At 66.5% G+C, this 57,671-nt stretch carries 50 protein-coding genes, 1 tRNA gene, 3 rRNA genes and 1 pseudogene (1 of these 55 running past the window's edge); 37 read left to right on the top strand and 18 right to left on the bottom strand.

The window, feature by feature from the left end; genetic code table 11:
• The first annotated feature begins 485 nt into the window (after positions 1-485).
• From OB895_RS00005 to rrf, 3 genes are all read left to right on the top strand, one after another.
• Positions 486-2,010: ribosomal RNA gene (locus tag OB895_RS00005) — 16S ribosomal RNA — on the top strand.
• A gap of 414 nt (positions 2,011-2,424) precedes the next feature.
• Positions 2,425-5,528: ribosomal RNA gene (locus OB895_RS00010) — 23S ribosomal RNA — on the top strand.
• 106 nt (positions 5,529-5,634) lie between these two features.
• Positions 5,635-5,751: ribosomal RNA gene (gene rrf, locus OB895_RS00015) — 5S ribosomal RNA — on the top strand.
• Together the 16S, 23S and 5S rRNA genes form the textbook arrangement of a ribosomal RNA operon.
• 45 nt (positions 5,752-5,796) lie before the next feature.
• On the opposite strand, the gene OB895_RS00020 is transcribed toward rrf, so the two are convergent.
• The gene (locus OB895_RS00020) at positions 5,797-7,245 is read right to left on the bottom strand and encodes a hypothetical protein (protein WP_311878566.1); all 1,449 of its coding nucleotides are present in this window, start codon (positions 7,243-7,245) and stop codon (positions 5,797-5,799) included.
• A gap of 6 nt (positions 7,246-7,251) precedes the next feature.
• Between OB895_RS00020 and OB895_RS00025 the strand changes: the two genes are divergently transcribed.
• From OB895_RS00025 to OB895_RS00105, 17 genes are all read left to right on the top strand, one after another.
• Positions 7,252-8,109 carry a tetratricopeptide repeat protein gene (locus OB895_RS00025; protein ID WP_311878568.1) on the top strand — a complete coding sequence of 286 codons (858 nt, stop codon included), beginning with the start codon at positions 7,252-7,254 and terminating at the stop codon, positions 8,107-8,109.
• A complete protein-coding gene (locus OB895_RS00030; protein WP_311878569.1) occupies positions 8,109-9,146 on the top strand; it encodes an HAD-IIA family hydrolase in 1,038 nt (345 codons plus the stop codon). The genes OB895_RS00025 and OB895_RS00030 overlap by 1 nt, the downstream gene beginning before the upstream one ends.
• Before the next feature lie 62 nt (positions 9,147-9,208).
• Positions 9,209-9,385, top strand: a complete 177-nt coding sequence (locus tag OB895_RS00035; RefSeq protein ID WP_164481691.1) for a hypothetical protein — start codon at positions 9,209-9,211, stop codon at positions 9,383-9,385.
• Positions 9,382-10,179 (top strand): TlyA family RNA methyltransferase, encoded by a 798-nt coding sequence (locus OB895_RS00040; protein ID WP_311878570.1) that lies wholly within the window; start codon positions 9,382-9,384, stop codon positions 10,177-10,179. Before OB895_RS00035 ends, OB895_RS00040 begins: the two co-directional genes overlap by 4 nt.
• Positions 10,176-11,090: an NAD kinase gene (locus tag OB895_RS00045; protein WP_042541651.1), complete on the top strand. Its 915-nt coding sequence runs from the start codon at positions 10,176-10,178 to the stop codon at positions 11,088-11,090. The genes OB895_RS00040 and OB895_RS00045 overlap by 4 nt, the downstream gene beginning before the upstream one ends.
• The gene (gene recN, locus OB895_RS00050; protein ID WP_376708824.1) at positions 11,063-12,778 is read left to right on the top strand and encodes a DNA repair protein RecN; all 1,716 of its coding nucleotides are present in this window, start codon (positions 11,063-11,065) and stop codon (positions 12,776-12,778) included. The genes OB895_RS00045 and recN overlap by 28 nt, the downstream gene beginning before the upstream one ends.
• A gap of 17 nt (positions 12,779-12,795) precedes the next feature.
• The gene (gene pyrG / locus OB895_RS00055) at positions 12,796-14,493 is read left to right on the top strand and encodes a CTP synthase (protein ID WP_042541649.1); all 1,698 of its coding nucleotides are present in this window, start codon (positions 12,796-12,798) and stop codon (positions 14,491-14,493) included.
• A 14-nt stretch (positions 14,494-14,507) separates the two neighbouring features.
• Complete coding sequence (locus tag OB895_RS00060; RefSeq protein ID WP_079113166.1) at positions 14,508-15,086, top strand: NUDIX domain-containing protein; 579 nt, start codon at positions 14,508-14,510, stop codon at positions 15,084-15,086.
• A gap of 2 nt (positions 15,087-15,088) precedes the next feature.
• Entirely contained in the window at positions 15,089-15,991 is a 903-nt protein-coding gene (xerD, locus tag OB895_RS00065; protein ID WP_079113165.1) for a site-specific tyrosine recombinase XerD, read from the top strand.
• 159 nt (positions 15,992-16,150) lie between these two features.
• On the top strand, positions 16,151-16,984 hold the full coding sequence (locus tag OB895_RS00070) for a ParA family protein (RefSeq protein WP_042541658.1): 834 nt from the start codon (positions 16,151-16,153) through the stop codon (positions 16,982-16,984).
• Positions 16,985-17,135: 151 nt separating this feature from the next.
• A complete protein-coding gene (locus OB895_RS00075) occupies positions 17,136-17,897 on the top strand; it encodes a segregation and condensation protein A (RefSeq protein WP_376708830.1) in 762 nt (253 codons plus the stop codon).
• On the top strand, positions 17,887-18,489 hold the full coding sequence (gene scpB, locus OB895_RS00080; protein WP_056377104.1) for an SMC-Scp complex subunit ScpB: 603 nt from the start codon (positions 17,887-17,889) through the stop codon (positions 18,487-18,489). Before OB895_RS00075 ends, scpB begins: the two co-directional genes overlap by 11 nt.
• A gap of 82 nt (positions 18,490-18,571) precedes the next feature.
• A complete protein-coding gene (locus OB895_RS00085) occupies positions 18,572-19,360 on the top strand; it encodes a pseudouridine synthase (RefSeq protein WP_311878571.1) in 789 nt (262 codons plus the stop codon).
• The gene (locus OB895_RS00090; RefSeq protein ID WP_079113164.1) at positions 19,357-20,502 is read left to right on the top strand and encodes a prephenate dehydrogenase; all 1,146 of its coding nucleotides are present in this window, start codon (positions 19,357-19,359) and stop codon (positions 20,500-20,502) included. Before OB895_RS00085 ends, OB895_RS00090 begins: the two co-directional genes overlap by 4 nt.
• The gene (gene cmk, locus OB895_RS00095; protein WP_079113163.1) at positions 20,495-21,169 is read left to right on the top strand and encodes a (d)CMP kinase; all 675 of its coding nucleotides are present in this window, start codon (positions 20,495-20,497) and stop codon (positions 21,167-21,169) included. Before OB895_RS00090 ends, cmk begins: the two co-directional genes overlap by 8 nt.
• Positions 21,162-22,682 carry a ribosome biogenesis GTPase Der gene (gene der, locus OB895_RS00100; protein WP_042541643.1) on the top strand — a complete coding sequence of 507 codons (1,521 nt, stop codon included), beginning with the start codon at positions 21,162-21,164 and terminating at the stop codon, positions 22,680-22,682. Before cmk ends, der begins: the two co-directional genes overlap by 8 nt.
• 88 nt (positions 22,683-22,770) lie before the next feature.
• Entirely contained in the window at positions 22,771-23,781 is a 1,011-nt protein-coding gene (locus tag OB895_RS00105; RefSeq protein WP_079113162.1) for an NUDIX domain-containing protein, read from the top strand.
• A gap of 22 nt (positions 23,782-23,803) precedes the next feature.
• On the opposite strand, the gene OB895_RS00110 is transcribed toward OB895_RS00105, so the two are convergent.
• From OB895_RS00110 to OB895_RS00135, 6 genes are read right to left on the bottom strand one after another with little or no spacing between them, the layout of a single operon-like run.
• Positions 23,804-25,261, bottom strand: a complete 1,458-nt coding sequence (locus OB895_RS00110; RefSeq protein ID WP_079113161.1) for an HNH endonuclease signature motif containing protein — start codon at positions 25,259-25,261, stop codon at positions 23,804-23,806.
• Positions 25,262-25,299: 38 nt separating this feature from the next.
• On the bottom strand, positions 25,300-25,686 hold the full coding sequence (locus tag OB895_RS00115; RefSeq protein ID WP_079113160.1) for an Hsp15 family ribosome-associated heat shock protein: 387 nt from the start codon (positions 25,684-25,686) through the stop codon (positions 25,300-25,302).
• Positions 25,686-26,354, bottom strand: coding sequence for a lysoplasmalogenase family protein (locus OB895_RS00120; protein ID WP_079113159.1), 669 nt, complete (start codon positions 26,352-26,354; stop codon positions 25,686-25,688). The genes OB895_RS00115 and OB895_RS00120 overlap by 1 nt, the downstream gene beginning before the upstream one ends.
• 40 nt (positions 26,355-26,394) lie before the next feature.
• Positions 26,395-26,850 carry a hypothetical protein gene (locus OB895_RS00125; RefSeq protein ID WP_079113158.1) on the bottom strand — a complete coding sequence of 152 codons (456 nt, stop codon included), beginning with the start codon at positions 26,848-26,850 and terminating at the stop codon, positions 26,395-26,397.
• Between the two features lie 21 nt (positions 26,851-26,871).
• Entirely contained in the window at positions 26,872-27,069 is a 198-nt protein-coding gene (locus OB895_RS00130) for a helix-hairpin-helix domain-containing protein (RefSeq protein WP_079113157.1), read from the bottom strand.
• Complete coding sequence (locus tag OB895_RS00135; RefSeq protein ID WP_079113156.1) at positions 27,066-27,650, bottom strand: GNAT family N-acetyltransferase; 585 nt, start codon at positions 27,648-27,650, stop codon at positions 27,066-27,068. Before OB895_RS00135 ends, OB895_RS00130 begins: the two co-directional genes overlap by 4 nt.
• A 118-nt stretch (positions 27,651-27,768) precedes the next feature.
• On the opposite strand from OB895_RS00135, the gene OB895_RS00140 reads away from it, so the two are divergent.
• Positions 27,769-27,845, top strand: a tRNA-Pro gene (locus tag OB895_RS00140).
• Between the two features lie 159 nt (positions 27,846-28,004).
• Positions 28,005-28,184, top strand: a complete 180-nt coding sequence (locus tag OB895_RS00145; protein ID WP_042538505.1) for a hypothetical protein — start codon at positions 28,005-28,007, stop codon at positions 28,182-28,184.
• Between the two features lie 83 nt (positions 28,185-28,267).
• Here the strand turns inward: OB895_RS00145 and OB895_RS00150 are convergent, their stop codons facing one another.
• The 4 genes from OB895_RS00150 to OB895_RS00165 all read right to left on the bottom strand — a co-directional run bounded on the left by OB895_RS00150 (position 28,268) and on the right by OB895_RS00165 (position 31,897).
• Positions 28,268-28,543 carry a hypothetical protein gene (locus OB895_RS00150; RefSeq protein WP_079113108.1) on the bottom strand — a complete coding sequence of 92 codons (276 nt, stop codon included), beginning with the start codon at positions 28,541-28,543 and terminating at the stop codon, positions 28,268-28,270.
• A gap of 56 nt (positions 28,544-28,599) precedes the next feature.
• Positions 28,600-28,884 (bottom strand): hypothetical protein, encoded by a 285-nt coding sequence (locus OB895_RS00155; RefSeq protein WP_228385531.1) that lies wholly within the window; start codon positions 28,882-28,884, stop codon positions 28,600-28,602.
• 188 nt (positions 28,885-29,072) lie between these two features.
• A complete protein-coding gene (locus OB895_RS00160) occupies positions 29,073-30,662 on the bottom strand; it encodes an amidohydrolase (protein ID WP_079113106.1) in 1,590 nt (529 codons plus the stop codon).
• The gene (locus OB895_RS00165; RefSeq protein WP_079113105.1) at positions 30,662-31,897 is read right to left on the bottom strand and encodes an MFS transporter; all 1,236 of its coding nucleotides are present in this window, start codon (positions 31,895-31,897) and stop codon (positions 30,662-30,664) included. The genes OB895_RS00160 and OB895_RS00165 overlap by 1 nt, the downstream gene beginning before the upstream one ends.
• Positions 31,898-32,077: 180 nt before the next feature.
• On the opposite strand from OB895_RS00165, the gene OB895_RS00170 reads away from it, so the two are divergent.
• Positions 32,078-32,680 (top strand): TetR/AcrR family transcriptional regulator C-terminal domain-containing protein, encoded by a 603-nt coding sequence (locus OB895_RS00170; RefSeq protein ID WP_194285936.1) that lies wholly within the window; start codon positions 32,078-32,080, stop codon positions 32,678-32,680.
• A 288-nt stretch (positions 32,681-32,968) separates the two neighbouring features.
• A complete protein-coding gene (locus tag OB895_RS00175) occupies positions 32,969-33,358 on the top strand; it encodes a hypothetical protein (RefSeq protein WP_079113103.1) in 390 nt (129 codons plus the stop codon).
• A 5-nt stretch (positions 33,359-33,363) separates the two neighbouring features.
• Here OB895_RS00175 and OB895_RS00180 read toward each other — a convergent pair whose 3' ends face one another.
• Genes OB895_RS00180 through imuA' form a run of 3 tightly spaced genes read right to left on the bottom strand, consistent with a single transcriptional unit; the run spans position 33,364 to position 39,160 of the window.
• Complete coding sequence (locus OB895_RS00180; protein WP_079113102.1) at positions 33,364-36,825, bottom strand: error-prone DNA polymerase; 3,462 nt, start codon at positions 36,823-36,825, stop codon at positions 33,364-33,366.
• Entirely contained in the window at positions 36,825-38,366 is a 1,542-nt protein-coding gene (locus tag OB895_RS00185; RefSeq protein WP_079113101.1) for a DNA polymerase Y family protein, read from the bottom strand. Before OB895_RS00185 ends, OB895_RS00180 begins: the two co-directional genes overlap by 1 nt.
• Positions 38,363-39,160 (bottom strand): DnaE2-dependent mutagenesis accessory factor ImuA', encoded by a 798-nt coding sequence (imuA', locus tag OB895_RS00190; RefSeq protein ID WP_042538487.1) that lies wholly within the window; start codon positions 39,158-39,160, stop codon positions 38,363-38,365. The genes OB895_RS00185 and imuA' overlap by 4 nt, the downstream gene beginning before the upstream one ends.
• 132 nt (positions 39,161-39,292) lie before the next feature.
• Between imuA' and OB895_RS00195 the strand changes: the two genes are divergently transcribed.
• The 5 genes from OB895_RS00195 to OB895_RS00215 are packed head-to-tail and all read left to right on the top strand — an operon-like array spanning position 39,293 to position 42,573.
• Entirely contained in the window at positions 39,293-39,763 is a 471-nt protein-coding gene (locus tag OB895_RS00195; RefSeq protein WP_079113100.1) for a prepilin peptidase, read from the top strand.
• A 35-nt stretch (positions 39,764-39,798) separates the two neighbouring features.
• The gene (locus tag OB895_RS00200) at positions 39,799-40,011 is read left to right on the top strand and encodes a hypothetical protein (RefSeq protein WP_042538484.1); all 213 of its coding nucleotides are present in this window, start codon (positions 39,799-39,801) and stop codon (positions 40,009-40,011) included.
• Complete coding sequence (locus OB895_RS00205) at positions 40,004-40,648, top strand: CYTH domain-containing protein (RefSeq protein WP_079113099.1); 645 nt, start codon at positions 40,004-40,006, stop codon at positions 40,646-40,648. Before OB895_RS00200 ends, OB895_RS00205 begins: the two co-directional genes overlap by 8 nt.
• 54 nt (positions 40,649-40,702) lie before the next feature.
• Entirely contained in the window at positions 40,703-41,857 is a 1,155-nt protein-coding gene (locus OB895_RS00210) for a type III polyketide synthase (protein WP_042538479.1), read from the top strand.
• Positions 41,854-42,573, top strand: a complete 720-nt coding sequence (locus OB895_RS00215; RefSeq protein WP_079113098.1) for a methyltransferase domain-containing protein — start codon at positions 41,854-41,856, stop codon at positions 42,571-42,573. Before OB895_RS00210 ends, OB895_RS00215 begins: the two co-directional genes overlap by 4 nt.
• Before the next feature lie 58 nt (positions 42,574-42,631).
• Here OB895_RS00215 and lpdA read toward each other — a convergent pair whose 3' ends face one another.
• Together lpdA and OB895_RS00225 are read right to left on the bottom strand one after the other, a co-directional pair.
• Positions 42,632-44,029 (bottom strand): dihydrolipoyl dehydrogenase, encoded by a 1,398-nt coding sequence (gene lpdA, locus OB895_RS00220; RefSeq protein WP_042538477.1) that lies wholly within the window; start codon positions 44,027-44,029, stop codon positions 42,632-42,634.
• Between the two features lie 9 nt (positions 44,030-44,038).
• Positions 44,039-44,698, bottom strand: a complete 660-nt coding sequence (locus OB895_RS00225; protein WP_079113097.1) for a copper resistance CopC family protein — start codon at positions 44,696-44,698, stop codon at positions 44,039-44,041.
• Between the two features lie 99 nt (positions 44,699-44,797).
• Between OB895_RS00225 and OB895_RS00230 the strand changes: the two genes are divergently transcribed.
• The 3 genes from OB895_RS00230 to OB895_RS00240 all read left to right on the top strand — a co-directional run bounded on the left by OB895_RS00230 (position 44,798) and on the right by OB895_RS00240 (position 46,614).
• Positions 44,798-45,283 (top strand): FHA domain-containing protein, encoded by a 486-nt coding sequence (locus tag OB895_RS00230; protein WP_153302217.1) that lies wholly within the window; start codon positions 44,798-44,800, stop codon positions 45,281-45,283.
• Positions 45,283-45,969 carry a transcriptional regulator FtsR gene (gene ftsR / locus OB895_RS00235; protein WP_042538473.1) on the top strand — a complete coding sequence of 229 codons (687 nt, stop codon included), beginning with the start codon at positions 45,283-45,285 and terminating at the stop codon, positions 45,967-45,969. Before OB895_RS00230 ends, ftsR begins: the two co-directional genes overlap by 1 nt.
• A gap of 99 nt (positions 45,970-46,068) precedes the next feature.
• Positions 46,069-46,614 carry a MerR family transcriptional regulator gene (locus OB895_RS00240; protein ID WP_079113096.1) on the top strand — a complete coding sequence of 182 codons (546 nt, stop codon included), beginning with the start codon at positions 46,069-46,071 and terminating at the stop codon, positions 46,612-46,614.
• Between the two features lie 82 nt (positions 46,615-46,696).
• Here the strand turns inward: OB895_RS00240 and OB895_RS00245 are convergent, their stop codons facing one another.
• The gene (locus OB895_RS00245; protein ID WP_042538598.1) at positions 46,697-47,509 is read right to left on the bottom strand and encodes a ParA family protein; all 813 of its coding nucleotides are present in this window, start codon (positions 47,507-47,509) and stop codon (positions 46,697-46,699) included.
• A 94-nt stretch (positions 47,510-47,603) separates the two neighbouring features.
• Here OB895_RS00245 and OB895_RS00250 point away from each other — a divergent pair, with 94 nt between their 5' ends.
• From OB895_RS00250 to def, 3 genes and pseudogenes are all read left to right on the top strand, one after another.
• On the top strand, positions 47,604-51,011 hold the full coding sequence (locus OB895_RS00250) for a pyruvate carboxylase (protein WP_079114004.1): 3,408 nt from the start codon (positions 47,604-47,606) through the stop codon (positions 51,009-51,011).
• A 1,188-nt stretch (positions 51,012-52,199) separates the two neighbouring features.
• A pseudogene (locus OB895_RS18250) lies at positions 52,200-53,177 on the top strand (MinD/ParA family ATP-binding protein); the annotation flags it as partial.
• A complete protein-coding gene (def, locus tag OB895_RS00260; protein ID WP_079113095.1) occupies positions 53,177-53,668 on the top strand; it encodes a peptide deformylase in 492 nt (163 codons plus the stop codon). The pseudogene OB895_RS18250 and the gene def, both read left to right, overlap by 1 nt.
• 67 nt (positions 53,669-53,735) lie before the next feature.
• Here def and OB895_RS00265 read toward each other — a convergent pair whose 3' ends face one another.
• Positions 53,736-55,568: an AMP-dependent synthetase/ligase gene (locus OB895_RS00265; protein WP_079113094.1), complete on the bottom strand. Its 1,833-nt coding sequence runs from the start codon at positions 55,566-55,568 to the stop codon at positions 53,736-53,738.
• 150 nt (positions 55,569-55,718) lie between these two features.
• On the opposite strand from OB895_RS00265, the gene OB895_RS00270 reads away from it, so the two are divergent.
• Positions 55,719-56,417 carry a lysophospholipid acyltransferase family protein gene (locus tag OB895_RS00270; RefSeq protein WP_042538590.1) on the top strand — a complete coding sequence of 233 codons (699 nt, stop codon included), beginning with the start codon at positions 55,719-55,721 and terminating at the stop codon, positions 56,415-56,417.
• 38 nt (positions 56,418-56,455) lie between these two features.
• A protein-coding gene (locus tag OB895_RS00275; protein ID WP_042538465.1) for a class II 3-deoxy-7-phosphoheptulonate synthase crosses the window boundary here: on the top strand, positions 56,456-57,671 show its 5' portion. Its footprint extends 125 nt past the window's final position; 1,216 of the gene's 1,341 nt are visible here — the first part of the coding sequence; the start codon lies at positions 56,456-56,458; the stop codon falls past the right edge of the window.

A 57,671-nucleotide genomic window follows, 5' to 3' on the forward strand; every position in this document is an offset into this window, starting at 1 on the left:
GACCCCGGAAACCCACGTAACTTATTACTTGTTCGCCCCACAGGGAAGCGGAGAGGCCGAGAGCCTCACCCCCCTCAAGCGGAGAACCACCTCCCGATCCACTCACTTGTGAGAACAGGCGCTTGCGCCTAGGATGGGAGATCCACCCCCTCTGCGGCTGTCATCGGCTGCGCATCGGATCCAAGATCCGCACGGCGCGCTGACTTGACAAGCGGGACGGGATGGCTAAGATAGAGAAGTTGCCCTTCGGGCCTGGTTGTGATGACTGGGTCGTGGGAGCATCCGATCCTTGAGAACTCAACAGCGTGCACTTGTCAAATGCCAAATTATCCTCGTCTAGCTTCGGCTGGGTGAGAATTCCTTTGGATCAAAGACCAACCTCCTTGTGGGGTTGGCATTCGGATGAAGTCAGCAATGAATTCGTCTCTTTGGTCAGCATCAAACTCGCTGCGTCACCGTTTTCCCGGTGTCGTATGCATTTCTTTTTTACGGAGAGTTTGATCCTGGCTCAGGATGAACGCTGGCGGCGTGCTTAACACATGCAAGTCGAACGGTGAACACGGAGCTTGCTCTGTGGGATCAGTGGCGAACGGGTGAGTAACACGTGAGCAACCTACCCCTGACTCTGGGATAAGCGCTGGAAACGGCGTCTAATACTGGATACGAGTGGCGACCGCATGGTCAGCTACTGGAAAGATTTATTGGTTGGGGATGGGCTCGCGGCCTATCAGCTTGTTGGTGAGGTAATGGCTCACCAAGGCGTCGACGGGTAGCCGGCCTGAGAGGGTGACCGGCCACACTGGGACTGAGACACGGCCCAGACTCCTACGGGAGGCAGCAGTGGGGAATATTGCACAATGGGCGCAAGCCTGATGCAGCAACGCCGCGTGAGGGATGACGGCCTTCGGGTTGTAAACCTCTTTTAGCAGGGAAGAAGCGAAAGTGACGGTACCTGCAGAAAAAGCGCCGGCTAACTACGTGCCAGCAGCCGCGGTAATACGTAGGGCGCAAGCGTTATCCGGAATTATTGGGCGTAAAGAGCTCGTAGGCGGTTTGTCGCGTCTGCTGTGAAATCCGGAGGCTCAACCTCCGGCCTGCAGTGGGTACGGGCAGACTAGAGTGCGGTAGGGGAGATTGGAATTCCTGGTGTAGCGGTGGAATGCGCAGATATCAGGAGGAACACCGATGGCGAAGGCAGATCTCTGGGCCGTAACTGACGCTGAGGAGCGAAAGGGTGGGGAGCAAACAGGCTTAGATACCCTGGTAGTCCACCCCGTAAACGTTGGGAACTAGTTGTGGGGTCCATTCCACGGATTCCGTGACGCAGCTAACGCATTAAGTTCCCCGCCTGGGGAGTACGGCCGCAAGGCTAAAACTCAAAGGAATTGACGGGGACCCGCACAAGCGGCGGAGCATGCGGATTAATTCGATGCAACGCGAAGAACCTTACCAAGGCTTGACATATACGAGAACGGGCCAGAAATGGTCAACTCTTTGGACACTCGTAAACAGGTGGTGCATGGTTGTCGTCAGCTCGTGTCGTGAGATGTTGGGTTAAGTCCCGCAACGAGCGCAACCCTCGTTCTATGTTGCCAGCACGTAATGGTGGGAACTCATGGGATACTGCCGGGGTCAACTCGGAGGAAGGTGGGGATGACGTCAAATCATCATGCCCCTTATGTCTTGGGCTTCACGCATGCTACAATGGCCGGTACAAAGGGCTGCAATACCGCGAGGTGGAGCGAATCCCAAAAAGCCGGTCCCAGTTCGGATTGAGGTCTGCAACTCGACCTCATGAAGTCGGAGTCGCTAGTAATCGCAGATCAGCAACGCTGCGGTGAATACGTTCCCGGGTCTTGTACACACCGCCCGTCAAGTCATGAAAGTCGGTAACACCTGAAGCCGGTGGCCTAACCCTTGTGGAGGGAGCCGTCGAAGGTGGGATCGGTAATTAGGACTAAGTCGTAACAAGGTAGCCGTACCGGAAGGTGCGGCTGGATCACCTCCTTTCTAAGGAGCATCTGACTCTTCGGAGTCCAGAACCCAGATCGAGGACGTTCGTTTCTCGCTGGGAGCTCATGGGTGGAACATTTGACATGACATCAGCGCAGCTGAGTCTCGTGAGTACGCTGACCTTCGGGTTGGTTGGAAAGTGGGGCTTCGTGAGCGGGGTGTCTGCACGCTGTTGGGTCCTGAGGGACCGGATGCGATCTTCGGATCGTTTCTGTACCTCTGGGCCTCTTGTTGTTTCCCCTGTGGGGGAGGCGGGAAGGGGTACCGCCCGTACTTTGAGAACTACACAGTGGACGCGAGCATCTTGCAACTGATCTTTGATCGGTTGCACAAGATGATCTTAAAGATCATTAGTCAATTTCAAGCCAGGCCCTGTGCCTGGTGTCGATTCTGATTCAAACTCATGTGATTTATCAAGTCTTTAAGAGCAAACGGTGAATGCCTTGGCATCTGGAGCCGAAGAAGGACGTAGCAATCTGCGATAAGCCTCGGGGAACTGATAAGCAAGTTTTGATCCGAGGGTGTCCGAATGGGGAAACCCCGCTGGGCGGCGTGCCGACCTAGTGACTCCCGCCTGAATATATAGGGCGGGTAGAGGGAACGTGGGGAAGTGAAACATCTCAGTACCCACAGGAAGAGAAAGCAACCGCGATTCCGTTAGTAGTGGCGAGCGAAACCGGAACAGGCTAAACCTAGCGTGTGTGATAGCCGGCAGGCGTTGCACGTTGGGGGTTGTGGGACTTTTCAGTCATCTCTGCCGAGATGGCGGCGTTACAAGATGGTATAGACGAACGGTCTTGAAAGGCCGGTCATAGAGGGTGCCAACCCCGTAGTCGAAATGCCACCCTTGGCGCGAAGAGTATCCCAAGTAGCACGGGGCCCGTGAAATCCCGTGTGAATCTGTCAGGACCACCTGATAAGCCTAAATACTCCCAGATGACCGATAGCGGACAAGTACCGTGAGGGAAAGGTGAAAAGTACCCCGGGAGGGGAGTGAAATAGTACCTGAAACCGTTTGCTTACAAACCGTTGGAGCAGCCTTAGTAGCTGTGACAGCGTGCCTTTTGAAGAATGAGCCTGCGAGTTAGCGATATGTGGCGAGGTTAACCCGTTGAGGGGTAGCCGTAGCGAAAGCGAGTCTGAATAGGGCGATTCAGTCGCATGTCCTAGACCCGAAGCGAAGTGATCTATCCATGGCCAGGTTGAAGCGACGGTAAGACGTCGTGGAGGACCGAACCCACTTAGGTTGAAAACTGAGGGGATGAGCTGTGGATAGGGGTGAAAGGCCAATCAAACTTCGTGATAGCTGGTTCTCTCCGAAATGCATTTAGGTGCAGCGTTGCGTGTTTCTTGCCGGAGGTAGAGCTACTGGATGGCCGATGGGCCCTACAAGGTTACTGACGTCAGCCAAACTCCGAATGCCGGTAAGTGAGAGCGCAGCAGTGAGACTGTGGGGGATAAGCTTCATAGTCGAGAGGGAAACAACCCAGACCACCAACTAAGGTCCCAAAGCGCGTGCTAAGTGGGAAAGGATGTGGAGTTGCCTTGACAACCAGGAGGTTGGCTTAGAAGCAGCCACCCTTGAAAGAGTGCGTAATAGCTCACTGGTCAAGTGATTCCGCGCCGACAATGTAACGGGGCTCAAGCACGCCACCGAAGTTGTGGCATTGACATTATTGGTAGGCCTTCGTGGTCCAGCCGTGTTGATGGGTAGGAGAGCGTCGTGTGGCCAGCGAAGCGGCGGTGTAAACCAGCCGTGGAGGCTACACGAGTGAGAATGCAGGCATGAGTAGCGAAAGACGTGTGAGAAACACGTCCTCCGAAAGACCAAGGGTTCCAGGGTCAAGCTAATCTTCCCTGGGTAAGTCGGGACCTAAGGCGAGGCCGACAGGCGTAGTCGATGGACAACGGGTTGATATTCCCGTACCGGCGAAGAACCGCCCAAGCTAATCCAGTAGTGCTAAGTGTCTGAATCCCAGTGACTGATCCCTTCGGGGTGACGCGTTGGGCCTAGCGCACGACCCCATTCTGGTGCGGTTAGCGTATTAACAGGTGTGACGCAGGAAGGTAGTCCAGCCGGGCGATGGTTGTCCCGGTGCAAGTGCGTAGGCCGAGAGATAGGCAAATCCGTCTCTCACATAGGCTGAGACACGATGCGGATAGAAAGTGGATGATCCTATGCTGCCAAGAAAAGCATCGACGCGAGGTTCCAGCCGCCCGTACCCCAAACCGACTCAGGTGGTCAGGTAGAGAATACCAAGGAGATCGAGAGAATCGTGGTTAAGGAACTCGGCAAAATGCCCCCGTAACTTCGGGAGAAGGGGGGCCTTCGACGTATTAGGACTTGCTCCGAAAGCGTTTGGAGGCCGCAGAGACTAGTGGGTAGCGACTGTTTACTAAAAACACAGGTCCGTGCCAAGTCGCAAGACGATGTATACGGACTGACGCCTGCCCGGTGCTGGAAGGTTAAGAGGACCGGTTAGCCGCAAGGCGAAGCTGAGAATTTAAGCCCCAGTAAACGGCGGTGGTAACTATAACCATCCTAAGGTAGCGAAATTCCTTGTCGGGTAAGTTCCGACCTGCACGAATGGCGTAACGACTTCCCAACTGTCTCAACCGCGAACTCGGCGAAATTGCATTACGAGTAAAGATGCTCGTTACGCGCAGCAGGACGGAAAGACCCCGTGACCTTTACTATAGCTTTGTATTGGTGTTCGGTGTGGCTTGTGTAGGATAGGTGGGAGACTGTGAAGCATGGACGCCAGTTCATGTGGAGTCATTGTTGAAATACCACTCTGGTCACTCTGGATATCTAACTTCGAACCGTAATCCGGTTCAGGGACAGTGCATGGTGGGTAGTTTAACTGGGGCGGTTGCCTCCCAAAAAGTAACGGAGGCGCCCAAAGGTTCCCTCAACCTGGTTGGCAATCAGGTGTCGAGTGTAAGTGCACAAGGGAGCTTGACTGTGAGACTGACAGGTCGAGCAGGGACGAAAGTCGGGACTAGTGATCCGGCAGTGGCTTGTGGAAGCGCTGTCGCTCAACGGATAAAAGGTACCTCGGGGATAACAGGCTGATCTTGCCCAAGAGTCCATATCGACGGCATGGTTTGGCACCTCGATGTCGGCTCGTCGCATCCTGGGGCTGGAGTAGGTCCCAAGGGTTGGGCTGTTCGCCCATTAAAGCGGTACGCGAGCTGGGTTTAGAACGTCGTGAGACAGTTCGGTCCCTATCCGCTGCGCGCGTAGGAAATTTGAGAGGATCTGACCCTAGTACGAGAGGACCGGGTTGGACGAACCTCTGGTGTGTCAGTTGTTCCGCCAGGAGCACCGCTGATTAGCTACGTTCGGGATGGATAACCGCTGAAAGCATCTAAGCGGGAAGCCGGCCTCAAGATGAGATTTCCATACCTTCGGGTGAGAGGCTCCCAGCCAGACTACTGGGTTGATAGGCCAGATGTGGAAGTGCAGTAATGCATGCAGCTGACTGGTACTAATAAGCCGATGACTTGATAACACACCGTTTGTTGGTGCTACGCGTCCACTGAGTGGTTCTCGATGTACGGTCGAGAACCGCATGACAATGACTTTGTTATGTGTTTTGATTGAAACATCTATAGTGTTTCGGCGGCCATAGCGTGAGGGAAACGCCCGGTTACATTCCGAACCCGGAAGCTAAGCCTCACAGCGCCGATGGTACTGCAGGGGGGACCCTGTGGGAGAGTAGGACACCGCCGGACTTCTTTTAAGCAAATGGCCACCCATCGTTGGGTGGCCATTTTGCGTTAACAACATCTAGAACAGGGAGCATCATGCCGGAAGAGGAAGAGCGCCGTCCGCGTCGCAACGACGACAATGGATCGCGCGGTCACCGACCTTCCGGAGGGCGCTCGGATCAGAACCGCAGCGGCGGTCCGCGTCGTGATGACGCGCCCCGACGCGAGGGCGGATACAACCGTGATGGTGGTGCTCCGCGTTCGGGTGGGTATAACCGTGATGGTGGCGCTCCGCGTTCCGGTGGGTATAACCGCGATGGTGGTGCCCCTCGTACGGGTGGGTACAGCCGCGACGGTGGTGCCCCGCGCCGGGACAATGACGGTCCTCGTTCGGGCGGTTACAACCGTGATGGTGGCGCACCGCGTTCCGGTGGGTACAACCGTGACGGTGGTGCCCCGCGCCGCGACAATGACGGTTCTCGTTCGGGCGGTTACAGCCGTGATGGTGGTGCTCCTCGTTCGGGCGGGTACAACCGCGATGGTGGCGCACCGCGTTCTGGCGGTTACAACCGTGATGGTGGCGCGCCTCGTTCTGGTGGGTACAACCGTGACGGTGGTGCCCCGCGCCGCGACAATGACGCTCCTCGTTCGGGCGGGTACAACCGCGATGGTGGCGCACCGCGCTCTGGTGGCTACAACCGTGATGGTGGTGCCCCGCGCCGCGACAACGACGCACCTCGTTCCGGTGGCTACAACCGTGATGGTGGCGCCCCGCGCCGCGACAATGACGCTCCTCGTTCGGGCGGGTACAACCGTGATGGTGGCGCTCCTCGTTCCGGTGGGTACAACCGCGGCGGTGGCGCCCCGCGCCGCGACAACGACGCACCTCGTTCCGGTGGATACAACCGCGATGGTGGCGCTCCTCGTTCGGGCGGGTACAACCGCGATGGTGGTGCTCCTCGTTCCGGTGGGTACAACCGTGACGGTGGCGCACCTCGTTCCGGTGGATACAGCCGCGATGGCGGTGCTCCTCGTTCCGGTGGGTACAGCCGCGACGGTGGCGCCCCGCGCCGCGACAACGACGCACCTCGTTCCGGTGGATACAACCGCGACGGTGGCGCTCCTCGTTCGGGCGGGTACAACCGTGACGGTGGCGCTCCTCGCTCCGGTGGATACAACCGCGACGGTGGCGCACCTCGGTCGGGCGGTTATAACCGTGACGGTGGCGCACCGCGCCGCGACAACGACGCACCTCGTTCCGGTGGCTACAACCGTGAGGGTGGCGCACCGCGCTCCGGTGGATACAACCGCGACGCCGGACAGGAACGTGACTCGTCGCGTTCCTACCCGCAGCGTGGGGGAGCGGGCCGCGAACGTCCGATTCAGGCAGACGGTGATCGGCCGCGTTTCAACGACCCGCACATCCCGGATGAGGTCACAGCCCGTGACCTGCACACCTCTGCCCGCAACGAGCTGAAGACTCTCAGCAAGGAGAACGCCGAACTGGTCGCGCGTCACCTCGCCATGGCATCTCAGCTCATCGACGAGGATCCGGCCCGTGCGCACGAGCACGCTCTCGCCGCGTCTCGCCGCGCCGGCCGTATCGCGATCGTCCGCGAAACGCTCGGTATCACTGCGTACGCCACTGAGGACTTCGCTCTGGCTCTTCGCGAGCTGCGGACGTATCGTCGCATCTCCGGCAAGGACGACCAGATCGCGCTGATGGTCGACAGCGAGAGGGGCATCGGACGCCCCGACCGCGCCCTCGAGACCGGTCGCGCCGTCGACCGGGCTGCCCTCAGCACGCCCGTTCGCGTCTCTCTGGCGATCGCGATGTCGGGTGCACGCCTGGATCAGGGGGACCTCGAGCTCGCGCTCGGCGAACTCGAGATTCCCGAGCTCGACCCCGACCGTGCGTTCGAGTGGAGCCCTGCGCTGTTCGCCGCTCGTGCAGCAGTGCTCGAGGACCTCGGACGAACTGACGAAGCCGAGTTCTGGGCCCACCGCGCAGAGGTCGCCGCCCAGGCGCTCGGCGTCGACGAGGCCGGCGACGAGGAGATCATCATCGAGGACGGCCTGATCGAAGGCGAGTTCGACGACGCTGACGCTGCTGACGCTGCTGACGCTGCTGACGCTGCTGACGCTGCTGACGCTGCTGACGCTGCTGACGCTGCTGACGAGGCCGACGACGCTGACGAGGCCGACGAGGCTGACGAGGCTGACGACGCTCAGGCTGACGACGCTGACGTCGAGCCCGAGCCGTCCATCGACGACGAGGTCCGCGAGCTCCTCGGCGAAGGCGACGCGGCTGCCGGCACTGACGATGGCGCCGACGAGACCACCGAGGGCTTCACAGCATCCGATTCGTCGAAGGAGGCGTAGTGGGGCTGTTCTCCAAGAAGCCTGCGCTGCGGACCCCGCTCGACGGCGTGGACGCCGTGCTCGCGGATCTGGATGGCGTCGTCTACGCGGGGCCGGGCGCTCTGCCGCATGCGGTGGAGAGCCTCAACGCCGCCGCGACGACTGCTCGGCTCGGGTACATCACGAACAACGCATCTCGCACAGACGCGTCGGTCGCCGAGCACCTGAGCAGCCTGGGCCTCGACGTCGCGCCCGCTGATGTGATCACCAGCCCGCAGGCTGCGATGCGGCTCCTCGCCGGAATCGTCCCGCCACCCGCCACGCTTCTGATCGTGGGCGGAGCGGGACTCGTCGACGAGGCGGAGAAGGCGGGCTACGCCGTCACTCGTAGCGCCGAGGATGCTCCGGATGCGGTCGTGCAGGGCTTCGCCCCCGAGGTCGCGTGGACGGATCTCGCCGAGGCGGCCTTCGCGCTGAAGGTTCCCGAGGAGGATGGCGGCATCCCGTGGATCGCCACCAACACCGACTGGACGATCCCGCGCGAGCGCGGCGTCGCCCCGGGCAACGGCACGCTCGTGTCTGCCGTGCACACGGCAATCGGTCGGCTCGCGACCGTCGCCGGCAAGCCTGAGACGCCGATCTTCGAAGAGGCCACAGAGCGCTTCGGTGCGAAGAAGCCGCTGTTCATCGGCGACCGTCTCGACACGGACATCCTCGGAGCCGTCCGCGCGGGCATCGACTCCGCGCTCGTGCTCACCGGCATCGACCGACCGAAGCACGTACTCGCCGCGCCGGAGGGGTCGCGTCCGACGTACATCCTCAGTGACCTGCGCGAACTGCACCAGCCGTACCCGGAGGTCACGTCGAAAGACGGCGTCCACTCGGTCAACGGCGCATCCGTGCGGGTCGTCGGTGCCGACGTCGAGATCATCGCCGAGGGAGAGTCGCAGATCGATCTGCTTCGGGCAGGCGCATCTGCGATCTGGGCCTCAGGAACACCGGTATTCGTGCTGCGCGTGCCCGAGCGTCTCTACGACGACCCGTTCCACCGGCCCTGACCGACGCCTTCGCGCCGCCGTGGCTCCGCCGACGTGTCGGCGCCGCCGCGTACAGTAGAGGCGTGAGTGATGAGACGACGAATGCACCGACCGACGGTCTGTGGAGTCGCCTGCGCCTGATCGAGGGGCAGCCTCTCGCTGCCAGAGCAGACGCGTACTCCGGGCTTCACGAAGAGCTGTCGCGCCGCCTCGACAGCGGCGCGAAGCTCGACCAGCGCGACGCGCCGGGCTCCCGATGACGCGACTCGATGCCGCCCTCGCCGCACGAGGACTCGCTCGTTCGCGCACGCATGCTGCCACGCTCATCGCCGGCGGTCTCGTGAGCATCGACGGCCGCCCCGTGGTGAAGGCCTCGACATCTGTCGCAGACACGGCGGAGATCACTGTCGCCGGCGCAGATCATTACGTCGGTCGTGGGGCGCACAAGCTGATCGCCGCCCTCGACGGATTCGGCATCTCTGCCGACGGCCGCCTCGCGCTCGATATGGGCGCGTCCACCGGCGGCTTCACCCAGGTGCTTCGTGAGCGCGGAGCGCGGCGCGTGCTCGCCGTCGACGTGGGCCACGACCAGATGGCCGCAGCCGTGGCATCCGACACCGGCGTCGTGGTCGTCGAGGGCTACAACGTCCGTCACATGACTCCCGAGAATCTCCAGGAGGTCACGGGCGAAGCGGACGCTCCCGACCTCATCGTCGGCGACCTGTCCTTCATCTCCCTCGAGCACGTGCTGCCCGCTGTCGCGGGGGTCGCCGCTGCCGGCGCAGACATCGTCCTGCTCGTGAAGCCGCAGTTCGAAGTCGGTCGTACCGCGGTGCGCGGCGGACTCGTCACCGACCCGGCCACGCGCGCGGATGCCGTCGCACGAACGGCTTGGAGCGCCTGGGATGCCGGCCTGGGCATGCTCGGCATCCTGCCCTCGCCGATCCTCGGAACGCACGGCAACTCGGAGTATCTCCTGCACCTCGCGCCGGCGCGAGGCAGCGATCCGTCAGAATGGTCAGACCGCATCAACGCACTGGCAGGGAGACGATGAACGAGCGCAACATCCTGGTCGTCGCCCATGCCGGCCGGGAGGCCACTGTCGAGGCGGCCCGCAAGGTGATCGACGAACTCCGCGGTGCCGGTGCGCGGCCTGTACTCCCGCCCGATGAGAGCGGTGACCTGAGAGCGGTCGACCCGCACTTCGCTGACGTCGACATCCTCGGCGAGACCGTGCAGCAGGACGAGCTCGAACTCGCGATCGTCCTCGGGGGAGACGGCACGATCCTGCGCGCCGCCGAACTGGTGCGCGGCTGCTCGGCACCCGTGCTCGGCATCAACATGGGACACGTCGGATTCCTCGCCGAGATCGATCGAGACGACATGGATGCCGCTGTGCGACGCGTCATCGATCGCGACTACGAGGTGGAAGAGCGCCTGGCGCTGTCGGTGCGCGTCAAAGACGTCGACGGCGCCGTCGTGTACGAGACCTTCGCGCTCAACGAGGCCACGGTCGAGAAGGCCAGCCGCGAGCGCATGATCGAGGTCGTGCTCGAGATCGACGGTCTGCCCCTGTCGAGCTTCGGCTGCGACGGCATGGTCGTGTCCACGCCGACCGGGTCGACGGCCTACAACTTCTCGGCGGGCGGGCCGGTCATCTGGCCCAGCGTCGAAGCCATCGCGGTCGTGCCCCTGTCAGCTCATGCTCTGTTCGCCAAGCCTCTCGTCGTCAGCCCCGACGCTGCCGTGGCCATCGAGATGCTCGAGGGCACCTCTGGTGCCGGCATCCTCTGGTGCGACGGCCGCCGCTCCCACGACCTGCCTCCTGGCGCACGGGTCGTGGTGCGCAAGTCCTCGCGTCCGGTGCGCCTCGCGCGCCTGCATCCCACCGAGTTCACCAACCGTCTGGTGCGCAAGTTCCAGCTGCCGGTCGCCGGATGGCGCGGACAGGGGGCGGCTTCGTGATCGAGGAGATGCGGATGCAGGGGCTCGGCGTGATCGCCGACGCCGTGCTGCCCCTCGGTGCCGGATTCACCGCGATCACGGGTGAGACCGGTGCGGGCAAGACGATGGTCGTGACCGGCCTCGGCCTGCTGCTCGGGCAGCGCGCCGACTCCGGAGCCGTTCGAGCGGGTGCAGCCCAGGCATCCGTCGCCGGCGTGTGGATCGTGCCTGAGACGGGCGACGTCGCCGACATCGTCTCGGATGCCGGTGGAGAGCTGGAGCCTGCGGGGTCCGGTGTCGCCGAGCTGTACGTCTCCCGCACGCTGAGTGCCGAGGGCCGCAGCCGCGCGAGCGTCGGCGGACGCGCGGCGCCGGCGGGAGTGCTGTCGGCTCTGGCCGAGGAGCTGGTCGTCGTGCACGGCCAGTCCGAACAGCTGAGGTTGCGCTCCTCCGCGGCGCAGCGCGATGCCCTCGACCGCTTCGGAGGTGCGCCGATCGCCGAGGCGCTGGACGCCTACGCATCGTCGTTCGCCCGGTGGCGCGAGCTGGACGCCGAGATCGCCGACATCACCGAGAACCGCGACCGCCGTGCCGAAGAGGCATCGCGTCTCCGTGAAGCGCTGGCACTCATCGAAGCCGCTGCCCCCGAACCCGGGGAGGACGTCGAGCTGTCCGCACGGGCAGAACGTCTGGCGAACGCCGAGGAGCTGCGCCTCGCCGCGTCACTCGCGCACAGCGCGCTCTCGAGCGAAGAAGGCGAACCGGATGCATCGGCTCTGATCGCCGAAGCGCGTCGCGCGCTCGAGCGCGTCTCCGACGCCGCGCTCACCGACATCTCGGCCGCCCTCGCCGATATCGGCTACCGCATCGCCGATGTCGCGGGGCAGCTCTCGGCATACCTCGCCGACCTCGATGAGACAGGACCGCACGAGCTGGCGGCTGTCGAAGAGCGCCGCGCAGCCCTGGGCACGCTCATTCGTGCGCACGGTTCGCTGGACGAGGCTCTCGAGCTCTGGCAGACGGGGTCGACGCGGCTCGCTGAGCTCGACGACGACGGCGAGCGGCTCGATCGCCTCGAAGCCGAGCGTGATGCCGCCCGCACCGATCTCGATGCACGTGCTGAGGCCCTGACGGCGGAGCGCACCGAGGCCGCCGCGCGTCTCGGGGTCGCCGTGAGCGAGGAGCTGCATGCCCTCGCGATGCCCGACGCGACCCTCGAGGTCGCGGTGACACCGGGCACGGAGAGCGCTCACGGTCGTGACGATGTCGCGATCCTGCTCGCCCCGCACCCGGGAGCCGAACCTCGATCCGTCGGCAAGGGCGCGTCGGGTGGTGAGCTCTCGCGGGTCATGCTCGCGATCGAGGTCGTCATCGCCGGAACAGACCCTGTGCCCACCTTCGTGTTCGACGAGGTCGATGCCGGCATCGGCGGTGCGGCAGCCATCGAGGTCGGCCGCCGACTCGCCCGACTTGCAGAGAAGTCGCAGGTGATCGCAGTCACTCATCTGGCTCAGGTCGCCGCGTTCGCCACCAACCATCTCTCGGTCGTCAAATCCAACGACGGAGCAGTCACCGCATCGAGTGTCCGTCGTCTCGAGGGTCAGGAGCGCGAGGCCGAGATGGCTCGACTGCTGTCCGGATTGACCGATTCGGATGCCGCGATCACCCACGCCCGAGAACTTCTCAGCCTCGGCACCCCCACCTCCTGATAGGATCGAAGCCCGTGATGAACTCTTCTTCTGCGGGGCCCAAGAACGACACGACCAAGCACATCTTTGTGACGGGTGGTGTCGTTTCGTCTTTGGGTAAAGGGCTCACTGCCGCAAGCCTCGGCAACCTCCTCACGGCCCGCGGACTCCGCGTCGTGATGCAGAAGCTCGACCCGTATCTGAACGTCGATCCGGGCACCATGAACCCGTTCCAGCACGGCGAGGTCTTCGTCACGGACGACGGCGCCGAGACAGACCTCGACATCGGGCACTACGAGCGCTTCCTCGACATCAACCTGTCTGAGGCCGCCAACGTCACGACCGGCCAGATCTACTCGCAGGTGATCGCCCGCGAGCGCCGCGGCGAGTACCTCGGCGACACCGTGCAGGTCATCCCGCACATCACCGACGAGATCAAGCGCCGCATGCGTCTGCAGGCGACCGAGGACCCGCGTCCTGACGTGATCATCACCGAGGTCGGCGGCACGGTCGGCGACATCGAATCGCAGCCGTTCCTCGAGTCGGCACGCCAGCTGCGTCACGAGCTCGGCCGCGACAGCGTCTTCTTCGTGCACGTGTCGCTCGTCCCGTTCATGGGGGCATCCGGCGAGCAGAAGACCAAGCCGACGCAGCACTCCGTCGCCGCCCTCCGCCAGGTCGGCATCCAGCCCGACGCGCTCGTGCTGCGCAGCGATCGTCCGGTCAGCGAGAGCAACCGCAACAAGATCGCTCTCATGTGCGACGTCGACGCCGAGGGTGTCATCAACACGGTCGACCTGCCGAGCATCTACGATATCCCGTCGACGCTCAACGACCAGGGCCTCGACTCGTACATCGTGCGCCGCCTCGGTCTCGACCAGAAGGCCGCAGAAGAGGTCGACTGGACGCGCTGGAGCAAGGTGCTGCACGCCGTGCACAACCCCAAGCACGAGGTGACCATCGGTCTGGTCGGCAAGTACATCGACCTGCCCGACGCCTACCTCTCCGTGACGGAGGCGCTCAAGGCCGGCGGCTTCGCACAGGAGACCAAGGTCAACATCCGCTGGATCCCGTCGGACCGCTGTGAGACCCCTGAGGGTGCGAAGGAGCAGCTCGGCGAGCTCGACGGCATCTGCGTTCCCGGTGGCTTCGGCATCCGCGGCATCGAGGGCAAGCTGGGCGCGCTGAAGTTCGCGCGCGAGCAGGGCATCCCGACCCTCGGCCTCTGCCTCGGCCTGCAGTGCATGGTCATCGAGTACGCCCGCGATGTCGCCGGCATCACCGAGGCATCATCGAGCGAGTTCGACCCGCAGACCACCGAGCCCGTCATCGCCACGATGGCCGAGCAGGTCGAGATCCTCGACGGTGGCGACCTCGGCGGCACCATGCGTCTGGGGCTGTACCAGGCAGCACTCGCCGAGGGATCCCTGGCGCGCGAGCTGTACGGCGCGCCCGAGGCGTCGGAGCGCCACCGTCACCGCTACGAGGTCAACAACGCCTACCGTGCGCGGCTCTCCGAGGCCGGTCTCGTGTTCTCGGGCCTGAACCCCGAGCTCGATCTGGTCGAGTACGTCGAGCTGCCGCGCGATGTGCACCCGTACTACATCGCGACGCAGGCGCACCCCGAACTCCGCTCGCGTCCGACCGCCCCGCACCCGCTGTTCCGCGGACTGGTCGGAGCAGCGATCGAGCGTCACCGCTCGAGTGAGCTGTTCGACGTCGAAGCCGATGCCTGAGTTCGTCGAAGCCGATGCCTGAATTCGATGACCTGCGCGACGAGCCCTTCGAACCGGAAGTGCTCCGCAGCGATCTCGCGTACGAGGGCGCCGTCTGGAACGTCCGCGACGACCGGGTGCGCTACGGCGACGGCGAGATCCGCCGTCAGTATGTCGCGCACACGGGCGCCGTCGCGATCGTCGCCCTGGATGACGCGGGGCGGGTGCTGCTGATCCAGCAGTACCGGCATCCGATCCGTCACCGTGACTGGGAGCTTCCCGCCGGTCTGCTCGATGTCGCAGGCGAGGAGCCGCTCGAGGCCGCTCGACGCGAGCTCGCCGAAGAGGCCGACCTGGTCGCTGCGCACTGGGAGCCGCTCGTGTCGTCGTGGACGACCCCTGGCGGAAACGACGAGCTCATCCACGTCTTCCTCGCGAGCGGCGTCTCGGCGGCGCAGGACGCGCATGCGCGCGAGGACGAAGAGGCCGACATCCGCGTCGAGTGGGTTCCGCTCGACGCGGCGGTCGGGGCGGTTCTCGACGGGCGGATGCGCAACGGCATCCTCGGCATCGGCGTGCTCGCCGCCGCCCAGAGGCTGCGCGACCGGAGCTGAGGATGCAGCTCGACCGTGCGCTGGACACGTATCTGCGTCACGTCACGATCGAGCGCGGTCTCAGCGGGCATACGATCGCCGCCTATCGCCGCGATCTCGGTGGCTACCTCGAGTGGCTGGAAGCCGACGGGGTCACCGACACGGCGCAGATCAGCGCGGCCGTCGTCGGGCGGTTCGTCGCCGATCGATCGGGTGCCGATCCCGCCCCCGCTGCGACCAGTCTCGCGCGACTGCAGTCGTCGGTGCGCGGGTGGCACCGCTTCCTGGCGCGCGAAGGCATCGAACAGGATGATCCGAGCGGGCGTCTTCGTCCACCCAAGGCCCCTCGTCGCCTCCCCAAGGCGCTGACGATCGACCAGGTCGAGCGCCTGCTCGGCGCGCCCAGTGCCGAAGAGCCGATAGGGATCCGCGACAGGGCTTTGCTCGAACTGCTCTATGCGACCGGCGCCCGGGTGTCCGAGGCGGTCGGACTCGACGTCGACGACCTCGCTCACGGCGACGTGCTGCGCCTTCGGGGCAAGGGGTCGAAGGAGCGCATCGTGCCGATCGGCTCATTCGCCCGCGACGCGGTGGATGCGTATCTCACCCGCGTCCGCCCAGGTCTCGCGGCGAAGGGGCGGGCATCGGCCCGGCTCTTCCTCGGTGCTCGCGGTGCCCCGCTGTCACGGCAGAGCGCATGGCTCGTCATCCGCGCGGCCGCGGAGCACGCGCACATCACCGTGGAGGTGTCGCCGCACACGCTGAGGCACTCGTTCGCGACGCACCTGCTGCAGGGCGGTGCCGACGTGCGCGTCGTGCAGGAGCTGCTCGGACACGCCTCGGTCGCGACGACGCAGATCTACACGCACGTATCGGTCGACACCCTGCGGGACATCTACGCCACTTCTCATCCGCGCGCCCGCTGAGATCGCGGCACCGCGGCGAAATCGCGGGATCGCCGGGGCTGAGGCAGTGATCCCGCCAGGCGATCGGTAGACTCGACCGAGCACGAAAGAGCAGGAGAATCGGTGGCTGAGAACGCGGCGAAGTCCAGGGCGAAAACGTCGAAGAACGACGACACCCCCATGGGACCCACCGGGCGTCCCTATCACGGCTTCGCGACCCCTGAACCGCTCGCCTCGCACGGGCCCGCACGCATCATCGCGCTGTGCAACCAGAAGGGCGGCGTCGGCAAGACGACGACCGCGATCAACCTCGCTGCGGCCCTCGCTGAATACGGGCGCAAGGTGCTGGCCGTCGACTTCGACCCCCAGGGCGCGCTGTCGGCCGGTCTCGGCATCCAGACACATGACGTGCCGACCGTGTACGACCTGCTGCTCGACACCAAGCGCGACGCGCATGAGGCGATCGTCCCCTCAGGGGTCGACGGTCTCGACGTGATGCCCGCGAACATCGACCTGTCCGCCGCCGAGGTGCACCTCGTGAACGAGGTCGCCCGCGAGACGATCCTCGCCCGTGTTCTCCGTCAGGTGGCGGGGGAGTACGACGTCATCCTGATCGACTGCCAGCCCTCGCTCGGCCTGCTCACGGTGAACGCACTGACTGCGGCTCATGGCGTCATCATCCCGCTCGAGTGCGAGTTCTTCGCGCTTCGCGGCGTGGCCCTCCTGATCGAGACCATCGACAAGGTGCGGGACCGGCTGAACCCGTCGATCACGATGGACGGCCTTCTCGCCACCATGTACGACCCGCGCACGCTGCACTCGCGCGAGGTTCTCGAGCGTGTGGTCGAGGCATTCGGCGACGACGTCCTGGAGACCGTGATCGGTCGCACGGTCAAGTTCCCCGACGCCTCGGTCTCCGGCGTGCCGATCACCGAGTTCGCTCCGGAGCACGCTGCCGCGCAGGCCTACCTGCGGCTGGCGCGGGAGCTGGTCACCCGTGGCGCTGTCGCCTGAGCTCGAGCCGTCAGACACCCCGGCAGAGTCCGTCTCGCCAGCTCAGTCCGTCTCACCCGCAGAGTCCATCGGGCCTGTCGACGCCGCCGCGGAGCGCGATCCCGAGGTCACGGGAGAAGCCTCCGTCTCGGAGGCCGGATTCCGCGTCTCACTGTCGAACTTCGACGGCCCGTTCGATCTGCTGCTGAACCTCATCTCGAAGCACGAGATGGACATCACCGAGGTCTCCCTGAGCGCAGTCACGAACGAGTTCATCGCGTACCTCAAGGAGCTCGACGACGACGAGGAACTCGACCAGGCGTCGGAGTTCCTGGTGGTCGCGGCGACGCTGCTCGACATGAAGGTGGCAGGGCTCCTGCCGCAGGGTGAGCTGGTGGATGCCGAGGCCGTCGCACTGCTCGAGGCCCGAGACCTTCTCTTCGCGCGCCTCCTGCAGTATCGCGCCTTCAAGGAGGTGTCCGCCTGGTTCGCCCGGTGCCTGCAGCGCGAGGACCGGCGTCATGTGCGCGCGGCCAGGCTCGACGAGAAGCACCGGCGGAAGACGCCAGAGCTCGTCTGGTCGCTCAGCGTCGACGATTTCGCCGCCCTCGCACTTCTGGCCTTCGCGCCGAGAGAGATCCCACATGTCGGCCTCGATCATCTGCACGCGCCGCTCGTCAGCATCCGCGAACAGGCCGCGATCGTCGTCACCCTGCTCCGCGCCGCGGAGTCGGTGAGCTTCCGCGAGCTCGTCGCGGGTGTGAGCGAGCCGGGGATCGTCGTCGCGCGGTTCATCTCCGTGCTGGAGCTCTACCGGCACGCCGCCCTCTCATTCGAACAACTGGAACCGCTCGGCGAGCTGACGCTGCGCTGGGCAGCCGACTCCTGGTCGGACGAGACACTCGCATCGCTGGGAGCCGACTATGACCGATGACGTGACCGAATCCGCGACCGATGCAACCGTGCGGGAGTCTCCGCTGTCCGAGCGCATCGAGGCGATCCTGCTGATCATCGACGAGCCGATCGGTCTCGTCGCCCTCGCCGCGGCAGTCGGCTCGCCGGTGGCGGCAGTACGGCAGACGATCGAGACTCTGGTCGACGATTACGACGGCAAGGGGCATGGCCCGCGTCGTGGTTTCGAACTGCGCGAGGTCGGAGGCGGATGGCGCCTCTACGTGCGCGAGGATCACGACGATGTCGTCGCGGAGTTCGTCGGCGGACAGGCACCTGCGCGACTCTCTCAGGCGGCGCTCGAGACGCTCGCCGTGATCGCATACAAGCAGCCGGTCACACGCAGCCAGGTGGCGTCTATCCGCGCGGTGAACGTCGACTCGGTCGTGCGCACTCTTCTCGCTCGAGGTCTCATCACCGAGCTGTTTGCGGACTCCGAGACCGGCGCGATCAACTACGGCACCACCGACGCGCTCCTGCAGCACTTGGGCATCAACTCGCTCGACGATCTGCCGCCGATCTCTCCTCTTCTCGACGACGGCGCAGACGGTTTCGACGAAGGGACCATCCGATGACCTCGGTGGAACCCGCTCGTCCGAAGTCGTCGGGTCGCGCGGACACGATGCACAGATTCAGTTTCGACGAAGGGACCATCCGATGAGCGGCTTCGAGACACCAGAGGGCATCCGCCTGCAGAAGGTGCTGTCGGCGGCGGGCGTGGCCTCACGACGCGTGATCGAGCAGTACATCGTCGAGGGACGGATCCGGGTGAACGGAGAGACCGTCACCGAGCTCGGTCGCCGCGTGGACCCGGAGACCGACCTCATCGACGTGGACGGCACCGCGGTTCAGCTCGACGTGACGAAGCGGTACGTGATGCTGAACAAGCCGACCGGAGTGGTCAGCAGCCTTCGCGACGAGAACGGCCGGCCCGATCTGCGCGTCTTCACCGACGACTACGAGGAGCGCCTCTACAACGTCGGGCGACTCGATGCCGAGACCAGCGGTCTGCTCGTCCTGACGAACGACGGCGACCTCGCGCACGTGCTCGCTCACCCGTCTTTCGGTGTCACCAAGGTGTACATCGCGAAGGTCGAGGGCGAGGTGACAGCCCAGACGATCTCGAAGCTCACCAAGGGCATCGATCTGGACGACCGCCCGATCGCGGCAGACAAGGCGCGGCTGCTCGACACCTCGCGCGGGTCCAGTCTCGTCGAGCTGACACTGCACTCCGGTCGCAACAGGATCGTCAGAAGGATGCTGGCTGCCGTCGGCCACCCCGTGACCGAACTCGTGCGCCGTCAGTTCGGTCCGCTGCACCTGGGAACCCTCCCGGTTGGGAAGACCCGCGAACTGACTAAAATCGAACTCGGCGCACTCTTGACTCTGTCGCGCCGTGATTCCGGTGTCGCCGAGGCGCCAGGCGAGCAACAGGAGAACGAGTGACCGATACGACGAGTGCGCCCACGGGGGCTCGGAGTTCTGTCGCGCCGCGAATCGCCGCCAGGCTCTCGGGCACCGTTCGTGTTGTCGGCGCCGGTCTGCTCGGTGCGAGCATCGGTCATGCGCTCCGCGCCAAGGGCGTCGATGTGGTGCTCGCCGACACGTCGCCGGCTCAGCTGCGCCTCGCGATCGACTACGGAGCCGGTCGCTCGGCTGCCGACGACGACTCGCCGGTGCTGATCGTGGTCGCCGTGCCGCCGGACGTCACTGCAGATGTCATCGAGTCCGAACTGGCTCGTTTTCCGCACGCCGTCGTCACTGACGTGGCGAGCGTCAAGCTCGAGCCCTTCCACAGCCTGCAGAGGCGCGGAGTCGACCTGACGCGCTACATCGGCTCGCACCCGCTCGCCGGACGAGAGCGGGGCGGGGCGATCTCCGCTCGCGCAGACCTGTTCATCGGACGCCCGTGGGTCGTGTGCCGTGATGCCGACACCAAGGCAGCGGATCTCGCGCTCGTCGAGGCGCTGGCTCTCGATGTCGGAGCGATGCCCCTCGAGATGACTCCGGAGGAGCACGACCGCTCCGTTGCCCTCACCTCACATGTTCCGCAGGTGATCGCCAGCCTTCTTGCCGGACGGCTCGCCGAGGCGGATGAGGGCGCGCTGCGCCTCTCCGGCCAGGGCGTGCGCGACACGACGCGCATCGCCGCATCGGCCCCTGAGCTCTGGGTGCAGATCCTCGGCGCGAACGCCGCGCCCGTGGTCGAGATCCTCGACGCCCTGGCATCCGATCTGCGTCAGGTGTCCGACGCGCTGCGCGAGCCCGAAGCTCCCGGCGCTCGGCGCGTGGTCGCCGAGACGATCCGACAGGGGAACGACGGCGTCGAGCGGCTCCCCGGAAAGCACGGACAGAACCAGCGGTTCGAGTCGCTCGTCGTGATGATCGACGACACCGCCGGCCAGCTCGGCCGTCTGTTCGGCGAGCTCGGAGAGCTCGGCGTCAACGTCGAGGATCTTCGTCTCGAACACTCACCGGGTGCACAGTTCGGCCTCGCCGAGATCAGTGTCGAGCCCGCAGCGCTGCACGGCGCGATCACCGGACTCCAGGAACGCGGCTGGCGGATTGCAGGTACCACCAATGACTGACTTCATCGCGATCGATGGGCCCGCCGGTTCCGGCAAGTCCAGTGTGTCGAAGGCGGTCGCCCGCGCTCTGGGCTTCGGCTACCTCGACACGGGGTCGGCCTATCGCGCTCTCGCCTGGCACGTGCTCGATCGAGGGGCCGACACGGCGGATGCTGCCGCGGTGCTCGACGCGGTCGCGGATTTCCCTGTGCGCCTCGGTCTCGACCCCGACGATCGCACGGTGCGGGTCGGCGACGTGGACGTCACGGACGCGATCCGCGAACCCACCGTCTCGGGCGCCGTCAGCGGCGTCGCCCGCGTTCCCGAGGTGCGCGACCAGGTGAACCGTCTGTTCCGCACCCTCGTGGCCGAGGCGCCCTACCCGGCTGTCGTCGTCGAGGGGCGCGACATCACCACCGTGGTGGCACCGGACGCCCCGGTGCGCATCCTTCTCACGGCTGCGCCCGAGGTGCGCGCCGCACGACGCGCCGGCGAACTCGCCGGCGAGAACGCCGAGACCGTCGCGGCCGCACTGCACAAGCGCGACGCTTCAGACAGCGCCGTCGTCGACTTCCTGAACGCCGCCGAAGGCGTCGAGGTCGTCGATTCGACGGAGCTCGATTTCACACAGACCATCGACGCCGTCCTCGCGGTGATCGAACGAACCCGAGGAGTACACCATGGCTGACGACGAATACGAAGGCGGCCCCGACCAGCTCGCCGAGAAGATGGCGCAGCTCGACGAGCAGCTCGCCGAAGCGCGTGCCGAGACACTGCGCGCGGGCCTCGCCGACTACGACCTCGACGATGAAGATGCCGCGCTGCTCGCCGGCATCACGATGGGCGAGGACGGCATCCAGTTCTTCCCCGCACTGCCGGTCGTCGCGATCGTCGGTCGCCCGAACGTCGGCAAGTCGGCGCTCGTGAACCGCATCCTCGGACGCCGTGAGGCCGTCGTCGAGGACACACCCGGTGTGACCCGCGACCGCGTGACGTACAAGGCCGAGTGGGCCGACCGTCGCTTCTCGCTCGTCGACACCGGAGGCTGGGAGCCCGACGCGCGAGGCATCGACCGCTCGGTCGCCGCGCAGGCAGAGGTCGCGATCGACCTCGCCGACGTCGTGCTGTTCGTCGTCGATGCGATGGTCGGCGCCACGTCGACCGACGAGCATGTCGTGAAGATGCTGCGCAAGAGCGGCAAGCCCGTCTTCCTCGTCGCGAACAAGATCGATGACGCCCGTCAGGAGCCCGAAGCGGCAGCCCTGTGGAACCTCGGTCTCGGCGAGCCGCACCCCGTCTCGGCCATCCACGGTCGTGGTGTGGCCGACCTGCTCGATGAGCTGTTGAAGACGCTCCCCGATGTCTCGGCCGTCGCGAAGGCGGAGATCGGCGGACCGCGTCGCGTCGCGATCCTCGGTCGCCCGAACGTCGGCAAGTCGTCGCTGCTCAACAAGGCCGCCGGCGAAGAGCGCGTGGTCGTCAACGACCTCGCAGGAACCACCCGCGATCCGGTCGATGAGATCGTCGAGCTCGGCGGCAAGCTGTGGCGTCTGGTCGACACCGCCGGCATCCGTCGCCGCGTGCACATGGCGCAGGGTGCCGACTTCTACGCCTCGCTGCGTACGTCAGCCGCGCTCGAGAAGGCCGAGGTCGGTGTCGTCGTCCTCGACGTGTCCGAGTCGATCAGCGAGCAGGACGTCCGCATCATCGACCTGGTGCTCGAGTCCGGTCGTGCGCTCGTGCTCGCGTTCAACAAGTGGGATCGTCTGAACGACGACGATCTCGAGAATGCCGATCGTCGCCGCTACCTCGAGCGCGAGATCGAGCAGGACCTGGCGCACGTCGCCTGGGCTCCGCGCGTGAACATCTCGGCGAAGACCGGCCGTCACCTCGACAAGCTGGTGCCCGCGCTCGAGACCGCGCTCACGAACTGGGACCGTCGCATTCCCACGGGCAAGTTCAACGCGTTCCTCGCCGAGCTGGTCGCCGAGCACCCGCACCCGCTGCGCGGAGGCAAGCAGCCGCGCATCCTGTTCGGCACGCAGGCATCGACTCGTCCGCCGACGTTCGTGCTGTTCACGACCGGGTTCCTCGACCCCGGGTACCGTCGATTCATCCAGCGTCGCCTGCGCGAGCTGTACGAGTTCGACGGAACGCCCATCGTCATCAACATGCGGGTGCGCGAGAAGCGTCAGCGCTGATCCGCAGCCGGGTCGCACGAGTGAACAGCTGTTCCCTCGTGTGACCCGGATGCATGCCGACGCCCGGATGCTGTGACAGGCTGAAGGGGTGACTGTCGTACCTCCTGCCCCAGGTGAGCCCCGCCGCCCCGATGGGCCCCGGAACCCGGGTGACGCCTGGGTGGTCGCCGCGTCGGGGGAGAAGTACTGGGGACGTTTCGGCGCCGCCGGTCTGCTCGCCTTCGACCCCGCGCGCGGAATCCTGCTGCAGCACCGCGTCTCATGGAGCCACTTCGGGGGTACGTGGGGCCTGCCCGGTGGCGCGATGCACGAGGGTGAGAGCGCGATCGAGGGTGCTGTGCGTGAGGCACAGGAGGAGGCGGGGGTGCCCGATGGTTCCGTGCGGCCACGGTTCACCAGTGTGCTCGACCTCGACGTGTGGTCATACACGACCGTCATCGCCGATGTGGTGCGCCCGTTCGAACCGGTGATCAATGACCCCGAGAGCGTGGCGCTCGAGTGGGTGCCGGTCGACGAGGTCGACTCGCGACCGTTGCACCCCGGTTTCGGCAACGCATGGCCTGCTCTTCGCGCCCTGCTCGAGGTTCGCCCGGCGCTCGTCGTCGATGCCGCGAACGTGGTCGGCTCAGTGCCCGACGGCTGGTGGAAGGATCGCGCGGGCGCGGCGACTCGTCTCGCTTCGCGCCTGGACGGGGTCGCCGTGCCGGCGTCTGATCTCGGGATAGACGGGACGCTCTGGTTCCCGGAGGTCGCACTCGTCGTCGAAGGGAAGGCGCGCGGGATCTCCGCGCCGTCGCCGTCATCGTCTGCTGGTGCTGGTGCTGGTGCTGGTGCTGGTGCTGGTGCTGGTGCTGGTGCTGGTGCTGGTGCAGATGCGATGGCCCCCGAGCTGCTCCCAGCCGGGGGCGTCTCGGTTGTGCGTGCTGAGGCCGCGGGTGACGACACGATCGTCGCGGAGGTCGAGCGTCGATCGCGGGCGGGACAGTATGTCGTCGCCGTCACGAGCGACCGCGAGCTGCAGAACCGCGTCGTCGCGGCGGGCGCCGCGCAGGTGCTCTCGGCCGGCTGGCTGTTGGGCGTGCTGCCGCAACAGGCCTGATGGATACAGCGCGTCGCTGCGTTCAGACGAACATCACCCGACGACGAGGTGGGTCGACGTAATCTCGGCCGAGCGGACTGGTCCAGGTGATACTCCCATCGGGAGTCTGGCGGGCCTTCCACCGATGCCGCTCATCGATGTCGGGGTGTTTGAGCGAATGATGCGTCGTGCAGAAGTGACTGAGGTTGTCGATGCGTGTTCGGCCACCGCGAGCGTGGTCGTGGTTGTGGTCGATCTCGCAGCGGTGCACCGGCATCCGGCATCCAGGGAATCTGCAGTGCTGATCTCGTGCTCGGAGGAAGCGCCGCATCTGCTCCGTGGGGGAGTATGCGTCGGTCTCTGTCACCAGGCCGGTGCTGCTGAGGAACAGGCGTGACCATCCGGTGCAGCGCCCCGCGAGTCCGCGCGCGACATCGGGATCGAGTGGGCCGTGTCCGTCGAGTTCGGCGGGTCGATCGTCATCTCCGGCGAGGGTGCTCGCAGCGACCGTGACCTGAATGCGGGCCGAGACGTTCTCGAGCCCTGCGCCGTTCGCTTCGCTCGGATCCGAGGAGAGCAGCAGATCGGACAGCAGATCGGCGCGGATCTGATCGAACGTGCGGGTATCGCCGGAAAGGTGCTCGAGGTCGGGACTCGCCGGATCGGTCAGCGGGTCGATCAGGCCGGTGAGCGGATCGGTGACGAAGGTGCCGTCGGCAGCGATCACTCCGGCCTCGAAGTAGGCGTCGTACCGGGGGTCTTCGGGGGAGAGATCGGAGAGGTGGAGCGCGTTCTCGCAGTCGTCGTCGAGTGACTCGAGGATGGGCTCCCGTTCGCCGCGAGTGCGCGCGATGTGACGTGCCATTCGCGTGAGACGATCGGAGATCGCCACGGCGACCCACTCGGGAAGAACCGCTGTGAGCACCGCCAGTCCGTCGTCGACCGACTTGACCGTCACACAGCGCTCGGCCGCGAAGCGGCGCTGCCGTTCGACAACGGTCTCGCCGACGAGAGCCGCCGCCACCTGGCGGGCATGGATCTTCGTCCGCTGCGCCGTGTCGTGCTCGGCGACAACCAGCACGGCCGTCTCGTAGAGGCTCATGGTGGCGGGCTCCACGCGTCCGTCGCGGATGGCATCGTCGACGATCTCGCTTGCTCGCACGATCTCACGGACGTGCCGCGCGGTGATGGCCCCCGCAGCGAACGTGGCATGCACGGCGGGAAGCGCTCGTGTCAGTGTGCGCGCATCCGTGAAGGCGTACTCGACAGAGCCCTTCGGAATGTGCCCTGCCGCGGAGTACTCCGCAATCATCGATCTGTAGATCGCATCGCGGTGGTGAGGGCTCTCGGAGACATCGGCGTCGTGCACGCTGATGCGCTCGACGAGGAGCGCGTAAGACTTGGCTTCGAGAGCAGCGATCTGGCGCCGTGTGGCGACCCACTCGTCGAGGAGCCTGCGGCGCTCCTCGAGATCGAGGTCGAGATCGGTGCGCTGAGTCATGCTCTCAGTTTAGAAGGTATGTTCGACTCAACACAGTGTCAGCCAGGGAATATTCCATCATCCTCATATCCTCGGCCCCGCAGCTTGTCGATGTCGCGTCGCTCCCGCTTGGTGGGGCGCCCCGCTCCCCGATCGCGCAATCCCAGAGCGGCCTGAGGCTCGCGCTCCGGTGTGCGATCCTCGTAGGCGAGGGCCGCGACCGGCGCGCCCACGCGCTTGACGAGCAGCTGGCGGACAATCAGAATCCGATCGAAACCGGCGATCCGCACACGCAGTTCGTCGCCGATGCGCACGTGTTGAGCGGCCTTCACCTTGTCGCCGTTCACACGCACATGCCCTGCGCGGCATGCGGTGGTCGCCGCTGAGCGCGTCTTGTACACGCGGATCGCCCAGAGCCAGCTGTCGACCCGTGCGGCATCGGCCATCAGGCGCCTCGCTTTCTCAGTGCGATCAGGGCGCCGACGACGATCAGGCCCTGTCCTGTCGCGTACGTGGCCATGATGGCAGGGCTGCTCCAGGCAGGGAGCGAGCCGGGAAGGAAAAGTCGGAGGGCCAGGAGGGTGTCGCTCGCGAGGAAGAAAGCGCCACCGATCGCAACCAGCGGATGGCATCGTGTCGACAGGGCCGCTGTAGCACCGAGAACGACGCCGTAGATCGCGACCGCGATCAGCAGCCCACCGGCATGGGGCCCCACGAGAGTCATCATCGCCACCCACCATCCGGCGTAGACGAGCGCCCACCACTGCATCCGACGCACAGCGAGGTGACGGATGAAAAGAGCGATGTATGCGAGATGCGCGATGCCGAAGAACATCAGCATCAGCGGTACCTCCGGCGCTGCAGGAAAGACCGCGCCCGCGCTGTCACCGAGCCATGAGAACGCGAGCGCCACGAGAATCAATGCCTGCGCGGCGCGCTCCCGGATCCGGGGCAGCGACACCAGCACCGGCACGGCGAGCAGGGGCATCAGAAGCAGCTTGGTCGGCCCGGCCGCAGGGCTGTCGAGACCCAGCAGCACCACGTGGGTCACCGAGACCGCGATGTAAGGCAGGAATGCCCACTGGAGCGGATCAAGCTGACGGCGGCGCTGCATCTCCCCATCGTAGGGCGGGATCGAACGGCGCCAGACGCGCTCAGGACTCGACGGTGACCTGGGTGATCTGACCGTCGGTCCCGAGGTGGACAGCGGGCCAGTATCCCTCGGGGAAGTGCTGGCCGCAGGTATCGATGAGGTGGAGCACGACGGTGCCGTCGGCTGAAGCCTCGAGCGTCTCGAGGCTGAGGTCGGATGCCGCGTCGTCGAGCTCGTGCTGCTCGGGGGTGACGTTGCTGAAGGCGGCCACGACGGCATCCGTAGCCAGACGTCGAAGAACGCCGAGGGCTGCGATCGTCTCATGCACGTGGGGGAGCAGAGCGGCCGCCTCATCGGCGTCGGTTCCTTCGATCATGAGGTCGAGGGGTTCACCGTTGATGACCGTGCCGCCGGCGTACCAGTCGTGGGTCAGCACGGTTCCATCAGTCAGCTTCGTCGTCGCGCGCGTGAGGGTGCCCAGCTCGGGGTCTTCGATGGTCGGGTTCTCGTCGCTCATGTCACCCACGGTAGCGGTCGCTCACGGTCTGAGAGTCGAGCCGCGGGATTCGAGATGCTCGCGCAGGATGCGGAGGGCCTTCGGGCCCACTCCGTGAATCGCGAGCAGTGCGCTCTCGGACATTCCGTCGAACTGCTCGAGACGGGTGAGTCCCTGCAGAGCCAGCTCTCTGCGTGCGACGTTGCCCATGGATGAGGGCAGCTCTGTCTCTTCCGTCACTCGGAGAGCTCCAGTGCCACGAGGGTGCGTCCCGGCTTCAGCTCGGCCTTCTCTTCGAAGCCTGCAGCCAGGAATGTGGTGAGCATGCCGTGGAACAGGTCATTCGCGCGCTTCTTCTCGCCGCGGGTGTCGACGGGGTACCCCTCGATGAGTCGAGCTCCCGAGCTTCGCGCGAAGTCAACCGCGGCGCGCAGCAGTTCGAGGTTGAGGCCGGAGCCTCGGTGTTCGCGACGGACCACGAAGCACGTGACCGCCCACACCGATTCGTCGTCGAAAGGCTCAGCCGATGCTGCCGCGATCATGCGCGTGCGCGGGACCCGCTGCTGCTTGGTGCGTGGCCCGATCCGAATCCACCCGGCTGCGTCGCCATCGACGTAGGCGATCAGGCCGGGCGGAGGGCCCGCCTCGATCTCATCGCGCAGCATCTCGACGCGCTGCGGCGTGGTCGTCTCATTCCACTCCTTGTTGCTCAGCATCGGCCAGATGCACTGGCAGCTGGCACCATCACCACCCCCGGTGAGCGCGTGCTGAACGTCATCCCACCGGGCGTTCGTCGCCACCTCTGTCGTGATCGTCGCCATGCAGGTGACGCTACGCCGCGCCTCCGACACCACGCAACGCCCGGCGCTCACCCGGTTCGCGAACGGCGCGAGAGTGGGGCTAAGATGGGGGAGTTGCCTGCGCGAGAGTGCAGAACAACGGGCTGTGGCGCAGCTTGGTAGCGCACTTGACTGGGGGTCAAGGGGTCGCAGGTTCAAATCCTGTCAGCCCGACCACAGAGCCCCGGAGAACCGCAGAACTACGCGGAACTCCGGGGCTTTTGTCATGCCCGGCCCAGCAGCCAGGAACGCACTACCGTGCGATGTCGACGCGTCAACCCCCTCTCCAGCATCGGATGAACGGCATACCGTCGGTTCATCGACAGAGGAGATGCAATGAGCGATCTGCAGAACACGCACGGAACCACCGACGCCCACGAAGAGCCTGACACCGCCTCGGGTGGTGCGCCCGATGACTCGACGTCCCAGAGCACGTCCAAGAGCACGGACGAGATCCTCGAAGACGAGACCACCGACGAAGACGGCGCGCCTCTCGAGAACCCGTCGGGCGGCTGAATCGGCCACGCCCTGAAGAGCGAAGACCCCCACCCGGCGCTGAGCCGGTGGGGGTCTTCTTCGCTGTCCGCTGGTCTCTCGACCTAGGCGTTGCGCACGGTCAGCATCCGCCATCCTTCTGGCACCTTCGCCTCGAGCGATGCCATGTCGTCAGCCTCGATCTCCTGCACGCCGTCGACGCGGGTGAACGTGCCGGTCGCTTCCATCTTGGCCACGCCCTTCAGCATCCGCACCGGCGCCGAGGCGAGCTCGAAACCCGGCTTGCGGTGCTGTTCTAGCTCGACGAGCACCTCGGCGAGTGTCGTTCCGATGACGTCAGCAGTGCTGGACTCGACGGGACGGATCAGAGCGATGAGCATGAGGCCAGCCTATGGCGCAGCGGTCGCCTGGCCGGGGTACCGCTCCGCAAGGGGTGTCAATTGGGCGTCGCCGCAAGCGGAGGAAGGTGCGGGATCGTGATCGGCGCTGTGGACCGGCTCGGTGGGTTGTGGAACCGCTGCAGATCGCTGAGCACCTCGTCGGCCGACATGTACGAGCTCGCCAGGGGAAGGTTGCGCAACCAGAGCACGTCGACCTCGACGGCATCCACCTGGTAGATGCAGGCGACGGTCTGGCGTGCGTCATGCGGCTCGTACTTGTGGTCGACGATCAGCCACTCGGTCTCAGTCACCCTGCGGAGCTCGAACCTCGGATCGGGCATCGCGGACATCTCAACACTCCAATCAGTCGTATTCGCCATCGGCTGACAGGGGGAGCGCTCCGCGAACGGGCGACGACATCACCGCCTGATCGACGGGCGCCCTCTGCCCGCCAGAGTTCACCAGAATTATACGAACGCACCGGTATATCGCTCAAGGGGACAGTGAGCGGACGCCGTGCTGGGGCGCCTCAGGCCTCATATGCGGTGCGTCCACCGATCACCGTGCGCAGAACACGGGCCGTGAGCAGCGACCCGCTGCCCTCCGAGAACGGATCGACGTCGAGCACGGCGAAGTCCGCCGCCTGGCCCACCGCGATGCGGCCACGCCACGCACCGTCGCCGATCGACGCCGCGGCGTCACGAGTCGCATGGGCGATCGCGCGTGCGAGGGGAAGGGCGAACTGCGGATGCACCGCGGGCACATCGGGGTTCAGCGCCGATGCCCGTGTCGTGGCCACGTACATGTTCGCGAGTGCCGCGTGCGGCGCGGTGGGAGCGTCCGTCGAGAAGGCGAGCAGCGCACCGGCATCCTCGTACTCCGGCCACGCGAAGGCCCGCTCGGCTCGCTCGTCGCCGAGCTGAGCCGCCCAGTTCGCGAATATCGCCGGGTCAGCGTGCACCGGCTGCATGGACGCCGTCACACCCAGGCGCGCCATCCGCTCGGCCGTGCCGGGAGCTGCGTACTCGAGATGCTCGATGCGATGCCGACGCGGACGATCGCCGTTGACCGTGATCGCGTGCTCGATCGCGTCCAGCGCGAGCGTGCTCGCCTCATCGCCGATCGCATGCAGTGCGACCTGGAGTCCCGCGGCATCCGCAGCCGCGACGACGGGGAACAGGCGTTCGGTCGGCCAGATCGGCGCCGCGTTGGAGCCATCCGCATACGGTGCGCGCATCGCGGCGGTGCACGCGTCGATCGTGCCGTCGAGTACGAGCTTGATGCCGATCACCCGGACAGCGCTCGAGGCGGTCTCGGCACGCTCGGCCGCCTCGGTGACCTGAGCCAGGTTCAGGGCGTCATCGCCGGTGTTCGCGACGAACCAGTGCGCGGCTATCCGCAACGGCAGCGCGTCGCGCCCCTCCGCCCGTTCGAGCGCCGCAAGGGCGAGCCCGTCGAACGCCATGTCGACGGCGCCGGTGACACCCGCCGCGAGATACGCCTCCACGACGCGCTGCACCGCTGCATCCCGCTGCTCGTCGGTGGTCGTGGCATCCCGGTGCGCCCACGCGTGCTGCTGCGCGGCCGTCTCGTAGAGCATCCCGGTCGGTTCGCCGTCGGCATCCCGCTCGATACGGCCGCCGATCGGGTCAGGCGTCTCGCGGGTGATCCCGAACTCCTCGAGCGCCGCCGAGTTGACCCAGCAGGAGTGGTAGTCGTTGGCATCGAGATAGACGGGGATGTCGGCGACGACGGCGTCGATCATCGCTGCCGTCGGCGATCCGCCCGGGATCGCGTCGAAGAGCCATCCGCGCCCACGCACCGCACCGGTGGAGGTCTCACGCGCCTCTTGCACTCTGCGCTGGATCTCGTCGAGAGACCCTGCATCGGTGAGCCCGATCTGGCCCAGCGCCTCGCCCATCATCAGCAGATGGGTGTGCGCGTCGGTGAATCCGGGAAGAACGACCCGTCCGCCGAGATCGACCACATCATCGGTCGGCGGTGCGTCGGCCTCGGCTCCGACGAAGGCGAAGTCCGCGCCGTCTACGACGACGGCTTCGGCCCAGGCGGCGTCGTCGGCGGTGAAGAAACGCGCATTGCGATAGAGCGTGGCGGGCATCAGAGTGTCTCCTCGGTGGTGGCTGCGCCCTCGAGGCGTGTCGAGAGCAGGGCGATGGCGCTTGCGGGCACGGCGAGCACGAAGCTCGCGATGCCCAGCGCGACGGCGAAACCTTGGAACCCGAGCATGCCGACGAGCGCAGCGCCGATCACGGGGGTCAGTGCCGATCCGACGAGGTAGACCGCGAGCAGGGGTCCAGACCAGCGGCCGTCGGCATCGAGAGCCGCCGAGGTCGACACGAAGTACATGAAGGCGATCGCGTAGACGGTGTTCCAGGCGATGAACACCACGATGAACGCGGTCGGATCAGTGGTGAACCCCTCGACGATCTTCAGCACTCCTCCGGCCAGCAGCAGCACCGCGAGGGGCACTGCTCGGCCCAGCCGGGATCCGACGATCATCAGCAGCACAGACCCGATGAGACCGCCCGCCGTCGCGCCGCTGAGCGCGAGGCCCAGCCCCTCGGGTGTCAGACCCGTCTGCTCCGCGCCCATGATGCCGGCCATGGCCCAGAGCGAGTCCTCGCTCACCGCCCACAGCGCGAACACGACGAGAAGGCTGAATCCGGCGATCGTGACGGTTCGCGAGCGTGCGGGAGAGAGGCGCAGCGCGCCTGTGGGCGGCACGTCGATCGGCATCGCCTCGGCGACAGCGGCCCCGGCCTGAGGATCGATCACGGGGGCCGCAGGCAACCACGCCGAGACGAGCAGCCCCAGGATGCTGAACAGCGCGAGAGCGCCGAAGACATCGATCGGCGCGAGCCCGATGAGAGGGATCACCGCCAGCACGATCGTGATGACGCCACGGTTCGCGAGACCGTTGAAGCCCGCGACCCTGTCGGGATTCCGGAAGGCGGCGAGTGCAGCTCCGGATGCGGCGACGGCACCGCCGGCTCCCGCCCCGCCGACCAGCAGAGCGGGAAGGATGAGCGCAGGCACCAGCGCTGCGGTGCCGAAACCGAGGGCCGCGATGGCGAGTCCGGTGCGGGCCACCATGCGCCTGTGACCGCCGGCGCAGAGCGGGGCGATCGCGAGTCCCGTGACCGCGGTGAGCAGCAGGGTCGCGGTGACGAGCCAGCTCGCGGCGAGCACGTCGATGTCGAGGCCCGTCTGTGCCGCGGTGATCATGTAGGGCGACAGGTTGACGCCCAGATAGCCCGCGATTCCGATCGCGAAGGTGGCTGTGGCGGTCGGCAGCCGGAGCGGAACCCGGGTGCTGAGGTCGATGGCGGTCATGGTTCTCCCACTGAGAGGGCACGGCGATGTGCGCGAAAGTCCTGCCGATGCGCGTCGGGTGGGGCGCGGATTCCAAAACGAATGGTGTTCGTCAACGAATGGTGTTCACTATTATGCACAGGAGGGATGCCGGAGGGAAGAGATTTCTCGACGGGCCCGCCGACAGAGAGTGAGCGTGCGATGCCCCGACCCTCGAGCCCATTGCTTTCGCCCGAGATCATCGGGGCGGCAGGCCTCGAACTGTCGAGAGCCGGAGAGCCGTTCGGGGTGAACGCGATCGCCCGCAGGCTCGGTGTCAGGCCGTCTTCGCTCTACAACCACGTGGACGGCATGGACGGCATCATCGAGCTGATGCGCGGCCGGCTGGTCGAGGACTACCGGGTCAGGCCGGGGGAGAGCGCGTGGGACGACTTCCTCGTCGAGCTTCTGCGACAGCAACGCCAGATGTATGCCGATCACCCGCAGCTCGTGCCGCTCCTCATCGGAAAGACCATCACTCATCCGGCGGTCATTACCGCGTATGACGACCTGGCGACCGTTCTCGTCGACGGGGGCTTTCCCGAAGACGAGGTGCTCACGGTGATCGCGATCATCGATGCCTTCGCGATCGGCTTCGGCCTCGACCTGGCATCGCCGGACGAGGTGTGGGAGCCGGGAGAGGGAACGCGCACACTCGGTCGCGTGCTCGAGGGGGCGGAGCGCGGTACCGCGCGAGCGGATCGGACGTTCGAGCTCGGTGTCGGACTGTTGGTCGACTCGCTTCGGGCTCGCCTCGACAGGTGAGTCTCGCCTCGACAGGTGAGTTCGGAGTGGTTGCCCCCTCGAGTCATCCAACCCCATTTGGATCACTCGAGAGGGCTCACCGTCCGTCCCGGACGGTAGGGGAGGCGGCGAAGATTTTCGCTGCTCTCTCGACTGATATATCCCCAGATGTTCAGCCGGTAGCCCCCGCTACTTGCAGCAGAATATCGCTTAATCGTCGTGTCCGCCATTTGGGGGACAAAGAAATCTACGAATGTTTCTTCCAGGACTGGGGCTTGCCGTGAGAACGTCCACTCATAGAGTGGTTTCATGGACAGAAAGCTCGTGCTGAACGCGCACCTCGCCATCGCCCACGGGCACCGAGTCGAGGTGACGGAGCGCATCGACGAGCTGACCGGTGAGTCCCTGGTCCTGTCTGTCAGAGACCTCGACACCGGCATCCGATATCGCCGCGTCGAAGAGCCCCGGGGCGAGCTCCTCCGGTGGCTGGGTCGTGTCATCGACTGCACGGTGACGATCGGCGGCCACTCGTCGCTGACGACTCTCACCGTCGATGCCGAGGGGAGCGGATCGGGAGCGACGAGCGCTACGGCCGCCCTGCACGGCGCGGATGCGGCGGTCGACGCTGCGAAGGCCGAAGCGGACCGCTGGGGCGGTGGCGACCGCGTGCCTGAGCCGGAGCCCGAACGCTTCTGGTGAACCGCTCAGCGGAAGTCCCTCGATCGATGCGTCACTCCGGTGCTGAGGTCTTCGAATGCGTCGGCGAGGACGTTCACGACCCCCTCTGCTGAGCGCTCGAGAATGCCGCGGATGATCAGAGCAGGAGAATCCCGCGCCACCCGGTGGTACCGACCCCACACCCCGGTCGAGCAGATGACGTTGACGAGGCCGGTCTCGTCTTCGAGATTGAGGAACGTGACACCCGCTGCGGTCGCCGGGCGCTGACGGTGGGTCACGAGGCCGGCGACCTCGATGCGTCTGCCCGTCTCGTGGCTCTGGAGGTCGGCGGAGGTGAGCACGCCTCGCTCGCGCAGAAGTCCGCGGAAGTGCGCCATCGGATGGTCGTCGGTCGAGACACCTGTCGCCCAGAGATCTGCGGAGAGCCGTTCATAGCTGGACTGATCGCTGAACAGCGGGGGCTGCACGGCGATCGTCGTGCCGGGAAGGAATCGCGAACGATCCTCAGCGGCTGCCCCCGACAGCCAGATCGCCTCTCTGCGCTGCAGCCCGAGGCACTCGAACGCGCCGGCGGTCGCCAGGGACTCGAGCTGCGCGGCGGTGGCATCGGTGCGCCTCACCAGATCGTTCAGATCGCGGAACGGACCGGCGGCCTCGCGCTCGGCGACGATCCTCTCTGCCAGCGGTGTGCCGATGCCGCGCACACCGCTGAGCCCCATGCGCACCGCATAGGCGCCATCCCGGCGGTGCGCCGCCGACTCGTCGGGCTTCGACCGGTCGAAGCGTGGCACTCGAGGCTGCAGAGGATCGCCGCAGGCGTCCAGCCCCGTCGGCATCCGCAGCGGTGCGCCCTCGAGGGGTTCGAGAGTCTCGGTGACGCCTGAGGCGTGCAGATCGGGTCGACGCACCTCCACGCCATGCCGACGCGCGTCTGCGGTGAGCGTCGAGGCGGAGTAGAAGCCCATCGGCTGCGACCGGAGCAGTCCGGCGAGGAACGCCGCAGGATAGTGCAGCTTGAGCCAGGAGCTCGCATAGACGAGGAGTGCGAAGGACAACGAATGCGACTCCGCGAATCCGAAGTTCGAGAACGCCTGGATCTGCGCGTAGATGCGATCCGACTGCTCGGCGGAGAGCCCGCGCCGGGTCATTCCCGCGTAGAGCTTGTCGCGCACCTTCTCGATCTTCTCGAGCCCGCGCTTGGACCCCATCGCGCGTCTGAGCAGATCGGCCTCGTCGGCGGTGCAGTCGCCGATGGCCGTCGCCATCTGGATCAGCTGCTCCTGGAAGATCGGGATACCCAGCGTCCGCTCGAGGATCGGCTTGAGGTCATCATGCGGATACGGGATGTCGAGCACCACAGGCTCTTCTCCGCGAGCGGCTCTGGCGCGGTTCTCTTCGTCGAGCGCATCCTTGGCCATCTTGCGGCGGACGAACGGATGCACGGCGCCGCCCTGGATGGGCCCGGGGCGGATGAGCGCGATCTGGATGGCGAGGTCGTAGAAGGCGCGCGGCTGCAGGCGGGGGAGCAGGCCGATCTGTGCGCGGGATTCGACCTGGAACACCCCGATCGAATCAGCGCGGCAGAGCATGTCGTAGACGGCCGGCTCTTCTTTCGGAAGCGTCTCGAGCGTCCACCGCTCACCCGTGGCGTCGTCGATGAGATCGAAGCAGTGCTGGAGCGCTGCCAGCATCCCCAGTCCGAGGAGGTCGAACTTCACCAACCCCATCCATGCGGCGTCGTCTTTGTCCCACTGGATCACGGTGCGGTTCTCCATGCGAGCATGCTCGACGGGGACGACCTCGCCGACGGGGCGTGCAGTGAGCACCATGCCACCGGAGTGGATGCCGAGGTGTCGGGGAGCCTTCAGGAGCTCACCCGCGTAGTCGAGCACATTCGCGGGAATGTCGTGCTCGTCTGCGACCTCGAGCCCGGCGCTCCACCCGTCGACCTGCCTGGACCAGGCGTCCTGCTGCCCCGGGGAGAATCCCAAAGCCCTCGCCATGTCGCGCACGGCGTTCTTCGGACGGTACTGGATGACGTTCGCCACCTGTGCCGCACGCTCTCTTCCGTACTCGCGGTACACCCACTGGATGATCTCCTCCCGGCGATCGGAGTCGAAATCCACATCGATGTCCGGTTCTTCCTGACGGGTCGTCGCCAGGAACCGCTCGAAGGGCAGTCGGTAGAGGATCGGGTCGACGGCTGTGATGCCGAGGAGATAGCAGACGGCGCTCGCCGCGGCAGAACCACGTCCCTGACACAGGATGCCGCGACGGCGTGCCTCTGCGACGATGCCGTGCACGATGAGGAAGTAGCCGGGGAAGTCCTTCTCCTCGATCACGTCGAGCTCGCGCCCGATCCTGCGGCGACCGTCGTCATCGAGGTGTGGGTATTTCGTCGGCACGGCCTCCCATACCAGGTGACGCAGCCAGCTCATGGGTGTATGACCGTCTGGCACTTCCTGCTTCGGCAGGGCCGGTCGTGCTCGGCGGAGGGAGAAGGCCGACGCAGCGGCGAGCTCGAGCCCGTAGGAGATCGCGCCGGGGTGGCGCCGGAAGCGCGCGGACATCTCCGCACCGCTGCGCAGATGTGCTCCTCCGTGGGTCGGAAGCCAGCCGTCGAGCTCGTCCATGCTGCGCACAGCACGCACAGCGGCGACCGCCTCGGCGAGTGATGCGCGTTCGGGGGCGGCGTAGTGCACGTTGTTCGTCGCCACCACAGGCAACCGCATCCGCCGGGCGAGATCGGCGAGAGCGTCGTTGCGACGTGTGTCCTGCGGGTCGCCGTGGTCGAAGAGCTCGACGGCGACGTGATCCTGGCCGAACAGATCGACCAGACGGCGCAGCGGCGTCTGCGCGTCTCCGGCTTCGAGCCCACGGCGGACGCCGCCCTTGCGGCATCCGGTGAGGATCGTCCAGTGCCCGTCGGCGGTGGCCGCCAGCTCATCGAGGTCGTACACGGGGCGGCCCTTCTCTCCGCCGCGCAAGTGAGCAGCCGTCATGGCGCCGGAGAGACGGTGATAGCCCTCCAGGCCGTCGGCGAGCACCAGAAGATGGTCGCCGACTGGATCGGGGGTACCCCGCTGCGGGGCGTCGAGACCGAGCGAGAGCTCGGCACCGTAGACCGTCTGGACGCTCACATCCATCAGCTCTGCGACCTCGGCGAAGCGGGCCGCTCCGTAGAAACCGTCGTGGTCGGTGAGTGCCAGCGCGGTGAGCCCCAGACGCTCGGCCTCGGCGAGCAGGTCTTCCGGTGAGGAGGCGCCGTCGAGGAACGAGTACGACGAATGCGCGTGCAGCTCGGCATAGGGGACCGCATCCTCAGGTCGGTGCACGGAGGTCGGGGGATTTCGCTTGCGCTTGGTGCTGACGGGGCCCGGGTCTGGACGACTGCCGGGTGGCATGCCTCCGGTCGGATAGGGCGATTCCTCGCCGCTGAGAGTGCGCTCCAGTTCGTTCCAGGACAGGGGAGGGTTGTGCCAGCCCATCAGCGGTACCTCCCCTCGGCCCACCAGCGATCTCCCGTGCAGAAGACGAGCCAGGCCCGATCATGGTCATCGATGATCTGCAGGCGATGCCCCTTCTTGCCGCCGGAGGCCTCCCACCGGCGTTCATGGATCGGCCATGGGCCAGCCCAGGCCTGCACATCGTCGCCGTCGATGCGAGCGGGTGCCGCCGAGAGCGAACCCCGGTCGTCGACGAGGACGGTCTCCCCGTCGGGTGCGAGCACTCCGATGGGGCGAGGGGGACGGAACACCTCGGCGGGAAGAGGATCGGGAAGGCTTCCCGGCCAGGGGTGCCCGGGGTCTCTGGGGGCGACGGGGCGTTCGCCCCACGGAGTGAGCACCTGTCGATCGGCGAGCCAGCGTCCGCCGGAGAGAGCGGCGGTGACGACGCCCTCGTGGCCGAGCATCGTCTGCACGCGGGAGATGGCGTGGTGCAGGCGCTCATCCGTGCCGGACCCGAAGAGTCCGGGCTGGTGATGGGCGGCATCATCGACCGCAACGGGGACGATCCGCACCAGGGCGATCCCGCCGAACGCGCGAGCCTCATCGATCGGCTCTTTCGCTGACTCGGCCCCCAGCGCCTCGAGCTGCCAGCGCACCCGGTCGACGAGGTCAGCGGCATCGAAGCAGGTCGGATGCAGCCAGGGCCGGGAGAACACCTTGCCGTCGTCGTCGATCAGGTCGATGCGGATCTCTGTGCACACCACCGAGGCTTCTCCGAGAGCGAGCATGACCGCATCGGCCGTCTGCCGCACCGCGAAGGCCACCTGATCGGCTCCGGCGAGCGGCGGTTCGAACTCGACGGAGCGCACGAGTTCGGGGTCGGGCGGTCGTGCCACCACGGCGCGGGAATCGGCACCGGCGGCGAGGGAGTGCAGGCGGGCGCCGCGCTCGCCGAAGCGATCGCGCACCTCGATCTCGTCGAGGCCGGCGAAGTCGCCGAGCGTGCGCACGCCGAGCCGGATGAGCAGACCGGTGAGCTGTTCGTCTCGCAGCACACCCACGGGGAGCGGGGCGAGGAAATCCTTCGCGAGACCTGCAGGAACGACGGTGCACGGGGTGCTTCCTCTGGCGGCGAGCTCTGCCGTGAACGGGCCGTCGGCGATGCCGACGCGCACCTCGGGGAAGCCCGCCTCGGTGAGGACATCGATGAGGGCCCGCCCTGCTTCGGCCTCGCCGTCGTGGTAGCGGGAGATGCCCCGTGCCCGCACCGCCGCGAGTCCTGGACGCAGCAGCGCGGCGCCGGGGGCGTGCTTCTCGATGAGCTGCAGCACCGGAAGGAAGGCCCTCTCGTCGCGGTCGGTGTCGTGCGGCAGCACGCGCAGCGACGAGATGTGCCCCTGCGCGACGCGGCGGCGCTGGCCGGCGCGCACACCGTGCTCCCTCGCCGAAGCGGTGCATGCGATGACGGTGTTCGCATGCACCAGCGCCGTCGGCGGATGAGGCGGTGGCCCGCCCAGGGCGGCGCGCAACGGCCAATCGGGAAGCCACAGGACGAGGACCCGCAGCGGAGCAGCGGTCATCCGGCCACCGCCAGACGCGGGTATTCGAGCGGAGTGGCCTCGTGACCGCGCAGGCCGGGCAGCGTCGTCATCTCGGCCATGGTCTCGACGGCGGTGTGCTCGGCGGGCAGCTCTTCGACCGCGCCGTGGGCGCCGGGAAGGCGTACGCGCACGCTCGACGACAGCGGACTGTGCCGCGTCCGGGCTGACACCGTCGCCGTGGAACCTTCGATCAGCCCCCACCCCTCACCGACACCGAGCCAGTGCTGGTCGTGCAGTCGGATGGAGCCCTCGCTCTGCGGCCAGGCGCCGGACGCTGTCGACTCGGTGATGAGCAGGGTGCTCCCGCGGTCTCGCAGACGTGCGCTCAGTCGTGACACATCGGCATCGCGTGCTCTGCCTCCCGGCTGCACGGCGATCAGCGGAACCACCTCGGCGAGCGCAGAGGTCACGGCGAGCCAGCGGTCTCCGGGCTCGGGGACGAGGATCAGTCGAGGCAGCTCGATTCCGAACGCCGCTGCGGCTTCCACGCCCAGCGTGGGCATGCCCACCACCGCACACCAGTGCCCCTTGCGCGATGCCGCCGCGAGCAGCGCGAGGACGAGACTGGGCGAGGGGGAGACGGTGTATGTCGTCCCCGTCTGCAGTCCTTCTTCGGGGAGCAGGGAGGAGAAGGCGGGTTCGAGGGGGAGCAGCGGATGCTCGCTGCGTCTGCGCTGCATGCGGCTGATCTCCCGGCGCAGCCGAAGAACCTCTCCGGCGCGGGAGTCGCCAGCCGGAGAGAGCGCGGTCACCGCATCGAGCCCGATCCCCATGAATCCATCCTCGAAGATATGTACTAATAAAGCAACTGGAGTAGATGACGATAGTTCGAACCTCCGACATCGGCAGGGGAGGTTATCCACACGCCGTCCTCGCAGGCATCCGCCTTCTCCTAGCCTTCCCGCATGGATCTCCGCACCGTGGCCGTCGTGACCGTCCATCTGATGCTGTTCGTGGTCGCCTGCATACTCGTCACCATCGACATCCGCACACATCGACTGCCGAACCGGATCGTGCTCCCCACCCTCGCGGCGCTCATCCTCCTCGGGGTCGCCGACGCCATCACCTCCGGTGAGAGCGCGGCGATGGTCAGAGCAGCATTCGGCATGCTGATCCTCGGCGGCTTCTATGCGGCGCTCCGTCTGCTCAGCCGCGAGGGAATGGGCGGAGGAGACGTCAAGCTCGCCGCCGTCATCGGCCTTATCCTCGGTTGGCACAGCTGGCAGGCGCTCGCCGTGGGAGCAGCATCCGCCTTCGTCCTCGGTGCTCTGTTCTCCCTGTCGCTGATGATGCTCCGCAGGGCGGACGGCTCGACGCGCATCGCCTTCGGGCCGTGGATGATCCTCGGCGCGATCCTCGGCATCCTCGTGCAGTGAGGCGTCTTGCAGCGTGTCGGCGCTAGGGTGAGCACATGGCACTTGCGCGACTTCACGGCGGCCCGCTCGACGGGCAGATCATTCCTCTCGGCGATGCGGACGACAAGCTGATCGTCCCCTACAGCGAGACCCAGGTGGTGTACAACCGGCGCGGTGACGCGCAGAACACCGGCGACACCGACGGTCCCACCGAGATCGACTACTGGTACGACGAATCCCTCGAGGACATCAGCCCGTCGGATGACTGAGCACCACACCGCTCCGCAGTCCGGCCTCGAACCCTCCAGGGTCGTCGAGGTCGAGCGCAAGTACGACGTCGACGACGCCACCCCTCTTCCGGAGTGGGTGGGGGTTCCGGGAGTGGATGCCGTGTCGTCGGGCGAGGTGCGCGAACTCGACGCACGCTACTTCGACACCGCGGATGCCGGACTCTCCCGCTCAGGGGTGGCTCTTCGTCGTCGCACCGGCGGACCCGATGCCGGTTGGCATATCAAGGGACCGCGTGAGGGCGACGGCCGTCTGGAGATCGGCTGGCCGCTGGGTGACGACGACAGGATCCCCGAGGCGATGACCGAGACCATCTCTCGATGGGCGACGGGCCCGCTGACGCCCCTCGCCCGGATCGAGAACACCCGAACGGCCTATCTGCTCACCGGAACCGCCGGAGTGGTCGCCGAGTTCGTCGACGATCACGTTCGCGCGACCGATCTCCGACACGACGTGCAGCGTGAATGGCGCGAGTGGGAATTCGAGCTCGGCCCCGCTGCGCCCGCCGACCCGGCGGGGAGAGCGGCCCTGTTCGAGGCCGTCGAGAGGGTGATCTTCGCCGCCGGGGGTCGCGATGCGTCATCCGGCTCCAAGCTCGCCCGTGCTCTGGGTTTCTGACTCACGGCGCAAGCCCCTTCCGCGTGTGAGCGGGGCCATGCTTGAGTGGCAGACATGACCCGCTCCGCCGTACTCCGCTCGCTGCGGACGATCGTTCCAGACACCGTCATCGAGCAGCACGAGGTGCGCGACATCTTCGCCTCGCAGCCCGACGTCGGGCGCCTCGCGCAGAGGATCATCGGAGCATCCTTCAACGGATCGGGCATCGACACCCGTCACACGGTCATCGAAGAGCTCTCCTCCACGGCGAGCACCGACGCGACGCTCTTCTTCGATCGGGAGTCCGGCCTTCTGCAGTCTCCGGGAACGGCCGCACGCAACGACGTCTACATACGCGAGGCGTCTCGTCTCTTCGTCGAGGTGGCTCGCAGCGCGCTGGACGCAGACCCCGACATCGTCGCCGCCGACGTCACGCACGTCATCACCGCATCGTGCACGGGCTTCCATGCGCCGGGCCCGGAATACGAGATCGTGCGGGGGCTGGGTCTCTCAGACAGCGTGCAGCGCTATCACCTCGGATTCATGGGCTGCTACGCCTCGCTGCCTGCGCTCCGAGCGGCGAGCCAGTTCTGCGCGGCCGATCCCGATGCCGTGGTGCTCGTGGTCAGCGTCGAGCTGTGCACCGTGCACCTTCGCTCGTCGGAGGACCCGGATCTCATCGTGGCCAACTCCCTCTTCGCGGACGGGGCGGCCGCCGGCATCGTCACAGCGCGCGATCTCCCGACACCGGTTCCTGCCGTCCGCCTCGACGGCTTCCACACGGCCATCGCCGCCGAGGGCGAGAAGGACATGGCCTGGACGATCGGCGACCACGGCTTCGAGATGATCCTGTCGACCAAGGTGCCGCAGATCATCGGCGAGACCATCATCGGCGCCATCCGTCCGCTCTACGCCCGCGAGGGCGAGCTCGCGGCCGCGTTCGACGAGGGGAGGGTGGGGGAGCGCGTGGAGCACTGGGCGATCCACCCCGGCGGACGCAGCATCCTCGACCGCGTGCAGGAGCGACTGCAGCTGAGCGACGCGCAGCTGCACCCGGCTCGGGAGACGCTGCGCGAGAACGGCAACATGTCGAGTGCAACGGTGCTCTTCGTGATCAAGCGGATCCTCGATGACGGCGCCGCCGACGGGTCGCGGGTCGCGGCGATGGCCTTCGGACCGGGGTTGACGGCCGAGAGCGCATTGATGACGGTCACCACCGGCGTCTCGTGAGACACGACCTCTCGATGCGCGCCACCGAGGTGCGCGAGCTCATGGACGATCCGGATGCGGACATCGGGATGCTGGAACAGACCTACAGACGCTTCCGGCTCGTGAACGCGCTCGTCTCACGGCCGGGGCTGCTCTATCGTCGCGAGATCCGGCCGCGCGCCCGCCGTGGTCCCATCCGCATCCTGGACATCGGCGCGGGCGGCGGAGACGTGTGCCGGATGATCGCGGCGCGGTTGCGGCGAGCAGGTCTCGAAGCCGAGATCACGGCGCTCGACGCCGACGAGCGGGCGATTCGCTGGGCTGCCGATAACGACCACGGCGCCGGCATCCGATATCGCTGCGCCTTCGCCGCAGACCTCGTGGCGGAGGGAGAGCAGTACGACGTGGTCTTCTCGAATCACGTGCTGCACCACCTCACCGCGACAGAGCTCGACGGCCTGCTGCGCGACTCCGAGGCGCTCGTCGGCGGCGGTGGCGTCGTGGTGCACCGGGACATCGCCCGCACCCGATTCGCCTATGCCCTGTACGATGCCGCGACCTGGGTCCTCTCGGGAACGCTCTTCCGCGGCTCGTTCATCCGGGAGGACGGCCTCATCAGCATCCGCCGCTCGTACGCGCGGAGAGAGCTCGCCTCTCTCGTGCCCTCAGGGTGGGCTGTGCGCTTCGGCCTCCCCTCACGGCTGGAGTTGAGCTGGAAGGCCGCAGCAGCGTCATAGACGCACGAAGGCCCGACACGCGTGAGCGTGCCGGGCCTTCGACGATCTGATCTTCGGATCAGAAGTTGATCATGTGACCCGCGAGGCCGTGGAAGCCCTCCTGCAGCGCCTCCGACAGCGTCGGGTGGGTGTGCACGTTGCGGGCCAGCTCGAGAGCCGTGAGGTCCCACTTCTGGGCCAGCGTCAGCTCGGGCAGGAGCTCGGAGACGTCGGGGCCGATCATGTGGGCGCCGATGAGCTCGAGGTGCTCGGCGTCGGCGATGAGCTTCACGAAGCCGACGGGCTCGCCGAGTCCGTGCGCCTTGCCGTTCGCCATGAACGGGAACGTCGCGACCTTGATCTCGCGTCCTTCGTCCTTGGCCTGCTGCTCGGTGAGGCCGAACGAGGCGACCTGCGGCGAGCAGAACGTCGCGCGGGGCATCATGCGGTAGTCGCCGAGCGTCTGAGTCTCCGCGCCGCCGATGGTCTCGGCCGCGACGACACCCTGCGCCTCGGCCACGTGGGCGAGCTGCAGCTTGGCGGTGACGTCGCCGATCGCGTAGATGCCCTCGACGTTCGTGCGCATGTGGTCGTCGATGTCGATCGCGCCGCGCTCGGTGAGCTTGACGCCGGTGGCCTCGAGGCCGAAGCCCTCGATGTTGGGGGCGAAGCCGACCGACATGAGCACCTTGTCGGCTTCGATCGAGCTCTGCTGGCCGTCCTTGCCGGTGTACGACACGGTGACGGACGAGCCGTTGTCGACGACGGACTCGACCTTGGTGGAGGTAAGGATGTCGACGCCGTAGTTCTTGTACTGCTTCGCGATCTCCTTCGACACATCGGCGTCCTCGTTGGGAAGCGCGCGGTCGAGGAACTCGATGATCGTGACCTTGACGCCGTAGTTGGTCATCACGTACGCGAATTCCATGCCGATAGCGCCGGCTCCGACGATGACGATCGACTTCGGGAGCTCGCGGCTGAGGATCTGCTCCTCGTAGGTCACGACGTTGTCGCTGAGCTGGACGCCCGGGAGCAGACGAACCTTCGAGCCGGTCGCGATGATCGCGTTGTCGAAGGTGACCTCTTCGGTCGAGCCGTCGGCCTTGGCGACCGAGATCGCCTTCGGGCCGGTGAAGGTGCCGCGACCGTCGTACTCGGTCACCTTGTTCTTCTTCATCAGGAAGTGGATGCCCTTGACGCGGCCGTCGGCGACGACACGGCTGCGGTCGAACGCCTTGCCGTAGTCGATCGTGAACTCACCCGAGATGCCGAAGAAGTCGGCCTTGTGGTTGAGCGTGTGCGCGAGCTCCGCGTTCTTCAGGAGAGCCTTGGAGGGGATGCAGCCCACGTTGAGGCAGACACCACCCCAGTACTTCTCTTCGATGATGGCGGTGGACAGACCGAGCTGCGCGCTGCGAACCGCAGCGACGTATCCGCCAGGACCTGCACCGAGGATGACGACATCGTAATGTGGCATGCCTTAAGCCTATCGCTCCGAGGGAAGGTCGGAATCGGTCGAAGCCGGGTCGCGGCGCCCGCGGACCACGAGCCAGACGACGATGCCGAGGATCACGAGCACTCCGACGATCGCGAGCACCCAGATCAGCGTCGTGGAGGCGGATGAGTCGTCGCTCTCGGGGGCGGGAGTGACGTCGGTGCCGGGGCCCGCGGTCGCGACCGGAGCGGGAGCGGCCGTGGCCGTCTCCGTGGGCTCGGCGCTCGGCTCTGCGGTCGGGGCGGTCTCGGTGCTGTTCGCGACCGTGAAGTCGAACTCTCCCGAGGTCGGGTGGCCGTCGCTCGAGACGACCTTCCAGATCACGTGATAGGCACCCGCAGGGGCCTCCGTGGCGAGCTGCTGCGTCACGATCGCACCCTCGACGGTGGCAGCGCCCTCGGTGACCGAGTTGCCGGAGGGGTCCGTCACGACCACCTCGGTCGCGCCGGTCTCATCGATGAGCTTCGCGCTGAAGGTGAGCGTCAACTCGGCGGGGAGCGTGTCGACCGTGCTGTCGGCCTCGGGGGATGACGCGAGCAGACTGTCGTGGGCCGAGGCGGAGAGAGGCGCGAACAGCACGAGGAACGCGGTCAGAAGGGCGGCGGCGAGTGCGACCGGAGCTGCAGGGAGGCGGCGGGCTGTGGTTTTCACATCCTCAGCCTATGAAGTGTCCGTATGCGATGCCTGAGTGTGAAGCGAGCTCCCGCGAGCGGCATCGGATCAGTTAGTCTGGAGGACTAGGAGGGCATAGTGACAGACAGCCAGAATCGATCGGGCGGAGACGCCGCGATCCACCGTCCCGGCGAGCAGAGGCACGACGTGACGCAGACGTTCGGGCACGACTCGGACCTCTCCTTCGTGCCTTTCGGCGTGGAGCTCACCGACGTGGAGCAGGGCGCCATCGCAGCGCTTCCCTCCGGTTCCGCACTGCTTCTGGTGCGCTCCGGAGCTCTCGCGGGGGCCCGCTACCTGCTCGACACCGATGTGACGACCATTGGTCGCCACCCCGAAGCCGACATCTTCTTCGATGACGTAACCGTCTCGCGCCGCCATGCAGAGGTGACTCGCAACGGCTCGACGTTCGAGATCATCGACCAGCGCTCGCTCAACGGAACCTACGTCAACGGCGAGCGTGTCGATCGCAGCGCTCTGGTCGACGGCACCGAGCTTCGTGTCGGCAAGTTCCGATTGAACTTCTTCGCCTCTCCCGTCGATCGCGTCGCGGCGATCGACTGATGGCGGCTTCTCCCGCCCGCGAACGCTCTGCGTCCGCGGGCCTTCTGAGCATCGGTCAGGTGCTTGCTCGGCTCACACCAGAGTTTCCGGAGCTCACCTCCAGCAAGCTCCGCTTCCTGGAGGTGCAGGGGATCGTCAGCCCGTCGCGCACGGAGTCGGGCTACCGCAAGTTCTCGCAGGCCGATATCGAGCGACTGCGCCTCGGCCTCACGCTGCAGCGTGACCACTACCTCCCTCTCAGCATCATCCGAGAGCAGCTCGACGACGCTGAGGCGAACGGCGACTCAGCCGCCCTCGCTCCGCCGCCGTCGATCACGCCGACGCCTCGTCGCTACCGCCGCAGCGAGCTCCTGTCGGCAGCCGGTGCCGGCCCGCAGCTCCTCAACGATGCGATCAGCACCGGTGTCATCGTGGCGCAGGAGAGCTACCCCGAGTCGACCGTCACGCTGCTGCGCGGTTTGGTCGCGCTCGACCGCCATGGCATCGAGCCGCGCCACCTGCGGTCGCTGCGTCAGGGCGCCGAGCGCGAGGTCGCGCTGATCGAGTCCGCCATGTCGTCTCTGCTCCGTCGCACGGACGCCGCATCACGGGCGAAGGCGAGCGACATGGCGCCCAACCTCGCCGCGAAGATCGACGAAGTGCGCTCGCTCTTCGTCAAGGACGCACTCACCAGGTTGCTTTCGTAACGAACTGATTGCGACACACCTTCGGTGTCCCACGGATGTCATTGCCGGTGCCGGAGGGCTGCTCTAGCGTGGAGGTAACAGCTCCAGGGAGGATTTCAGATGAATGCGGATGAGCGTGCAGGCGACCCGCGGTTCGTGCCAGAACTCCTCTTCACCGACGGCCTGCCGGCCATGGACGACGAGGTCGGCTACCGCGGTGCGGTGGCGGCGCGTGCAGCAGGTATCACCTACCGTCAGCTGGACTACTGGGCACGCACCGAGCTCGTAGAGCCCACGGTGCGAGGCGCCAGCGGGTCAGGCTCGCAGCGCCTCTACGGCTTCCGCGACATCCTCGTGCTCAAGCTGGTGAAGAGCCTGCTCGACACCGGTATCTCCCTGCAGCAGATCCGCACCGCGGTCGAGGAGCTCCGCCGCGCGGGCATCCGCGATCTCGCGGGCACGACCCTCATGAGCGACGGTGCGTCCGTCTACCTCTGCACGTCGAACGACGAGGTCATCGACCTGGTCAGCCGCGGTCAGGGCGTGTTCGGCATCGCCGTGGGCAAGGTGCTTCGCGAGGTCGAGTCGACCCTCGTCGAATTCGACGCGACATCACCCGACCCGGTCGACGAGCTGTCGGCGCGTCGCACCAAGCGCTCCGCCTGAGCATCCGCGGCTCCGAGCCGCGCCCCACACGAAGAAACGGCCACCCTCGCGAGAGGATGGCCGTTCTGCTGTCTGCGGTGGATCAGGCCTGCGGGCCGGAATCCGCGACCTGGATGCGCCCGGTGCGGATGATCCGATCGAGCAGCTGGTCGAAGTCGGCAGCGAGTTCCTGGGCCGAGTCGCCGGGCCAGATGTGCAGCGGCTTGGCCGCACCCTGGGCCTGCTGCAGCGACGTGCGCTCCGGAAGCTGCGGAGAGAGCACGAGGGGGCCGAACATGTCGCGCAGTTCCTTGATGCGGAACTGGTGCTCGATCGACTGGGGCCGCACGCGGTTGACGACGATGCCCAGCGGCTGGAGACGAGGGGAGAGGCCCCGACGGATCTCCTCGATCGCGCGCAGCGCGCGATCGGCCGCGGCGACGGAGAAGAGGCCGGGCTCGGTGACGACCATCACGCGGTCGCTCGCCGCCCAGGCTGTGCGGGTGAGGGCGTTCAGCGACGGGGCACAGTCGACGAGGACCAGGTCGTAGTCGGCTTCGACGGAGGCCAGCGCCTCTTCGAGCTTCCACACGTCACGCACGCTCGGGTGCGGTCCGTCGAAGTTGATCGCTGACGGGCTGCCGATCAGCACGTCGATGGTTCCGGGGTGCACCTTCGCCCAGCCGCTGGAGGTGATCGCCTGACGGACGACCTTCTCCTTCGGGTTGGCCAGGACATCGGCGATGTTGAGCCGACCGGCCACCTGGATGTCCATTCCGGTGGACACATCGGACTGAGGGTCGAGGTCGACGACGAGCGTTCGGACACCACGGGCGAAGGCCGCTGAGGCCAGGCCGAGGGTCACTGTCGTCTTGCCGACGCCTCCCTTGAGAGAGCTGACGCTGAGTACGTGCACGAACACCACGTTACCTTCCCCTAGGCTGGGTGCACACTCAGCCCCGCCCCATGCGCGCCGATTAGAAGTGCGCATCGAGCTTCCAGAGGTGTGCATGTTCCAGAAGATCCTTGTGGCGAACCGCGGCGAGATCGCGATCCGTGCCTTCCGTGCGGCATTCGAGGTCGGGGCGAGAACAGTCGCCGTCTTCCCGCATGAGGACCGCGGCTCCGTCCACCGGCTCAAGGCGGACGAGGCCTACGAGATCGGCGAGCGGGGTCATCCCGTCCGCGCATACCTGAACGTCGACGAGATCATCCGCGTCGCGAAGGATGCCGGAGCGGACGCGATCTACCCCGGCTACGGCTTCCTGTCCGAGAATCCCGAACTGGCCGAGAAGGCTGCCGCAAACGGCATCGTCTTCATCGGCCCGCCCTCGAAGGTGCTCGAGATGGCAGGCAACAAGGTCGAGGCCAAGCGCCACGCGATCGAGGCCGGGGTTCCCGTGCTCCGCTCGACCGAGGCCTCCGATGACGTCGACGCGCTCGTGGCCCAGGCATCGGACATCGGCTTCCCGCTGTTCGCCAAGGCCGTCGCCGGCGGTGGCGGTCGTGGCATGCGCCGGGTCGAGTCTGCGGCGGAGCTCGCGCCGGCACTGGCCGAGGCGATGCGCGAAGCGGAGAGCGCCTTCGGCGACCCGCGGATGTTCCTGGAGCAGGCCGTCATCCGTCCCCGGCACATCGAGGTGCAGATCCTCGCGGACAAGACCGGCGAGACCGTCCACCTCTTCGAACGCGACTGCTCGGTGCAGCGACGTCATCAGAAGGTCGTCGAGATCGCCCCGGCCCCGAATCTCGACGATGGCATCCGCACCGCGCTGCACGGGTACGCGGTCGCGTTCGCGCGATCCATCGGATACGAGAACGCGGGAACGGTCGAGTTCCTGCTCGAGACCGCGGGGGAGCGCACCGGCGAGGTCGTCTTCATCGAGATGAACCCGCGGATCCAGGTCGAGCACACCGTCACCGAAGAGGTGACCGACGTCGATCTCGTGCAGAGCCAGATGCGCATCGCCGCAGGCCAGACCCTCGCCGAACTCGGACTCGAACAGCACAATCTGCAGGTGCGCGGAGCGGCGCTGCAGTGCCGCATCACCACGGAGGACCCGACTCAGGGGTTCCGGCCCGACACGGGCAAGATCACCACCTACCGCTCCCCGGGAGGTGCGGGCATCCGCCTCGACGGCGGCACCGTGCATCAGGGTGCGCAGATCAGCCCGCACTTCGACTCGATGCTCGCCAAGCTGACCTGCCGTGGGCGGGACTACCCGGCGGCGGTCGCACGCGCTCGGCGGGCGCTGGCGGAGTTCCGCATTCGCGGCGTCTCGACCAACATCCCGTTCCTGCAGGCCCTGCTTGAGGATGAGGCGTTCATCGCCGGCGACGTGAGCACGTCGTTCATCGACGAGCGCCCGGATCTTCTCCGTGGCCGCGAGTCGAAGGACCGCGGCACTCGGATCCTGAACTGGCTGGTCGACGTCACGGTCAACAAGCCCCACGGGGTCCACCCGGGTTCGCTGGACCCGGCTGCCAAGCTCCCGGCCGTCGACCTCGACTCGACCCCGGTGGCCGGTTCACGACAGCGTCTGCTCGAGCTGGGCCCGGAAGGCTTCGCCCAGAGCCTGCGCGCGCAGAGCGCTCTCGCGATCACCGACACGACCTTCCGCGATGCGCACCAGTCGCTGCTCGCGACGCGCGTGCGCACGAAGGATCTCGTCGCAGCCGCACCGCACATCGCCCGGTTGACGCCTGAGCTGCTCTCGGTCGAGGCCTGGGGAGGGGCGACGTACGACGTCGCACTGCGCTTCCTCGGGGAAGACCCCTGGGAGCGTCTCGACAAGCTGCGGGCGGCGCTTCCCAACGTCGCGATCCAGATGCTTCTGCGTGGACGCAACACCGTGGGCTACACGCCCTACCCGACGGCCGTCACCGAGGCGTTCGTGCGGGAGGCAGCGGCAAGCGGCGTCGACATCTTCAGGATCTTCGATGCGCTCAACGACGTCGAGCAGATGCGACCGGCGATCGAGGCTGTTCGCAACACGGGCACCGCGGTCGCCGAGGTGGCGCTCTGCTACACCGGTGACCTTCTGAACCCGGCCGAGGATCTCTACACGCTCGACTACTACCTGAACCTCGCGGCCCAGATCGTCGATGCGGGGGCGCACATCATCGCGATCAAGGACATGGCGGGACTGCTGCGCCCCGCGGCGGCCGCGAAGCTCGTCGCGGCGCTCCGCGAGCGCTTCGACCTGCCCGTGCACCTGCACACGCACGACACCCCCGGCGGCCAGCTCGCCACACTGCTCGCGGCGAGCGACGCAGGGGTGGATGCGGTCGACGCGGCATCCGCTCCGCTCTCCGGCACGACCAGCCAGCCTTCTCTCTCATCGCTCGTCGCTGCGCTCGCGCATACGGATCGCGACAGCGGCATCTCCCTCGACAGCGTCTCGGATCTCGAGCCGTACTGGGAGGCGGTCCGCCGGATGTACGCGCCGTTCGAGTCCGGACTTCCCGGCCCCACCGGGCGGGTCTACCACCACGAGATCCCGGGCGGTCAGCTGTCGAACCTCCGTCAGCAGGCGAAGGCGCTCGGGCTCGCAGACGACTTCGAGCTGATCGAGGACATGTACGCTGCGGCCGATCGAATCCTCGGTCGTGTTCCGAAGGTGACGCCGTCGTCGAAGGTCGTCGGCGATCTTGCTCTGCACCTGGCCGCGGTCAAGGCCGATCCTGCTGACTTCGAGGCGAACCCCGAGAAGTACGACGTGCCCGACTCCGTCGTCGGTTTCATGGCGGGCGAGCTCGGCGACCTGCCGGGCGGATGGCCGGAGCCCTTCCGCACGAAGGTGCTGGCAGGGCGTGCCGTGCGCATCGGCATGACGGAGATCTCCGCCGACGACGAGGCAGCGTTGGCGGGCGACAGCGCGACCCGTCGTGCGCGGCTGAACACGCTGCTGTTTCCTGCACCCATGCGCGAGTTCACTGAGAGACGGGAACTGTTCGGTGATCTCTCGGTGCTCGACACCGCGGACTACCTCTACGGTCTCGTGCAAGGCCAGGAGCACGTCGTCGAGATCGATCGCGGCGTCCAGCTGTACGTGGGTCTCGAAGCCATCGGAGATGCAGACGACAAGGGCATGCGCACCGTCATGACGACCCTCAACGGTCAGCTGCGGCCCGTGTTCGTGCGCGACAGATCGGTGGCGGTCGACGTCCACGAGATCGAGAAGGCCGACACATCGGTGCCCGGTCAGGTGGCCGCGCCGTTCTCGGGAGTCGTGACCCTGAAAGCGGACGTCGGTGACTCGGTGCGCGCCGGTGAACCGGTCGCATCCATCGAAGCCATGAAGATGGAAGCGGCCATCACCGCCCCCGTCGACGGCGTCGTGGAGAGACTCGCGATCGGCGCGACGCAGCAGGTCGAAGCCGGAGATCTTTTGGTCGTCATCCGCCCGGCGCACTAATCTTGTGCGGGCGAGGCCGCGTTCGACGCAACGCACCCGAGGCCCGCACAAGCTTGGAGTGACACAGTGACCCCGAAGAACGTGGCAGACAACCCGGACGACGAGTCCAGAGGGGTGCTGGACGACGCTACGTCTCTGGATACCTCGGCCATCGGCATACTCGGCAACACGGCGCAGGTGAGCGTCGTGCTCCCGAAGGACGACGATGACGACCTGGAGGACGATGGCGTCGTCGAGGGCGAGGTCGTCGCCGACCTGATCATCGACGAGCCGGTCGCCGCGGCGAAGGCCGCTGCAGAGATCTCACCGGCACCGCTCGGCGCTGCTCCGATGATCATCGAGCTGCCGCCGGAGCCTGTTGCGGACGAGGATCGGACCGGGGCGACCGAACCCGAGTCCGACGCGGTTCAGGAGCCCGAGCCTGAGCCTGAGCCCGAATTCCAGCGGGAGCCGGAGCCGGAGTCGGAGCCTGACTTCGAGTCGGAGCCGGAGCCTGACTTCGAGGCGGAGCCTGAGGCCGACCTCGACTCCGAGCTCGAGCCGGATCTGGAAGCCGAACCGGATCTGGAAGCCGAGCCCGAACCGGAAGCATCCTCCGAGCCCGAGCTCGCGATGGAGCCGGAGCCGGCCCTCGAGGCAGAAGCGTCTTCCGAGCCCGACCTCGTGATCGAGTCTGAGCCGGAAGCATCCTCCGAGCCTGACCTCGCGATGGAGCCGGAGCCGGCGCCCGAGGCGGAAGCGTTCTCCGAGCCCGACCTCGCGATTGAGCCTGAGCCTGAGCCTGAGCCTGAGCCTGAGCCTGAGCCTGAGCCTGAGCCTGAGCCTGAGCCTGAGCCGGCGCCGGAGCCGGAGCCGGAGCCGGAGCCGGAGCCTGAGCCTGAACCGGAACCTGAACCGGCGCGCACCCGCGAACGTGCTCCGAGGACGGCACCCGTGACAGCCGTCGGCGCCACCGCTTCCGCTGCCACCGCTTCGGCAGCGCCCGGTGACGCGGTCGCCGCGGAGGCCGCCGCGGCCGCGGCGTTCATCGCCAGGGCGAAAGCCGATATCGACGCCGCGCCCAGCTCACGGAGATCGTCGGCAGCAGCATCACTCGCCAAGAAGGAGAGCTCGGTCATGAACGCTGAGAAGCCCCGACGGGCCGCGACCCCGGCGACCCGATCGGGCCGCACCGACGTGCAGCTGTCCGCGAAGCGTCTGGACGCTCTCGGCGACTCCTCTCGCGAGAGCGCCGACCTGCTCACCGCAGATCGTCTTCTCGACCCGCACCGCATCACCAGGCCAGAGCCCGAGGGCGCCTGGAGCCACTTCCTCTATACGATCTCCGGACGTCGGATCAACATCGGTGACGGACGCCGCGCCCGTGAGCGCAAAGCGCTGAGCGCCAGGATTGCCGCACCGATCGTCGGCGGCGCGCGATTCGTTCCGGTGCTGTCCCGCAAGGGCGGGGTCGGCAAGACGACGATCACCGCTCTGCTGGGTATGGCTCTCGCCGACGCCCGTGACGATCGCGTGATCGCGGTCGATGCCAACCCCGATCGCGGCACCCTCGCAGAGCGTGTGGTCCGCCCGCACCACAACAAGTCCGTGCGCGATCTCGTCCGGATCCATGACGAGGTCAGGGGATATCACGATATCTCCGCGATCGTCGCGCGGGACGCCACCCGCCTCGACGTGCTCGCCTCGGATTCCGACCCGCGGATCGCAGAAGCCTTCAGCGACAGCGACTACCGGGATGTGGCCGGTGTCGCCGCGCACTATTACTCGCTCGTGCTCACAGACACAGGCACGGGCATCGTGCACTCGGTGATGTCGGCCACGCTCGATCTCGCCGATCAGATCGTGATCGTCTCGGGGCTGAGCGTCGACGAGGCGCGCCTGGCGTCGGAGACGCTCACCTGGCTCGAGAGCAACGGATACGCAGAGCAGGCGCGTGAGGCCGTCGTGGTGCTGAACCAGTCGACCCCCGGTGCTCCGCTCGTGCGTCTCAACGAACTCGAGGCTCATTTCCGCACGCGCGCCAAGCATGTCGTGCGGATGCCGTACGACGCGCAGATCGCGGGAGGCGGGACCATCGTCTTCGCCAACCTGCAGCCGGAGACCCGAGTGGCAGCGCGCGAGCTCGCTGCGCTGCTCGTCGAGGGCCTGCGAGCGAAGGTCGACTGATGGCGGTGCGTGAGATCCGGGTCTTCGGAGACCCCGTGCTTCGTACGGTCTGCGCACCGATCGACGCCGCCGACGACGGCGTTCGAGCGCTCGTCGCCGACCTGATCGACACTGTCGAGCTGCCGGGGCGTGCCGGCGTCGCCGCTCCGCAGATCGGTGTCGCGCTCCGCGCCTTCAGCTACAACATCGACGGCGACATCGGCTATGTGCTCAATCCCGTCCTGACCGAGGTTCGTGGAGAGGCTGTGCCGACGGGGGAAGGCTGTCTGTCCGTGCCCGGACTCTGGCATGACGCGCTGCGTCACCCGTGGGCCAGGGTCGAGGGCATCGACCTCGATGGCGAGCCTGTGGTGCTGGAAGGAAGCGGCCTGATGGCGCAGGCGCTCCAGCACGAGACGGATCACCTCGACGGCAAGCTCTACCTCACGAGACTCGATGCCGAGACGCGCAAGCGTGCGATGCGCGAGGTCCGAGAGAGCGCCTGGTTCTGAACTTCGGACGGATACGAGAAAGGCCCCGCCGCGGCGGGGCCCTTCTCGTATCTCGGGTCGGGGGGGGTCAGCCGCCGAGGGCGACGTTCGTGGTGGTGACGGGCTCGTCGTAGATGGCGGCGATCTCATCGGCGAAGTCGCTCATGATCACGTTGCGCTTGATCGACATCTTGGGCGTGAGATGACCCGACGCCTCGGTCCACTCGCTGTCGAGCACCGTGAACTTGCGGATGGACTCGGCGCGGGACACCCGGGCGTTGGCGGCATCCACAGCCCTCTGGATCTCTGCTCGGACCGCGTCGTTCTTCGAGGCCTCCACGAGCGACATCTCCTTGGGGAGCCCGGCATTGGCGAGCCATGTCGGCAGCATCTCGGGGTCGAGGGTGATGAGAGCCGAGATGAAGGGACGCTGGTCTCCGACGACGACGACCTGTCCGATGATCGGGTTCGCACGGATCGGGTCTTCGAGGGCGGCGGGTGCGACGTTCTTGCCGCCGGCCGTCACGATGATCTCCTTCTTGCGACCGGTGATGGTGAGGAACCCCTCGGAGTCGAAGCTGCCGATGTCGCCGGTGCGGAACCAGCCGCCCTCACTGAACGCGTCGGCGGTGGCCGCAGGGTTGTTCCAGTACTCCTTGAAGACGTTGACGCCTCGCACCTCGATCTCGCCATCGTCAGCGAGCCGCACGCCCACTCCGGGGAGCGCCGGGCCGACGGTGCCGATCTTCGACTTGTCCGCGAGGTTCACGGTCGCGGGAGCGGTCGTCTCGGTGAGGCCGTAGCCCTCGAGGATCACCACGCCGAGGCTGTGGAAGAAGTGGCCGAGTCGCGCACCGAGGGGCGCCGAACCCGACACGGCGTAGACGACGTTGCCGCCCATCGCTTCGCGCAGCTTGCTGTACACGAGCTTGTTGAACAGAGCGAACTTGAGCCGCGTCCCGAACGGGACGCTCTTTCCCTCTTCGAGCAGCTTCGAGTGCTGGATCGCGACGTCGGCGGCAGCGCGAAAGATCTTGCCCTTGCCACCGGCTTCGGCCTTCTGCTCCGCCGAGTTGTAGACCTTCTCGAACACGCGGGGGACAGCCAGCAGGAAGGTCGGCTTGAACGATCCGAGGGCCGGCAGAAGCTGCCGGGTGTCGGGCTGGTGTCCGGTGCGGACTCCGGCGTGGATGTTGAGGATCGAGATGAACCGGGCGAAGACATGCGCGGTGGTGATGAACAGCAGTGTGGACGCACCGGGGGTCTGCACGACGGCATCCAGCGCCTTGGCGGAGTTGCGGCACAGCTCTACGAAGTTGCTGTGCGTGAGAACGCAGCCCTTCGGGCGACCGGTGGAGCCTGAGGTGTAGATGAGAGTGGCGATGTCGGAGCCGACAGCGATGCTGCGCAGGCGCTCGATCTCGGCGTCAGGCACGGACGCTCCTCGAGCGGTCAGCGAGTCGATCGCCCCGAGGTGCAGCTGCCAGACTTCGCGGAGCAGCGGGAGGTCGCCGCGGACCTCATCGAGGCGTGCGAAGTGCTCGGGCGACTCGAGCACGAGTGCGATGGCGCCGGAGTCCTCGAGGATCCACTGGATCTGCGAGGGCGAGCTGGTCTCGTAGATCGGCACCATGACGGCGCCCGCATAGAACAGGGCGAAGTCGACGAGGGTCCAGTCATAGGTCGTGCGGGCGAGGAAGCCCACCTTCTCACCCGGCTGGATGCCGGCGGCGACGAAGCCCTTGGCCAGTGCGATCACGGCGGTCTCGAAGTCGGCTGCGGTGATGTCGCGCCAGCCCTCGCCTTCGGGCACGGAGAACAGAGGACGATCCGGCGTCGCCTTCACGCGCTTCGCCAGGAGGTCTGAGATGTTCCCCTCGGGATCGGCGGGGACGACGGCGGGGACTTCAAACTGGACCACGGCAGCTCCTTCGGTACCGGTCGGGCACTGGTTGCACACGAGTCTAGAGCATGGGACTCGGTCGCACCGCTAGTGGGACTCAGTCGCCAATCGCGGGTCATCGGGACATGGCGCTGGCGGATGCCGATCGCGGCGCTAGACTTCACCTCGATGTTCTACTGGCTGATGAAGTACGTGGCGATCGGCCCTGTGGTCAAAGCGATATTCCGACCATGGGTGGTCGGGCGCGCGAACATTCCGGCCAACGGTGCCGCGATCCTCGCCAGCAACCACCTGTCGTTCGCCGACTCGATCTTCCTTCCGCTGATGATCGATCGCCCCATGTCGTTCCTCGCGAAGAGCGACTACTTCACCGGACGCGGGCTCAAGGGCTGGGCCACCAAGTTCTTCATGAAGGCCACAGGGCAGATCCCGATCGACCGTTCGGGTGGCAAGGCCTCGGAGGCCTCTCTGAACACCGGTCTGCAGGTGCTCGGCCGCGGGGACCTGCTCGGCATCTATCCCGAAGGAACGCGAAGCCCTGACGGAAGGCTCTATCGAGGTCGCACCGGGATCGCGCGGATGGCCATGGAGGCGAAGGTCCCCGTGGTTCCCGTGATCATGGTCGACACCGACACCGCGATGCCGATCGGGCAGCGTCTGCCGCGAGTGGTGAGGGTCGGGATCGTCATCGGCGAACCCCTGGACTTCTCCCGGTACGCGGGTATGGAGAACGACCGCTACATCCTGCGGTCCGTCACAGACGAGATCATGGTGGCACTCCAGCGACTGGGTGAGCAGCAGTACGACGATGTGTACGCGTCGAGCGTGAAGGACAGGCTTCCCGCCCGCGTCACACAGCGCTCCTGAGGCATCCCGACTTCGCAGCGAGCACTAGGCTGGACACCATGCTCCAGCACCACATCGACGCGCTTGATGCGTGGCGTTCGCTCCCGATCAAGCAGCAGCCCCAGTGGCTCGACGCCGAGCGTGTCTCCGAGGTCTCCGCGCAGATCTCGACGCTTCCGCCCCTGGTGTTCGCAGGTGAGGTCGACAACCTCCGCGATCGTCTCGCGCGCGCAGCGTCCGGCAAGGCGTTCCTCCTTCAGGGCGGCGACTGCGCAGAGACGTTCGCGGGCGCCACCGCCGATCAGATCCGCAACCGCATCAAGACCGTCCTGCAGATGGCGGTCGTGCTCACGTATGGCGCGTCGATGCCCATCGTGAAGATGGGCCGCATGGCAGGCCAGTTCGCCAAGCCGCGGTCGAGCGACACCGAGACCCGCGGGGACGTGACGCTTCCCGCATACCGTGGCGACATCGTGAACGGCTACGACTTCACCGAGGCGTCTCGGCGAGCCGATCCGGGCCGTCTGCTTCAGGGCTACCACACCGCTGCGTCGACGTTGAACCTGATCCGCGCGTTCACCCAGGGTGGCTTCGCCGACCTGCGCGAGGTGCACTCGTGGAACAAGGGCTTCGCGCAGAACCCGGCCAACCAGCGCTACGAGCGCATGGCAGCCGAGATCGACCGGGCCATCAAGTTCATGGAGGCGGCCGGAGCCGACTTCGACGAGCTCACCCGCGTCGAGTTCTTCACGGGCCACGAGGGCCTGCTGATGGACTACGAGCGCCCGATGACCCGCATCGACTCGCGCACGGACACCCCCTTCAACACCTCGGCGCACTTCCTGTGGATCGGTGAGCGCACGCGCGAGCTCGACGGCGCGCACGTCGACTACTTCTCCAAGATCCGCAACCCCATCGGCGTCAAGCTCGGTCCGACCACGACGCCGGAGACCGCTCTCGCACTGATCGACAAGCTCGACCCGAACCGCGAACCGGGGCGTCTGACGTTCATCACGCGCATGGGTGCGGGCAAGATCCGCGACGCCCTGCCGCCGCTGCTCGAGGCCGTCCGTGATTCGGGCGCGCAGCCGCTGTGGGTCACCGACCCGATGCACGGCAACGGGATCACGACCCCCACCGGCTACAAGACGCGTCGCTTCGACGATGTGGTCGACGAGGTGCGTGGCTTCTTCGAGGCGCACCGCGCGGTCGGGACGTTCCCCGGCGGAATCCATGTCGAGCTCACCGGCGACGACGTCACCGAGTGCCTCGGAG

The sequence above is a fragment of the Microbacterium forte genome (assembly GCF_031885415.1).
Lineage (GTDB): Bacteria > Actinomycetota > Actinomycetes > Actinomycetales > Microbacteriaceae > Microbacterium > Microbacterium forte.

Bases quoted from the DNA above. Each gene is read 5' to 3' on its own strand.
- OB895_RS00025 (WP_311878568.1), top strand. From the start codon at position 7,252: ATGGCATCTCAGCTCATCGACGAGGATCCGGCCCGTGCGCACGAGCAC.
- OB895_RS00040 (WP_311878570.1), top strand. From the start codon at position 9,382: ATGACGCGACTCGATGCCGCCCTCGCCGCACGAGGACTCGCTCGTTCG.
- OB895_RS00045 (WP_042541651.1), top strand. From the start codon at position 10,176: ATGAACGAGCGCAACATCCTGGTCGTCGCCCATGCCGGCCGGGAGGCC.
- recN (WP_376708824.1), top strand. From the start codon at position 11,063: ATGGCGCGGACAGGGGGCGGCTTCGTGATCGAGGAGATGCGGATGCAG.
- pyrG (WP_042541649.1), top strand. From the start codon at position 12,796: ATGAACTCTTCTTCTGCGGGGCCCAAGAACGACACGACCAAGCACATC.
- OB895_RS00060 (WP_079113166.1), top strand. From the start codon at position 14,508: ATGCCTGAATTCGATGACCTGCGCGACGAGCCCTTCGAACCGGAAGTG.
- xerD (WP_079113165.1), top strand. From the start codon at position 15,089: ATGCAGCTCGACCGTGCGCTGGACACGTATCTGCGTCACGTCACGATC.
- OB895_RS00070 (WP_042541658.1), top strand. From the start codon at position 16,151: ATGGGACCCACCGGGCGTCCCTATCACGGCTTCGCGACCCCTGAACCG.
- scpB (WP_056377104.1), top strand. From the start codon at position 17,887: ATGACCGATGACGTGACCGAATCCGCGACCGATGCAACCGTGCGGGAG.
- OB895_RS00085 (WP_311878571.1), top strand. From the start codon at position 18,572: ATGAGCGGCTTCGAGACACCAGAGGGCATCCGCCTGCAGAAGGTGCTG.
- cmk (WP_079113163.1), top strand. From the start codon at position 20,495: ATGACTGACTTCATCGCGATCGATGGGCCCGCCGGTTCCGGCAAGTCC.
- der (WP_042541643.1), top strand. From the start codon at position 21,162: ATGGCTGACGACGAATACGAAGGCGGCCCCGACCAGCTCGCCGAGAAG.
- OB895_RS00110 (WP_079113161.1), bottom strand. From the start codon at position 25,261: ATGACTCAGCGCACCGATCTCGACCTCGATCTCGAGGAGCGCCGCAGG.
- OB895_RS00115 (WP_079113160.1), bottom strand. From the start codon at position 25,686: ATGGCCGATGCCGCACGGGTCGACAGCTGGCTCTGGGCGATCCGCGTG.
- OB895_RS00120 (WP_079113159.1), bottom strand. From the start codon at position 26,354: ATGCAGCGCCGCCGTCAGCTTGATCCGCTCCAGTGGGCATTCCTGCCT.
- OB895_RS00125 (WP_079113158.1), bottom strand. From the start codon at position 26,850: ATGAGCGACGAGAACCCGACCATCGAAGACCCCGAGCTGGGCACCCTC.
- OB895_RS00135 (WP_079113156.1), bottom strand. From the start codon at position 27,650: ATGGCGACGATCACGACAGAGGTGGCGACGAACGCCCGGTGGGATGAC.
- OB895_RS00145 (WP_042538505.1), top strand. From the start codon at position 28,005: ATGAGCGATCTGCAGAACACGCACGGAACCACCGACGCCCACGAAGAG.
- OB895_RS00150 (WP_079113108.1), bottom strand. From the start codon at position 28,543: ATGCTCATCGCTCTGATCCGTCCCGTCGAGTCCAGCACTGCTGACGTC.
- OB895_RS00155 (WP_228385531.1), bottom strand. From the start codon at position 28,884: ATGCCCGATCCGAGGTTCGAGCTCCGCAGGGTGACTGAGACCGAGTGG.
- OB895_RS00160 (WP_079113106.1), bottom strand. From the start codon at position 30,662: ATGCCCGCCACGCTCTATCGCAATGCGCGTTTCTTCACCGCCGACGAC.
- OB895_RS00165 (WP_079113105.1), bottom strand. From the start codon at position 31,897: ATGACCGCCATCGACCTCAGCACCCGGGTTCCGCTCCGGCTGCCGACC.
- OB895_RS00170 (WP_194285936.1), top strand. From the start codon at position 32,078: ATGCCCCGACCCTCGAGCCCATTGCTTTCGCCCGAGATCATCGGGGCG.
- OB895_RS00175 (WP_079113103.1), top strand. From the start codon at position 32,969: ATGGACAGAAAGCTCGTGCTGAACGCGCACCTCGCCATCGCCCACGGG.
- OB895_RS00180 (WP_079113102.1), bottom strand. From the start codon at position 36,825: ATGGGCTGGCACAACCCTCCCCTGTCCTGGAACGAACTGGAGCGCACT.
- OB895_RS00185 (WP_079113101.1), bottom strand. From the start codon at position 38,366: ATGACCGCTGCTCCGCTGCGGGTCCTCGTCCTGTGGCTTCCCGATTGG.
- imuA' (WP_042538487.1), bottom strand. From the start codon at position 39,160: ATGGGGATCGGGCTCGATGCGGTGACCGCGCTCTCTCCGGCTGGCGAC.
- OB895_RS00195 (WP_079113100.1), top strand. From the start codon at position 39,293: ATGGATCTCCGCACCGTGGCCGTCGTGACCGTCCATCTGATGCTGTTC.
- OB895_RS00200 (WP_042538484.1), top strand. From the start codon at position 39,799: ATGGCACTTGCGCGACTTCACGGCGGCCCGCTCGACGGGCAGATCATT.
- OB895_RS00205 (WP_079113099.1), top strand. From the start codon at position 40,004: ATGACTGAGCACCACACCGCTCCGCAGTCCGGCCTCGAACCCTCCAGG.
- OB895_RS00210 (WP_042538479.1), top strand. From the start codon at position 40,703: ATGACCCGCTCCGCCGTACTCCGCTCGCTGCGGACGATCGTTCCAGAC.
- lpdA (WP_042538477.1), bottom strand. From the start codon at position 44,029: ATGCCACATTACGATGTCGTCATCCTCGGTGCAGGTCCTGGCGGATAC.
- ftsR (WP_042538473.1), top strand. From the start codon at position 45,283: ATGGCGGCTTCTCCCGCCCGCGAACGCTCTGCGTCCGCGGGCCTTCTG.
- OB895_RS00240 (WP_079113096.1), top strand. From the start codon at position 46,069: ATGAATGCGGATGAGCGTGCAGGCGACCCGCGGTTCGTGCCAGAACTC.
- OB895_RS00250 (WP_079114004.1), top strand. From the start codon at position 47,604: ATGTTCCAGAAGATCCTTGTGGCGAACCGCGGCGAGATCGCGATCCGT.
- def (WP_079113095.1), top strand. From the start codon at position 53,177: ATGGCGGTGCGTGAGATCCGGGTCTTCGGAGACCCCGTGCTTCGTACG.
- OB895_RS00270 (WP_042538590.1), top strand. From the start codon at position 55,719: ATGTTCTACTGGCTGATGAAGTACGTGGCGATCGGCCCTGTGGTCAAA.